Origin of the sequence: Bradyrhizobium sp. NC92 (assembly GCF_025200865.1) — a bacterium.
GTDB lineage: Bacteria > Pseudomonadota > Alphaproteobacteria > Rhizobiales > Xanthobacteraceae > Bradyrhizobium.
Genome location: NZ_CP104171.1, coordinates 2,154,707 through 2,209,958 on the forward strand (window position 1 = coordinate 2,154,707; position 55,252 = coordinate 2,209,958).

General features: G+C 64.7%; 55 protein-coding genes (1 of these 55 only partly in view). 31 read left to right on the forward strand and 24 right to left on the reverse strand.

The window, feature by feature from the left end; translation table 11 throughout:
- Positions 1-738, forward strand: the 3' portion of a protein-coding gene (locus N2602_RS10030; protein ID WP_260382535.1) for an AraC family transcriptional regulator. The gene continues 288 nt to the left of window position 1, outside the view; only the last 738 of its 1,026 coding nucleotides appear in the window; its start codon lies beyond the left edge, outside the window; the stop codon is at positions 736-738.
- Between the two features lie 8 nt (positions 739-746).
- On the opposite strand, the gene N2602_RS10035 is transcribed toward N2602_RS10030, so the two are convergent.
- Entirely contained in the window at positions 747-2,606 is a 1,860-nt protein-coding gene (locus tag N2602_RS10035; RefSeq protein ID WP_260382536.1) for an ATP-binding protein, read from the reverse strand.
- A 121-nt stretch (positions 2,607-2,727) separates the two neighbouring features.
- Complete coding sequence (locus N2602_RS10040; RefSeq protein ID WP_172786844.1) at positions 2,728-3,360, reverse strand: cupin domain-containing protein; 633 nt, start codon at positions 3,358-3,360, stop codon at positions 2,728-2,730.
- A gap of 220 nt (positions 3,361-3,580) precedes the next feature.
- On the opposite strand from N2602_RS10040, the gene N2602_RS10045 reads away from it, so the two are divergent.
- From N2602_RS10045 to N2602_RS10095, 11 genes are all read left to right on the forward strand, one after another.
- Positions 3,581-5,272: a peptide ABC transporter substrate-binding protein gene (locus N2602_RS10045; RefSeq protein WP_260382537.1), complete on the forward strand. Its 1,692-nt coding sequence runs from the start codon at positions 3,581-3,583 to the stop codon at positions 5,270-5,272.
- Between the two features lie 27 nt (positions 5,273-5,299).
- Positions 5,300-6,250 (forward strand): ABC transporter permease, encoded by a 951-nt coding sequence (locus N2602_RS10050; protein ID WP_212254533.1) that lies wholly within the window; start codon positions 5,300-5,302, stop codon positions 6,248-6,250.
- Positions 6,251-6,254: 4 nt separating this feature from the next.
- Positions 6,255-7,130, forward strand: a complete 876-nt coding sequence (locus tag N2602_RS10055; protein WP_212254534.1) for an ABC transporter permease — start codon at positions 6,255-6,257, stop codon at positions 7,128-7,130.
- Between the two features lie 53 nt (positions 7,131-7,183).
- Positions 7,184-8,512, forward strand: a complete 1,329-nt coding sequence (locus N2602_RS10060; protein ID WP_260382538.1) for an FAD-binding oxidoreductase — start codon at positions 7,184-7,186, stop codon at positions 8,510-8,512.
- A 7-nt stretch (positions 8,513-8,519) separates the two neighbouring features.
- Positions 8,520-9,446 carry a glyoxylate/hydroxypyruvate reductase A gene (locus N2602_RS10065; protein ID WP_260382539.1) on the forward strand — a complete coding sequence of 309 codons (927 nt, stop codon included), beginning with the start codon at positions 8,520-8,522 and terminating at the stop codon, positions 9,444-9,446.
- Between the two features lie 195 nt (positions 9,447-9,641).
- Complete coding sequence (locus N2602_RS10070) at positions 9,642-11,495, forward strand: ABC transporter ATP-binding protein (RefSeq protein ID WP_260382540.1); 1,854 nt, start codon at positions 9,642-9,644, stop codon at positions 11,493-11,495.
- Positions 11,496-11,939: 444 nt separating this feature from the next.
- Entirely contained in the window at positions 11,940-12,455 is a 516-nt protein-coding gene (locus N2602_RS10075; RefSeq protein ID WP_260382541.1) for a hypothetical protein, read from the forward strand.
- Positions 12,456-12,757: 302 nt separating this feature from the next.
- On the forward strand, positions 12,758-16,087 hold the full coding sequence (locus N2602_RS10080; RefSeq protein WP_260382542.1) for an adenylate/guanylate cyclase domain-containing protein: 3,330 nt from the start codon (positions 12,758-12,760) through the stop codon (positions 16,085-16,087).
- Between the two features lie 241 nt (positions 16,088-16,328).
- On the forward strand, positions 16,329-17,609 hold the full coding sequence (locus N2602_RS10085) for an HlyD family efflux transporter periplasmic adaptor subunit (RefSeq protein ID WP_260382543.1): 1,281 nt from the start codon (positions 16,329-16,331) through the stop codon (positions 17,607-17,609).
- A gap of 12 nt (positions 17,610-17,621) precedes the next feature.
- A complete protein-coding gene (locus N2602_RS10090; RefSeq protein WP_260382544.1) occupies positions 17,622-19,814 on the forward strand; it encodes a glycosyltransferase in 2,193 nt (730 codons plus the stop codon).
- Positions 19,815-19,985: 171 nt separating this feature from the next.
- Positions 19,986-21,890, forward strand: coding sequence for a diguanylate cyclase domain-containing protein (locus N2602_RS10095; RefSeq protein ID WP_260382545.1), 1,905 nt, complete (start codon positions 19,986-19,988; stop codon positions 21,888-21,890).
- A 31-nt stretch (positions 21,891-21,921) separates the two neighbouring features.
- Here N2602_RS10095 and N2602_RS10100 read toward each other — a convergent pair whose 3' ends face one another.
- Positions 21,922-23,145 carry a polyhydroxyalkanoate depolymerase gene (locus tag N2602_RS10100; RefSeq protein ID WP_172786833.1) on the reverse strand — a complete coding sequence of 408 codons (1,224 nt, stop codon included), beginning with the start codon at positions 23,143-23,145 and terminating at the stop codon, positions 21,922-21,924.
- Between the two features lie 155 nt (positions 23,146-23,300).
- Between N2602_RS10100 and N2602_RS10105 the strand changes: the two genes are divergently transcribed.
- Positions 23,301-23,957, forward strand: coding sequence for a glutathione S-transferase family protein (locus N2602_RS10105; RefSeq protein WP_212254542.1), 657 nt, complete (start codon positions 23,301-23,303; stop codon positions 23,955-23,957).
- A 281-nt stretch (positions 23,958-24,238) separates the two neighbouring features.
- Here N2602_RS10105 and N2602_RS10110 read toward each other — a convergent pair whose 3' ends face one another.
- The gene (locus N2602_RS10110; protein ID WP_172786831.1) at positions 24,239-24,463 is read right to left on the reverse strand and encodes a hypothetical protein; all 225 of its coding nucleotides are present in this window, start codon (positions 24,461-24,463) and stop codon (positions 24,239-24,241) included.
- 183 nt (positions 24,464-24,646) lie between these two features.
- On the opposite strand from N2602_RS10110, the gene N2602_RS10115 reads away from it, so the two are divergent.
- Positions 24,647-25,003, forward strand: a complete 357-nt coding sequence (locus tag N2602_RS10115) for a hypothetical protein (protein ID WP_172786830.1) — start codon at positions 24,647-24,649, stop codon at positions 25,001-25,003.
- A gap of 7 nt (positions 25,004-25,010) precedes the next feature.
- On the opposite strand, the gene N2602_RS10120 is transcribed toward N2602_RS10115, so the two are convergent.
- Positions 25,011-26,114, reverse strand: a complete 1,104-nt coding sequence (locus tag N2602_RS10120) for a mandelate racemase/muconate lactonizing enzyme family protein (protein ID WP_260382546.1) — start codon at positions 26,112-26,114, stop codon at positions 25,011-25,013.
- Between the two features lie 172 nt (positions 26,115-26,286).
- Between N2602_RS10120 and N2602_RS10125 the strand changes: the two genes are divergently transcribed.
- The 4 genes from N2602_RS10125 to N2602_RS10140 all read left to right on the forward strand — a co-directional run bounded on the left by N2602_RS10125 (position 26,287) and on the right by N2602_RS10140 (position 30,578).
- Complete coding sequence (locus tag N2602_RS10125) at positions 26,287-27,120, forward strand: AraC family transcriptional regulator (RefSeq protein WP_172786828.1); 834 nt, start codon at positions 26,287-26,289, stop codon at positions 27,118-27,120.
- A 136-nt stretch (positions 27,121-27,256) separates the two neighbouring features.
- Positions 27,257-28,183 (forward strand): SMP-30/gluconolactonase/LRE family protein, encoded by a 927-nt coding sequence (locus N2602_RS10130; protein ID WP_260382547.1) that lies wholly within the window; start codon positions 27,257-27,259, stop codon positions 28,181-28,183.
- 138 nt (positions 28,184-28,321) lie between these two features.
- Positions 28,322-28,915, forward strand: coding sequence for a GNAT family N-acetyltransferase (locus N2602_RS10135; RefSeq protein WP_172786826.1), 594 nt, complete (start codon positions 28,322-28,324; stop codon positions 28,913-28,915).
- Between the two features lie 16 nt (positions 28,916-28,931).
- Entirely contained in the window at positions 28,932-30,578 is a 1,647-nt protein-coding gene (locus tag N2602_RS10140) for a GMC family oxidoreductase (protein WP_212254546.1), read from the forward strand.
- Positions 30,579-31,605: 1,027 nt separating this feature from the next.
- Here N2602_RS10140 and N2602_RS10145 read toward each other — a convergent pair.
- On the reverse strand, positions 31,606-32,448 hold the full coding sequence (locus N2602_RS10145) for a MoxR family ATPase (RefSeq protein ID WP_172786789.1): 843 nt from the start codon (positions 32,446-32,448) through the stop codon (positions 31,606-31,608).
- Positions 32,449-32,553: 105 nt separating this feature from the next.
- Positions 32,554-32,799 carry a GlsB/YeaQ/YmgE family stress response membrane protein gene (locus N2602_RS10150; protein WP_172786788.1) on the reverse strand — a complete coding sequence of 82 codons (246 nt, stop codon included), beginning with the start codon at positions 32,797-32,799 and terminating at the stop codon, positions 32,554-32,556.
- Positions 32,800-33,087: 288 nt separating this feature from the next.
- Between N2602_RS10150 and N2602_RS10155 the strand changes: the two genes are divergently transcribed.
- From N2602_RS10155 to sseA, 3 genes are all read left to right on the forward strand, one after another.
- Positions 33,088-34,263, forward strand: a complete 1,176-nt coding sequence (locus tag N2602_RS10155; protein ID WP_260383638.1) for a VWA domain-containing protein — start codon at positions 33,088-33,090, stop codon at positions 34,261-34,263.
- A gap of 126 nt (positions 34,264-34,389) precedes the next feature.
- Complete coding sequence (locus tag N2602_RS10160) at positions 34,390-34,803, forward strand: rhodanese-like domain-containing protein (protein WP_028179894.1); 414 nt, start codon at positions 34,390-34,392, stop codon at positions 34,801-34,803.
- 181 nt (positions 34,804-34,984) lie between these two features.
- Positions 34,985-35,836, forward strand: a complete 852-nt coding sequence (sseA, locus tag N2602_RS10165) for a 3-mercaptopyruvate sulfurtransferase (protein ID WP_260382548.1) — start codon at positions 34,985-34,987, stop codon at positions 35,834-35,836.
- Between the two features lie 18 nt (positions 35,837-35,854).
- Here sseA and N2602_RS10170 read toward each other — a convergent pair whose 3' ends face one another.
- Positions 35,855-36,610, reverse strand: a complete 756-nt coding sequence (locus tag N2602_RS10170; protein WP_260382549.1) for a hypothetical protein — start codon at positions 36,608-36,610, stop codon at positions 35,855-35,857.
- Between the two features lie 367 nt (positions 36,611-36,977).
- On the opposite strand from N2602_RS10170, the gene N2602_RS10175 reads away from it, so the two are divergent.
- Positions 36,978-38,174: a L,D-transpeptidase gene (locus tag N2602_RS10175; RefSeq protein ID WP_172786785.1), complete on the forward strand. Its 1,197-nt coding sequence runs from the start codon at positions 36,978-36,980 to the stop codon at positions 38,172-38,174.
- Between the two features lie 54 nt (positions 38,175-38,228).
- Here the strand turns inward: N2602_RS10175 and N2602_RS10180 are convergent, their stop codons facing one another.
- Together N2602_RS10180 and N2602_RS10185 are read right to left on the reverse strand one after the other, a co-directional pair.
- A complete protein-coding gene (locus N2602_RS10180; RefSeq protein ID WP_260382550.1) occupies positions 38,229-39,191 on the reverse strand; it encodes a D-2-hydroxyacid dehydrogenase family protein in 963 nt (320 codons plus the stop codon).
- Positions 39,192-39,321: 130 nt separating this feature from the next.
- On the reverse strand, positions 39,322-39,537 hold the full coding sequence (locus N2602_RS10185; protein ID WP_260382551.1) for a hypothetical protein: 216 nt from the start codon (positions 39,535-39,537) through the stop codon (positions 39,322-39,324).
- A gap of 235 nt (positions 39,538-39,772) precedes the next feature.
- Here N2602_RS10185 and ettA point away from each other — a divergent pair, with 235 nt between their 5' ends.
- Together ettA and N2602_RS10195 are read left to right on the forward strand one after the other, a co-directional pair.
- Positions 39,773-41,422 (forward strand): energy-dependent translational throttle protein EttA, encoded by a 1,650-nt coding sequence (gene ettA, locus N2602_RS10190; RefSeq protein ID WP_172786782.1) that lies wholly within the window; start codon positions 39,773-39,775, stop codon positions 41,420-41,422.
- Between the two features lie 7 nt (positions 41,423-41,429).
- Positions 41,430-42,656, forward strand: coding sequence for a lytic murein transglycosylase (locus N2602_RS10195; RefSeq protein WP_260382552.1), 1,227 nt, complete (start codon positions 41,430-41,432; stop codon positions 42,654-42,656).
- A 182-nt stretch (positions 42,657-42,838) separates the two neighbouring features.
- On the opposite strand, the gene N2602_RS10200 is transcribed toward N2602_RS10195, so the two are convergent.
- Together N2602_RS10200 and N2602_RS10205 are read right to left on the reverse strand one after the other, a co-directional pair.
- On the reverse strand, positions 42,839-43,120 hold the full coding sequence (locus N2602_RS10200; protein WP_260382553.1) for a hypothetical protein: 282 nt from the start codon (positions 43,118-43,120) through the stop codon (positions 42,839-42,841).
- A gap of 211 nt (positions 43,121-43,331) precedes the next feature.
- On the reverse strand, positions 43,332-43,652 hold the full coding sequence (locus tag N2602_RS10205; protein ID WP_260382554.1) for a hypothetical protein: 321 nt from the start codon (positions 43,650-43,652) through the stop codon (positions 43,332-43,334).
- A 125-nt stretch (positions 43,653-43,777) separates the two neighbouring features.
- On the opposite strand from N2602_RS10205, the gene N2602_RS10210 reads away from it, so the two are divergent.
- From N2602_RS10210 to bfr, 3 genes are all read left to right on the forward strand, one after another.
- Positions 43,778-44,092: a hypothetical protein gene (locus tag N2602_RS10210; RefSeq protein ID WP_260382555.1), complete on the forward strand. Its 315-nt coding sequence runs from the start codon at positions 43,778-43,780 to the stop codon at positions 44,090-44,092.
- Positions 44,093-44,252: 160 nt separating this feature from the next.
- Positions 44,253-44,525 carry a bacterioferritin-associated ferredoxin gene (locus N2602_RS10215; RefSeq protein ID WP_260382556.1) on the forward strand — a complete coding sequence of 91 codons (273 nt, stop codon included), beginning with the start codon at positions 44,253-44,255 and terminating at the stop codon, positions 44,523-44,525.
- Positions 44,526-44,657: 132 nt separating this feature from the next.
- Positions 44,658-45,146, forward strand: a complete 489-nt coding sequence (gene bfr, locus N2602_RS10220) for a bacterioferritin (protein WP_172786776.1) — start codon at positions 44,658-44,660, stop codon at positions 45,144-45,146.
- A gap of 123 nt (positions 45,147-45,269) precedes the next feature.
- Here bfr and N2602_RS10225 read toward each other — a convergent pair whose 3' ends face one another.
- The 4 genes from N2602_RS10225 to N2602_RS10240 form a co-directional block, all read right to left on the reverse strand.
- Positions 45,270-45,872 (reverse strand): MSMEG_1061 family FMN-dependent PPOX-type flavoprotein, encoded by a 603-nt coding sequence (locus N2602_RS10225; protein ID WP_172786775.1) that lies wholly within the window; start codon positions 45,870-45,872, stop codon positions 45,270-45,272.
- 78 nt (positions 45,873-45,950) lie between these two features.
- A complete protein-coding gene (locus N2602_RS10230) occupies positions 45,951-46,304 on the reverse strand; it encodes a hypothetical protein (RefSeq protein ID WP_172786774.1) in 354 nt (117 codons plus the stop codon).
- A gap of 126 nt (positions 46,305-46,430) precedes the next feature.
- Entirely contained in the window at positions 46,431-46,772 is a 342-nt protein-coding gene (locus N2602_RS10235; RefSeq protein WP_260382557.1) for an MmcQ/YjbR family DNA-binding protein, read from the reverse strand.
- 18 nt (positions 46,773-46,790) lie between these two features.
- Entirely contained in the window at positions 46,791-47,852 is a 1,062-nt protein-coding gene (locus N2602_RS10240) for an alpha/beta fold hydrolase (RefSeq protein WP_260382558.1), read from the reverse strand.
- A gap of 125 nt (positions 47,853-47,977) precedes the next feature.
- Between N2602_RS10240 and N2602_RS10245 the strand changes: the two genes are divergently transcribed.
- The gene (locus N2602_RS10245; protein ID WP_172786771.1) at positions 47,978-48,247 is read left to right on the forward strand and encodes a DUF2277 domain-containing protein; all 270 of its coding nucleotides are present in this window, start codon (positions 47,978-47,980) and stop codon (positions 48,245-48,247) included.
- Between the two features lie 93 nt (positions 48,248-48,340).
- The gene (locus N2602_RS10250; protein ID WP_172786770.1) at positions 48,341-48,556 is read left to right on the forward strand and encodes a hypothetical protein; all 216 of its coding nucleotides are present in this window, start codon (positions 48,341-48,343) and stop codon (positions 48,554-48,556) included.
- A 7-nt stretch (positions 48,557-48,563) separates the two neighbouring features.
- Here N2602_RS10250 and N2602_RS10255 read toward each other — a convergent pair whose 3' ends face one another.
- From N2602_RS10255 to N2602_RS10265, 3 genes are all read right to left on the reverse strand, one after another.
- Complete coding sequence (locus N2602_RS10255) at positions 48,564-49,061, reverse strand: collagen-like protein (RefSeq protein WP_212254557.1); 498 nt, start codon at positions 49,059-49,061, stop codon at positions 48,564-48,566.
- A gap of 173 nt (positions 49,062-49,234) precedes the next feature.
- Complete coding sequence (locus tag N2602_RS10260; RefSeq protein WP_172786768.1) at positions 49,235-49,483, reverse strand: helix-turn-helix domain-containing protein; 249 nt, start codon at positions 49,481-49,483, stop codon at positions 49,235-49,237.
- A 176-nt stretch (positions 49,484-49,659) separates the two neighbouring features.
- On the reverse strand, positions 49,660-50,427 hold the full coding sequence (locus N2602_RS10265; RefSeq protein WP_260382559.1) for an SDR family NAD(P)-dependent oxidoreductase: 768 nt from the start codon (positions 50,425-50,427) through the stop codon (positions 49,660-49,662).
- A gap of 111 nt (positions 50,428-50,538) precedes the next feature.
- Here N2602_RS10265 and N2602_RS10270 point away from each other — a divergent pair, with 111 nt between their 5' ends.
- Positions 50,539-51,024 carry a J domain-containing protein gene (locus tag N2602_RS10270; protein ID WP_260382560.1) on the forward strand — a complete coding sequence of 162 codons (486 nt, stop codon included), beginning with the start codon at positions 50,539-50,541 and terminating at the stop codon, positions 51,022-51,024.
- Between the two features lie 90 nt (positions 51,025-51,114).
- Here the strand turns inward: N2602_RS10270 and N2602_RS10275 are convergent, their stop codons facing one another.
- The 3 genes from N2602_RS10275 to N2602_RS10285 all read right to left on the reverse strand — a co-directional run bounded on the left by N2602_RS10275 (position 51,115) and on the right by N2602_RS10285 (position 52,409).
- The gene (locus N2602_RS10275; protein WP_260382561.1) at positions 51,115-51,366 is read right to left on the reverse strand and encodes a hypothetical protein; all 252 of its coding nucleotides are present in this window, start codon (positions 51,364-51,366) and stop codon (positions 51,115-51,117) included.
- Positions 51,367-51,607: 241 nt separating this feature from the next.
- On the reverse strand, positions 51,608-51,868 hold the full coding sequence (locus N2602_RS10280) for a hypothetical protein (protein WP_260382562.1): 261 nt from the start codon (positions 51,866-51,868) through the stop codon (positions 51,608-51,610).
- A gap of 157 nt (positions 51,869-52,025) precedes the next feature.
- Positions 52,026-52,409 carry a RidA family protein gene (locus N2602_RS10285; RefSeq protein ID WP_260382563.1) on the reverse strand — a complete coding sequence of 128 codons (384 nt, stop codon included), beginning with the start codon at positions 52,407-52,409 and terminating at the stop codon, positions 52,026-52,028.
- Between the two features lie 486 nt (positions 52,410-52,895).
- Between N2602_RS10285 and N2602_RS10290 the strand changes: the two genes are divergently transcribed.
- Positions 52,896-53,330, forward strand: coding sequence for a hypothetical protein (locus N2602_RS10290; RefSeq protein WP_212254559.1), 435 nt, complete (start codon positions 52,896-52,898; stop codon positions 53,328-53,330).
- Between the two features lie 143 nt (positions 53,331-53,473).
- Here N2602_RS10290 and N2602_RS10295 read toward each other — a convergent pair whose 3' ends face one another.
- Entirely contained in the window at positions 53,474-54,169 is a 696-nt protein-coding gene (locus N2602_RS10295; RefSeq protein WP_260382564.1) for a glutathione S-transferase family protein, read from the reverse strand.
- A gap of 232 nt (positions 54,170-54,401) precedes the next feature.
- Positions 54,402-55,049 (reverse strand): glutathione S-transferase family protein, encoded by a 648-nt coding sequence (locus N2602_RS10300; protein ID WP_260382565.1) that lies wholly within the window; start codon positions 55,047-55,049, stop codon positions 54,402-54,404.
- Positions 55,050-55,252 lie beyond the last annotated feature (203 nt).

Genomic DNA, 55,252 nt, shown 5'->3' on the forward strand with positions numbered 1-55,252 from the left:
GGCGGCGCCCGCATTCGTGCCGGTCATCGCGAGCTCGATGCGGCGCCGGGCCGGACGGCATCGCTGCTGTCGCCGACCATTCCGACCCGGATGATGTGGAGCGATTGCGCACAGGCGATCCTGCTGCTCGACCGCCGCATGGTCGAGCAGCGCGCCGCGGCCTTGTCGGGCAGGGCGACTGGGGTGGTCGAGTTCGATCCGGTGATCGAGCTGGATGCGCCGTCGGGGCGGGCCCTGCAGGCCCGGCTCGCCGAACTGATGACGCTCGCCGAGCGTCTCGGTCCATCGGGCCGGCTGTCGCCGGTCGCAATGGCCGATCGGCGCGAAGCGCTGCTCGATCATCTCCTCAACGGGCAGCGGCATAGCCACTCGGATGCGATTGAAACCTTCTCGGGCCAGGCCGAGCGCCTGCCGCGCGCGCTCCGCGCCGCACGCGACCATCTGGCCGACAATGCCGGCGAGCCGCTCGATCTCGCGCAGCTCGCCTGCGCCTCCGGCATCGGCATCCGCGCGCTGCAGCTCGGCTTCCGCCGTCACTTCGGCCTGTCGATCTCGCAGATGTTGCTCGACATGCGCCTCGCCGGCCTTAACGCGCGCCTCGCGCAGGCCGCCCCCGATGCCTCCATCACCGAGATCGCGTTCGATCTCGGCTTCACCCATCTCGGCCGCATGGCCGGCGCCTACCGCGAAAAGTTCGGCGAGACGCCATCGGCGACGCTGCGCCGAAGGATGAGCTAGCGCGGACGCTACTTCCGCGACCGCGTCGTGCCACTACCTTCCGCGGCCTGCCTGCGCAGAAACGCCTCGACGTCGGCCTGCACCGAGTAGGGCGTCGGGATCGCGTCGCCGGCGGAATCGACTGCGGTGTCGAGGCTGCGCCGCAGCAGGCGTGCCAGCTCGGCCTTGCGGTAGGGCTTTCGCAGCAGCGGCGCACCCATCGTGGCGCGTCCCTGTGCATGCAGGGAATCGTAGGCGTAGCCGGAGGTAAAGAGGACCCGCAAGGACGGTCGTGCGGCCACCATCTGCTCGGCGAGCTCGCGTCCGTTCATGCTGCCGGCCATCACGATGTCGGTGAAGAGCAGGTCGAACGGGGTGCCTTCGGCCGCGATGGCGAGGGCCTCGGTCGCATCGGCGGCGGGGATGACTTTGTAGCCGAGCCCTTCGAGCTGGACCGTGACGTAGTGTCGGACCTCGCGGTCGTCCTCGACACAGAGGATGGTTTCGGTCCCGCCGACGATCTTGCGATCGTCGTAGCCGGTCGGGCGCAGCGTGCTCGCCTCCGCCTTCGGCAGGTAGATCGTGAAGATGGTGCCGCGTCCTTCTTCCGAGGCGACCTTGATGCCGCCGCCGGACTGCTTGACGAAGCCGAACACCATGCTGAGCCCGAGCCCCGTGCCTTTGCCGACCTCCTTGGTCGAGAAGAACGGATCGAAGATGCGTTCGAGAATGGCCTGCGGAATGCCGGTGCCGGTGTCGGCAATCTCGATCTCGACATAGTCGCCGGCATAGCCGGCACCGACCGCCAGGGCCTCGCGCACGCCGAACACGACGTTGCGCGTCGTCAGCGTCAGCCTGCCGCCGTCCAGCATGGCATCGCGGGCATTGATGGCGAGGTTGAGCAGCGCCGAGCTCAATTGCCCGCGGTCGGCGTAGGCCAGCCAGACGTTGCCGCCCAGCTTCGTCACGATCTCGATCTTCTTGTCGAAGGTTGCGAGCAGCAGCTTGGCGAGCTCCTCGATGAGCTCGTTGACGTCGATCTCGGCCGGCTGCAGCGCCTGCTTGCGGGCAAAGGAGAGCAAGCTCGACGTCAGCGCGGCGCCGCGATCGGCGGCCTCGCTGATCAGCTTGGTGATGGTCGCGAGCGGCGGGTTGTCCTTGACGGCGTCGGCGAGGATCTCGATCGTGCCTGTTATCACCGTGAGCATGTTGTTGAATTCATGCGCGATGCCGCCGGTGAGCTGCCCGACCGCGTCCATCTTCTGGGATTGGATCAGCTGCTCCTCGGCAGCGCGCGTCTGGGTGATGTCCCTGACGAAGGTGTTGATGATGGAGCGCTCTTCGATCCGCAACACCGTGCTGGACGCCTCGACCAGGATATTCTCGCCGTTCCTGTGCACCAGGGTGACTTCGAAGCGCATGCCGGCCGGCGCGGCGGACAATTCCGGAACGAGGCGCGCCATGCGTTGCCTGAAGCCGGCGCGCAGCGGCTCGGCGACGAGAAGATCGACGACGTCGGCGCCCCGCGCCTCCTGCCGCGTCCATCCGGTCAGCGCCTCCGCCTGAAAGCTCCACTCCAGCACGGTGCCGCTCTCGTCGATCTGAATGTAGGCATCGAGCGCGGTCTTGATGACGGCTTGCATCATGTGCGTGTTGGTCTGCGCCTGCCCGGCCAGCAGCTCAGCGGTGCGTATTTCCCGCGACGTCTCGATCGCACGCGCGCAGAGAAGGACGAGCAGCACCGCCACGGCGGCGCTGACCAAGAGCGCGAGGAGCTGGGCCGTGCCGAATTCGGCACTGCCGGTCGCCAGAGAGGAGGCGAGGAAGGCTGCAGCAGTCACGATGGCCTGTGCGGCCAACGCGAGGGTCAGAAGCCTCCTGAGTTTCATGGTCTCACACCAAAGACGCCGGCCGCCCCCGCCGCTTCGCGAGCTGCGGGCATCATGTGAGCTACAGACTAGGCGTGGCGGCGTCGAGGGGCAATTTCCGGTGGTGCGGGACGGGGCCGCTTCAACCCGCCGGCGAATCGGTCTGCCGCAGCGTCGTCACCCAGATCACGCGCGCCACCTGCTGGGTCGGGTTGTCGAACATGTGCGGCACGATGCTCGGAAAACGAAAGCTGTCGCCGGCTTCCAGCACATGGGCCTGACTGTCGAGCCACAGCCGCAGGCTGCCCGAGAGGATGTAGCCCGCCTTCTCGCCGGTGTGCTGCAGGAAGTCGGTGCCGGAGGAGGCGCCGGGGTTGAGCGTGAGCTCGTAGAGCTCGAGCTGGCCTTTGCCTTCCGGGGTCAGCGCTTCCTTGACGACGCCGCTGGCGGTGAGACGCAGCAGCCTCCGGTTGCTCTTGCGCACGATGTAGCGCTGCCCGTCGGCGGGATCGCTGCTCTCGAAGAAATAGGAGATGGGGACATCGAGCGCGATGCCGAGCAGGCGCAGGGTGCGGATCGAGGGCATCGCGCGTGCGCGTTCGAGCTGGCTGATCATGCCGGTGGACAGGCCGGTCTTGTTGGCGACGTCCTGGATCGAAAGGCCGGCGCGCTGCCGCAGCAGCCGCACGGTTTCACCCAGGCGCTGGTCGACCGCATCGTCAGCTTCGATCGTGGAAGCGTCCTTGGTGCCGTTGGTATCGCCGCGACCATCCATGTCGCTCTCCCATGCATCATCTCAGCCTCGGGCATCGCGCCTCGTGGCTTCAGTCGGATTGAAAAGCGAACGCATTCTAGCAATGCGATTGACAGCTGTATTTAGTCGTGATGAACTTTTGGAAGAAAAATTTAGAAGCACTAAAGCCCACTCCTGTTCCCTTTGCCGGGGTCTCGGGGGCGCGGGAGACGGTGCCGCGTGCGGAAACGGAGAGTGGGTCATGGCAGACGACACCGGCACGTTCGGCGTTGGGGCAGGGCATCTCGGCATTCCGAATCGCCGTCAATTCTTCCAGCTCGGCGCAGGCGCGGCGGCGGGATGGACGCTTTCGAGCAGTGCGTTGGCCCAGACTGAACGCCCGACCGCTCCACCGGACAAGCCGCGCGGACAGGTGATCGCGGCGCTGTCGCAGGAGCCGACCGTCTTTCATCCCTTGATGCCGGGCATCGAGGTCGATCTGGGCATCTGGTGGCAGGTATTCTCGCCGCTCTGGTACATCGATCCCGACGGCAAGTTCGTCCCCGACCTCGCCCGCGAAGTCCCGACCCTCGAGAATGGCGGCCTGTCGGCCGATGGGTTGACCTGGAAGATCAAGCTCCGCAGCGACGTGAAGTGGCACGACGGCACGCCGTTCACGGCGGAGGATGTCAAATTCTCCATCGAGCTGATCAACAATCCCGGTTTCCGCGCGCGCAGCCGGGTCGGCCACAGCCTCGTCAAGGACATCACCGTCGTGGCGCCCGACGAGATCCATTGGCGGATGGAAGCGCCCTATTCGCCCTATATGTCGATTCTGGCGTCGTTCACCTTCATCGTGCCCAAGCACATCCTGGAGAAGGTGTCCGATCCGAACGCCTCACCGTTCCACAATGCGCCTGTCGGGACCGGCCCGTTTCGCTGGGGCGAGCGCGTGCCCGGCGACCATATCCAGTTGAACGCCCACACCGGCTATCATGGCAAGGGGCCGTACCTCGAACGCGTGGTCTTCAAATACATCCCTGATCTCACCGTGCTCTACACCCAGTTCCGCACCGGTCAGGTCGACTACACGGGCCTGCAAGGCATCCTGCCGAACTTCGTGCAGGAGGCAAAGACGCTGAAGGGCCGGAAGATCTTCGTTTCGTCGACGTCCTCGGTAGAGCATATCGCGCCGAACCTGGATTTTGGCCCTTTCACCGATCGTGCCGTGCGCGAGGCGCTCTATCTCGGCATCAACAAGCAGGCGATCATCGACGCGCTCTATTACGGCCTGCCGACGCAGACCGAGAGCTTCGTGCCGCAGCAGGCCTGGTCGTTCCAGCAGGGGCTGCCGCAGCACAAATACGATCCTGCCAAGGCCAACGCGCTGCTCGACGCCGCGGGCTGGGTTCGCGGCGCCAGCGGCATTCGCGAGAAGGGCGGCGTCAAGCTCGAGTTCGCCAACTCGACGACGGCGGGCAGTGCCGTGCGCGAACAGTGCCAGCAGCTCCTGATCCAGGACTGGCGGGCGATTGGCGCGGCGATGCGCGTCAACAACATGCCGGCGGCCGTGATCTGGGGCGACTTCTGGCAGCAATCGAAGTTCAATTCGGTGATCGTCGGCGTGAACTTCATGCTGGGCAGCGACCCCGACGTGACGCCGCGCTTCGGCTCCGGCGCCATCCCCGCCAAGGGCGGCCGCGGCTACAACACGTATCAATATCAGAGCGCGGAGGCCGACCGGCTGCTGTCTCAAGGCGCCAAGCAATTCGACCTGGCGCAGCGCAAGGCGACCTATGGCGAGCTGCAAAAGCTGATCCGCAACGACCTCGCCATCCTGCCGCTGTTCCAGGGCTTCATCGCCGAGGGCATCAAGGAGGGGCTGCAAGGCTTCCGTCCCAACATCAACATGTCGATCAACAGCTGGAACATGCGCGAATGGTATTGGGCGTGATGCGTCCAATGCGCTGGATCGCCTGAGATGGCCCGTTACGTCGTCAACCGCCTGGCACAGGCGATCATGCTGCTCGTGATCGTCTCGGGAATCGGCTTTGCCATCCTGCATCTGGCGCCCGGCGGCCCGCTGTCGCAGTTTGCCGTCTCCGGGCAGATGACGCAGGAGGATCTCGACCGCGTCACCAGGCAGCTCGGTCTCGATCGGCCGTTGCCGATCCAATATCTCGACTGGTTCGGCCGCATGGTGCGGGGCGATTGGGGCAAGTCGTATCGCGACGGCGAGCCGGTGCTGTCGGTGATCTCCTCGCATCTCGGCGCCACGCTGGAGCTGATGGCGACGGCGACCATCATCGCGGTGCTGCTCGGCTGCTGGATCGGCATCCTTGGCGCGCTGCGCCGCTACTCGTTGTTCGATACGCTCGCCACCGTCGGCGCCATGATCGCACTGTCGATCCCGACGTTCTGGTTCGGTCTCGTCACCATCTACGTCTTTTCGGTCAAGCTCGGCTGGCTGCCGGCGGGCAATCGGCACACCATTGGCGACGGCTCCTTCCTCGACCTGCTGCATCATCTGATCGCGCCGGCCGTGGTGCTGGCGCTGGTCGAGACCGCGATGTGGGGCCGCTTCATGCGCTCCTCGATGCTCGAGGTGATCAACCAGGACTACATCCGCACCGCGCGCGCCAAGGGCATGCCGGAATGGCGCATCCTCACGGTGCACGCGCTGCGCAATGCGCTGTTGCCGATGATCACGGTCGCCGGCCTGCAGTTTCCGACCCTGCTCGGCGGCGCGCTGGTGGCGGAGACCGTGTTCACCTGGCCGGGCATGGGCCGGCTGTTCCTCGATTCCATCGGCTACCGCGATTATCCCGTGGTCATGGGTATCCTGATGTTCTCGGCGACGATGGTGCTGATCGGCTCGCTGCTCGCCGACATCCTCTATGCCGTCGTCGATCCGCGCATCCGGGTGGGTTGAAGCGATGGCGACCGCAACCCTCTCCACCGTTCAGCTCGCGCCCGGCCAGGCCGCGTGGCGGCGCTTCCGCCGGCATCGGCTGGCGCTCGCGGGCGCATTGATCATTCTGGTGCTCGTGCTCGGCTCGGCCTTCGGTCCCTATCTGCTGCCGTTCGACGACACCTATATCGACATCATGAAGCGGTTCGCGCCGCCGCTCTCCGGCGCGCATATCCTCGGCACCGACGAGCTCGGCCGCGACGTGCTGGCGCGGCTGTTGATGGGCGGGAGGGTGTCGCTGTCGATCGGCATCGTCGCGATGGTGATCGCGATGGCGGTCGGCATCGTCGTCGGCGCCTTTGCCGGCTTCTATGGCGGCGCCGTCGGCGCGGTGCTGATGCGGCTCGTCGACGCCGTGCTGTGCTTTCCGACCATCTTCCTGCTGCTGGCGCTCGCAGCGCTCACCGAGCCCGGCCTCGTCACCACCACCGTGCTGATCGCGGCGACGGCCTGGATGGCGGTCGCGCGCGTCGTCGAGGCCCAGGTGCGCTCGTTGCGCGAGCGGGAATTCGCGGTGGCCGCGCTCGCCTTCGGCTCCTCGAACCTGCGCATCATGTTCCGCGAGCTCGTGCCCAACGCGATCGCGCCGATCGTCGTTGCCGCGACGCTCAACGTCGCCAAGGCGATCCTGCTCGAATCCTATGTCAGCTATCTCGGCTACGGCATCCAGCCGCCGGCGGCGAGCTGGGGCAACATGCTCAACAATGCGCAGATCTATCTGACCAGCGCGCCCTGGCTCGCGATCGCGCCTGGCGTCGCCATCACGCTCGCGGTGACCAGCTTCAACTTTCTCGGTGACGGCCTGCGCGACGCGCTCGATCCGCGAATGAACATCCCCTGACGCGCAAGACTGTCTGACGCGCAAGACCTCGAACTGAACTCCAGGAGTGCCCCATGTCCCCGCCGCTCAACCGCATCAACAGCGACGAACGCCTGCCGGCGCAGGTGGATGTCGTCGTCATCGGCGGCGGCGTGATCGGCGTATCCGCGGCCTATCATCTGGCGAAGAAGGGCCACTCCGTCGCGCTGGTCGAGAAGGGCCATGTCGGCGGCGAGCAGTCGAGCCGCAATTGGGGCTGGTGCCGCCAGCAGGGCCGCGCCCGCGAGGAGATCCCGCTCGCGCGCGAGGCGCTGCGGCTGTGGGAGGACATGCAGAACGATGCCGGCGTCGATGCCGGCTTCCGCCGCACCGGCGTCTTGTTCCTCACCAAGAGCAAGGACGAGCTCGCCGGCTGGGAGCGCTGGGCCGCGGTCGCGCGCGAGCAGCAGGTCCACTCCACCGTCTTGACGCCGGCGGAGGTCGCCGAGCGCATGCCTGGTAATGCCGACACATGGGTCGGTGGCCTGCACACGCCGAGCGATGGCCGCGCCGAACCGTCGATGGCCGTCCCTGCGCTCGCCACAGCCGCGCGCAAGCACGGCGTGACCATCCATCAGGGCTGCGCCGCGCGCGGGCTGGAGACGACAGGCGGGCGCGTCAGCGCCGTCGTCACCGAGAAGGGTACCATCCGCACGCAGTCGGTGCTGCTGGCGGGCGGCGCGTGGTCGTCGCTGTTCTGCCGCCGCCACGGCATCGAGCTGCCGATCGGCCTCGTCAACGCCACCGCCTGCCGGACCACGCCGGGACCGGAGATCACCTCCGGCGCGCTCGGCACCGATTTCTACTGCATCCGTCGCCGCCTCGACGGCGGCTTCACGCTGGCGCTGCGCAACCGCGGCACGGTCGAGCTGTCGCCGGACCTGTTCCGTTACGCGCGCACGTTCTGGCCGACCTATCAGCACCGCAAGAACGGATTGAAGCTGTCGTTCGGCAAGTCGTTCTTCGATCAACTCATGCGCGGTACCAGCTGGAGCTTCGACAAGCCGTCGCCGTTCGAGGCCGAGCGCGTGCGCGATCCCGCGCCCGACATGTCGCTGGTCAATGCGGCGCTGGCGGCGCTGATCAAGTCGAACCCCGGGCTGAAGGGCATCGAGATCGCCGAAGCCTGGGGCGGCACGATCGACTGCACGCCCGACACCATTCCGGTGATCTCGCCGGTCGACGCGCTGCCGGGCTTCTTCCTCGCCACCGGCTTCTCGGGCCATGGCTTCGGCATCGGTCCCGCGGCCGGCAAGCTCGCCGCCGACATCGTGACCGGCTCGACGCCGCTGGTCGATCCCGCCGCTTACAGCCACAAGCGCATGATCGACGGCCGTCGGCTCGCGCCGGTCAGCCCGTTCTGAGGCGGGCATGACGGTTCTCTACAAGGCCAACATGGTGCGCGGCGCCGAGTGGGCGCGCTTCTTCGCGGAGCGCGCGCCCGACATCCCGTTCCGACTCTGGCCCGACATCGGCGATCCCGCCAATGTGCGCTATCTCGTGGCCTGGGTGCCGCCGGACGCCATCGCGACGACGTTCCCGAATCTGGAGTTGGTCTTCTCGGTCGGCGCCGGCGTCGATCAGTTCGACATCACCAAGTTGCCGCCGCATGTTCCGCTGGTCCGCATGATGGAGCCCGGCATCACCGATCGCATGGTCGAATATGCCTGCATGTCGGTGCTGGCGCTGCATCGCGATCTCGTGCAGTTCATCGCCCAGCAGCGCGATCAAGTCTGGCGCGAACTGCCGGCGACGTACACGAGCGAGCGGCGTGTCGGCGTCATGGGGCTCGGCCTGCTCGGCCAGGCGGTGCTGGAACGGCTCAAGACGTTCGGCTTTCCGCTCTCGGGGTGGAATCGTTCGCCGCGCGAGATCGAAGGCGTCACCTGTTATGCGGGCGCCGACTCGTTACCGGATTTCCTGGGGCAGAGCGACATTCTGGTCTGCCTGCTGCCGTTGACCTCGGAGACGCGCGGCATCCTCAACGCCAAGCTGTTCGCGCGCCTGCCGCGCGGTGCCCGGCTGCTCAATGTCGGGCGGGGCGGGCATCTGGTCGAGGCCGACCTCATCGCTGCGCTGGACGGCGGTGCGCTGTCGGCTGCCGTGCTCGACGTCGCCGAGCCCGAGCCGCTGCCTGCGGGCCATCCGCTCTGGAGCCATCCGCGCATTCTCCTGACGCCGCACATCGCCAGCACGACAAAGCCCGAAACGGCGGTCGGCTATGTGCTTGATACCATCGCGCGACACCGCCGCGGCGAGGCCTTGCCGGGGCTGGTCGATCGGAAGCGGGGGTACTGAGGTCATGATGGGAACACCGGTGCAGCCACGAGCGAAGTTCACCTCTCCCGCTTGCGGGAGAGGTCGGCGCGCAGCGCCGGGAGAGGGCTCTCTCCTCTTAGGGATTCTCGCCTGCGGAGACACCCTCTCCCCAACCCTCCCCCGCAAGCGGGGGAGGGAGCGCACCTTCTTCGCGGCAGGCCTTGAGGTCTACCTATGACCGCCGTGACCAAACCCATTTTCGCCGAGGCCCCCGTGCTGTCGGTCGCCGGCCTCACCACCTCCTTCATGCTCGAGCGGCATTGGATTCCCGTCGTCCGCAATGTCTCGTTCGATATCGCGCCCCGGGAAACCGTGGCGATCGTCGGCGAGTCTGGTTCGGGCAAGAGCGTGACCGCGCTGTCGATCATGCGGCTCATTCCGAAGGAGATCGGCCGCGTCGAGGGCCGGGTCGTGCTGTCGGGGCGCGATCTGCTCGCGCTGCCCGAGGCGGGCATGAAGGACATCCGCGGCAATGACGTCGCCATGATCTTCCAGGAGCCGATGACGAGCCTCAATCCCGTGCTCACCATCGGCTTCCAGATCGCCGAAGCGCTGATCCAGCATCGCGGCCTGTCGCGCGCGGCGGCGGAGGCGGAGACCATCCGCCTGCTCGATCGCGTCCGCATCCCGGCGGCGGCATCGCGCTTCCACGAGCATCCGCATCGCTTCTCCGGCGGCATGCGCCAGCGCGTGATGATCGCGATGGCGCTGGCCTGCAAGCCGAAGCTCCTGATCGCGGACGAGCCGACCACCGCGCTCGACGTCACCATCCAGGCGCAGATCCTGGAGCTGCTCAAGGAGCTTCAGCAGGAAGAGGGGATGTCGATCCTCTTCATCACCCACGACATGGGGGTGGTCGCCGAGATCGCGGACCGCACCGTGGTGATGTATGGCGGGCAGGCGGTGGAGACGGATGCCACCGCGCGCATTTTCGCCGCGCCTGCGCATCCCTACACGCGCGCGCTGCTCGCGGCCGTGCCGCGCCTCGGCTCGATGGATGGGCGGCCGCGGCCGATGCGGTTTCCGATCGTCGACAAGGTGACGGGCACATCGGACGAGCCGTCCGAGACGCCTGACACTGTCTCACCCGCCGCGCGGCCTTTGCTCGAAGTCTCAAATCTCACCACGCGCTTTCCGATCCGCTCGGGCCTGTTAGGCAAGGTCTCGGGCCGCGTCCATGCGGTCGAGAACGTCTCCTTCACCTTGCGTGCCGGCGAGACATTGGCCCTGGTCGGTGAATCCGGCTGCGGCAAGTCGACCACCGGCCGCTCCATCCTGAAGCTGACGGAGCCGGACAGCGGGACGGTCCTGATCGACGGCCAGGATGTGCTGGCCATGAACGGCCGAGCCTTGCGCGATGTGCGCAAGCACATGCAGATCGTGTTTCAGGACCCGTTCGCGAGCCTCAATCCGCGCATGTCGGTGGGAACGGCGATCGCTGCGCCCTTGCTTGCCAACGGACTCGCGACGGCGTCGCAGGCGCGCGACAAGGTTGCCGACCTGCTCGTCCGCGTCGGCCTCTCAGCCGACATGGCCGCGCGCTTCCCGCACGAATTCTCCGGCGGCCAACGCCAGCGCATCTGCATCGCGCGCGCGCTCGCGCTCGGGCCGAAGCTGATCGTCGCCGACGAAGCGGTCTCGGCGCTCGATGTCTCGGTGAAGGCGCAGGTCGTCAACCTGATGCTCGACCTGCAGGCCAGCATGGGCCTCGCCTATCTCTTCATTTCCCACGACATCGCCGTGGTCGAGCGCATGAGCCACCGCGTCGCCGTGATGTATCTCGGCGAGATCGTCGAGATCGGCCCGCGCGCATCGGTGTTCGGCAACCCCCAGCATCCCTACACCAGGAAGCTGATGGCCGCCGTGCCGGTGCCCGACCCGTCACGCCGCGGCACGCGACGCCAGGCCTCCAACGACGAGATCAGAAGCCCGGTCCGCGCGCCGGATTATCAGCCGCCGGTTCGGCAATATCGCGAAGTGACGCCCGGCCACGTGGTGCAGGTGTGGGGCGAGGAGTGGTCGGCCTGAGGCTGCGAGCTTCACGAAACCAAGCGCGGATCTTTGATTTCGGCCAGACGTGATCAGCTTGCTGACCAACCGCGCGTTGCAGATCCAGCGTGTTCGCCTTCCGTTATCGCGACAATGCAGACGCGTCCTCCGGAAATTGTGACCGAATAGAGCGACAGGGAGGAGCCGTGTGTGAACCGCTTCATACGCGATCGCTCTTTTTCGGAATTACCACTGATCCAACGAAATTGCCGCACCCGGATCATTTCAAACACGGGTGAGACGCAATGCCTGCGCAGCCACATGCTCGCAGCTTTGGATTGGCTCCGTCTCGTTCACGAGCAAAGCCGGTCCCATCACTCAGCAAAGATCCTTCAGTAATTTGGAATGAAAGGGCATCGCGCAACTCATGCAGCTTCTGTTCGGGGTCGGCCGGTAGGCTGCTACTTACTCAGAGGAGCTCCTATGAAGATAAGCAGCGCAATTTCCAGCGCCTTCTCTGCAACAAGGCGCGTCGGCAATCTTCGGATCGCCCGTTCCAGTCTGATTAAATCGGCCCATCTTCTTGAAAGAATCGGGCTGGCCGCCGTTGGGGCCTCTGGCGGCCTCTATGTTGGAGCGACCCTGTTACGTCAGAAAGCCGGACTGTTTGAAAGCGGCTGGATCGTCCTGATAACGATGCTCTACGGAGCGCTTGGCTATTACGTGGGGATTGATTTGTCCGGCAATGGTGCACAGAGGCCGACATCGAGTATCTCGGAAGAATGGAACGGTTCCGAGCCGGTCGAGATCATGAGTGCGGCGGGAACGTTTGGCGCGGCAATCGCTGCAACTCTCTCCGTCAGCATCCTTGTCCTTGATCAAAATCTGCCTAACGGCCTTATCGGCTTTGTTGCCGGCTGCTGGGTGGTTGGTTCTTCGCTTCAGGTTGCGGCGGGCACGATGGCTCGCAGTTATGAAGCGCCTATCAGCGAGCAGTGAAGGAAGCTGCGGTCGCGGAGAACGTCCGCTTGGCACAAGCCGCAGTGCTGGTTCGGCTCTGGTTCGAAACGACCGCGACGATTCTTCGCAACCTCTGCCGTCCAATGCTGCGTGCCGACGATGTTTGGTAGCAAGCCTGTTGGCATCGAGCAGCGTCACCGCTTGAACGCAATATCGGTATTGAGAAACCTAGGTTATCGCGCAACAAACAAAACGTGCCATCATGGTGGTGTTGGTATATTGTCCCCGCGCGCCGTGGTCCAAAATTCTGCTAACCGCCAACCACACGATCGGTGGAGCCAATGCAGATTGCGGAGTGGCTCGATAAGCTGGGGCTTGCGCAATACGCGCAGCGCTTTGCCCAAAATGGGATCGACATAGGCGTCCTTCCCGAACTGATGGACGAGGACTTCGAGAAGCTCGGAGTCCTGCTCGGCCATCGCCGCAAAATGCTCCGTGCTATCGCTGACCTCGATCCGGCCGCGTTGATCGCATCTCCCGCTCCTCCCCAGGACGCCGAGCGGCGTCACCTCACCGTCATGTTCTGCGATCTGGTCGGCTCGACTGCGCTCTCGGCGCGTCTCGATCCCGAGGACATGTGGGAGGTGATCCGCGCCTATCGCGCTGCCTGCGCGGGCGTGGTTGGTGCCTATGATGGCAGGATAGCCAGATTCGTCGGTGACGGAATACTCGTCTATTTCGGCTATCCGCGCGCCCACGAAGACGATGCCGAGCGCGCGGTGCGCGCCGGCCTCGACATGATCGCCGCGATACGCCAGCTCAAGACGGGGACTGACGAACGAGCCGAACTGCGGATCGCAATTGCGACCGGACTTGTGGTGGTCGGCGACCTCATCAGCGGAGATGCGTCGGAGGAGCACGCAACCATCGGCGACACGCCAAACCTCGCCGCCCGGCTCCAGAGCCTGGCGGAGCCGGGGGTCGTCGTCGTTGCTTCATCGACGCGCCGGCTGCTTGGCGATCTCTTCTCCCTGCGCAATCTCGGCCGTCGGGAGGTCAAGGGAATGGCAGACCCCATCGCAGTCTGGGCGGTGGAAGGAGCAACCGCATCCGAGAGTCGCTTCGAGGCAGTCCGTGCCGCGCGCTCGATCGGCTTTGTCGGTCGCAAGAACGAGATCGAGTTCATCCTCTCGCGCCAGCGGGAGGCATGGCAGGGCCGGGGCCAGATCGTGTTGATTTCCGGCGAAGCGGGCATTGGCAAGTCGCGCATTGTGGCAACGCTGTCGGAAAGCCCCTCGTTGGGAACGCACCGTCGCGTGCGATATCAGTGTTCGCCTTACCACACCAACAGTGCGCTTCATCCCTTTGTTGCGCAGCTCGAGCGCGCCGCCGGAATTCGCTCGCACGACACGCCGGATCAAAAGCTCGACAAGCTCGAGGCAATGCTGGCGATAGGAACCCAGCAGGTCGCCCGGGCAACACCGCTGATTGCGGCGCTGCTTTCGATTCCGACCGGCGATCATTGCCCGCCCCTCGGCTTGAGCCCGGCGCAGCAGCGGCGCCAGACATTTGCCGCCCTTCTGGATCAGCTTGAGGGACTGGCGCGAGACCAGCCGCTGCTGATCATCTGCGAGGATATGCATTGGGCCGATGCGACGACACTTGAGCTGTTCGATCTCGCGGTCGATCGGATCAGAGGACTGCCGATCCTCGTGCTCCTGACGTCCCGGCCGGAGTTCGAGCCCTCCTGGTCGGGCCTTGCCAACGTCAGTCTGTTGCGGCTCGACCGGCTCGATCGGCAGGACACGCGCGCGCTCGTCGAGCAGATTGTCGTCGGTCGCCAGCTGCCACGCGAGATGATGGAGCAGATCATCGACAAGACCGATGGCATTCCGTTATTCGTCGAGGAATTGACCAAGATGGTGCTGGAGTCCGGGCTGCTCGTCGAGGATGCCGGGCGCTACCGCCTGAACAGTCCGCTGCCGCCGCTTGCTATCCCTGCGACGCTGCAGGATTCGCTGATGGCGCGGCTCGACCGGCTCGCTCCGGTCAAGGAGGTGGCCCAGATAGGCGCCGCCATTGGCCGCGACTTCTCGTACGCGCTGTTGAAAACCGTGGCGGGACGCGACGATCTGACGCTGGGCGCGGCGCTGGGACAACTCGAAGAGGCCGAACTGCTGCTGCGTCGTGGGACGCCGCCCGACGCAAATTACAGTTTCAAGCACGCTCTTGTTCAGGAAGCGGCCTACGAGAGTCTGCTTAGGAGCAAACGGCAGGTGCTTCACACACGGATTGGCGATGTCCTGCGCGAGAAGTTTCCAGTCGTCGCCGAGACCGAGCCGGAAGTCCTGGCGCACCACTTCACCGAGGCGGGGCTGAGCGAGATCGCACTCGAGTGGTGGCGCAAGGCGGGTCAGCAGGCGTTGAAACGCTCGGCCTATTCCGAGGCGATCGCGCATCTCGGCAAGGCCATCGCAATCGCCGATCAATTGCCTGACGAACCCCGCCGGATGATGAGCAGGCTGCATCTTCAAATCGCATATGGCCGTGCCTTGCGGGGCAGCCTCGGGCACAGCGCTCCGGAAACGGTCGCGGCATGGACGCGCGCGCGACAATTCGCGGCCGGTATCGATGATCCCGTTGAACTTGCGCCGGTCCATTCCGGCCTCTTCAATGCCTGCCTGACGCATGGCGAACTTGCTCCGATGCGGGAGCTGGCGGATGCCATCAGAAACGCCGCTGAGCGACGGCCGGACTCGCCGGTGGCCGCCGTCGTGGCCCATTGGACCGGTGGCGTGACCTGCTGGTTCGCCGGCGACTATACGAACGCGCGTACGCATCTTGAGCGGGCGCTGGCGATCTATCGGGCCGAACCGGATCCCGCGACCTTCAGAGCTTCGGCGCTGGATCTTCCGTTCGTCATCATGCGATTTCTCGCCCTGGTGCTCTGGCCGCTCGGCGACATCGCTCGTGCGCGCAGGCTCGCCGCGGAAGCGGTGGGTACTCCGGGAGAAAAACGGGCGCTGTCCCAGGCCAATGCGCTGGTTCATCGCGCCGTGTTCGACGGAGTATGCGGGGGCATGTTGCAGCAGACAGAGACGATCCTGGCGCTCGGTCTCGCGCGCGACCACACGATGCCGCTGTACGTGGCCGCGGGCACCTACCTGAATGGCCTCGCCAAGTGGCGTGCCGGCGATCGAATGGCCGGACTGGCGGACATGCGTCACGGCTGGACCTTCCTGCACGAGAACGATTGCTACCTCTGCGAACCGTTCTGGGGGATGCATGTCGCCCTGGCGATTGCAGATGTCGGCGAAGTCGAGACCGGCCTGGAAATCCTGGACGAATTGATCGCCGGGACGGGACAATCCGGCCAGCATTGGCTTGATGCCGAACTGCACCGTGTCCGCGGTAAACTCTTGTCACGCGAAAACCCTTCGGACGAATCCAGTGCCGAAGACGCTCTCAGGCGAGCGCTGGACATCGCACGACATCAGCAGACCAGGACTTTCGAGCTGCGCAGCGCCCTTGAACTTGCACGCCTGTACAAGACAAATGGCCGAGCGGGTGCGCTATCCGAAGTGCTCGCGCCCGTGCTCGCTCAATTCGAGGCGGAGCATGGTCTTCCCGAATTCGCGGAAGCGAAAGCGCTGCTTAGGAATGGGCGTTAGCCGCGCCGTCATTCGATCGGTACAAGCGCCGCGCCGACTTGAAGCCAGAATAGGTCGGCTTCTTGTTATTGATCCCGAGCCGTAGTTCTCCGGTTTTGACACGTCTTAACCTGTTGTGGTGAAAGCTAGATATGCTTCTCGTGGTTGCGAGGAGGAGTCTGCTGCTGCGGCGGCCATGCGGCGATTGGCTTGCCTTCGCAGGGGCAGGCGGAGCGACCAAAGCCCATTTGGAGATCCAGTCGTGGTTCGCTTGCATGTCGAACGTTTCATTCGCAGCCGGATCGCTCGGCGGTCCCTGGCACTCGGGATCATCGCTCTCAGCGGATGGGCCCTGTTGCCGTATGTGACTTACCGAATCGCCCCCTCCGCCTATGTCAATGCCGAGCTCATGCGGGTGACTGCGCCGATGGCGGGTCAGCTCTCGTCAGATCTTCCACGCAAGGGTGAATATTTCGAGCACACCCGGATGGTGCCGCTGGTCGAGGCGCGTTCGCCGGATCGCCGCCACCTCATGGACCTTGATCAGCAGCTGGCCATGTCCACCAAACGCGCCGAGCTCGCACGCCGGCAACTCGAGGAGATCGCCGAGCTCGATCGCAAGCTCCGCGAGCGAAGCGAGGACTATCGTTCGGGGATGTTAGCGCGCCTGAGCCACGAGATAAGTGAAACGGAAGTTGAAAAAGGCGGCTGTCTCGCTGAGGCGCGGCAGCGCAACGATGTCGCGGGCCGGATGGAGAGGCTCGTGAAGCTCGGCATCAGTTCGCAGATCCGCTCCGGTGAGGCCCAGGCGTCGCAGGAGGCAACCGCAACGCGGTGCCAGATGGCCGGTGAACGCCTGCAGCGTCTCAAGACGGAATTGGGGGCGGCCGAGAAGGGCATTTATCTTCGTGGCGATGCCAACGACGTGCCCTATTCTCAGCAGCAGCGCGAGCGGCTTGTCCTCCGCCGCCAGGAGCTAGAGACCGACCTGTTGCAAAACAGCTCACGTGCCGCGCAGTTGGCCGCGGAAATTGCAGAGGAACGCACTCGACTTGATCGTCTCGATCACTACGATCTGTCCTTGCCCGCAGCCCATGTGGTCTGGTCGGTCGCGGCCAGCCCGGGCTCGATGGTCACGGAAGGGCAGTCGGTCTTCGATTTCGCAGATTGCAAACGCCGGTTTATCGTCGTTGAACTACCTGAGCGCGATTTCGAGAAGATCAAGGCCGGAGATGCGGCTACCGTCCGCCTGATTGGGAGTCGCGAATGGAAGAGCGGCCAGATCCGGCAGGTCCGCGGATCGGCCGCGTACGGCGATGATCGGCTGCTTGCGGCTCGGGTGCCGCGGCCTGATCCGGGCAACATTACCATTGAGATATCGCTTCCGCCCGATGAGACGTCGGCCGACCGCAACGGCTCCTGCGATATCGGACGGTTGGCTGAGGTGCGCTTCGAGCGCAGAACCGACGGCCTGCTACGATTGGTCGGCTCGAAGTTGAAATGGCTGACCGCTCGCCTGGAGCTCGACCAATCGCCCCTGTGAGCGAGATGTTCCATGCAAGCCATGACTCTGCCTCTCTCTCAGCTGTTCGCGCCGATGCTGGGCATCTTTGCTGCGATGTATCTGTTGGCGCCGACCTTCCCAGTCGCGCGCTCTTGGGCGCGTCTTGCGGTCTTTGTCGTGGTTTGGCTTGTGGTGGCCCGCTATCTCGAATGGCGTATTTTCACCACCGTGCTGCCGGCAAGCGGGACCTGGTATCAGGTCGGCTGGATCTGGTTCTGTCTGTTCGTCGAGCTTCTGACTTTCACAGATCAGTTCATTCTTTATCTGACGTTCCTTCGCAGGACCGATCGCCGAAGCGAAGCAGATCAGCACGAGCGTCGGCTTCGCAGCCTGCCGGATGATGAGCTGCCCTCGGTCGACGTCTTCATTCCGACCTATGACGAGCCATTCGAGGTGCTGGAAAAGACGATCACCGGCGCGCTGTGCCTGGACTATCCGAACCTCCAGGTCTGGGTCTTGGATGATGGTCGCAGGCCTTGGCTCAGGGCGCTCTGCACGCAAAAGGGCGCCGGCTATCTCACGCGCGCCGACAATTTGAATGCCAAGGCCGGCAATATCAATCATGCCCTGACCAAGACGAGTGGCGAGTTCTTCGCGATCTTTGATGCGGACTTCGTGCCGCAGCGCAATTTCCTGATGCGCACGATGGGCTTCTTCGCTGATCCAAAGGTCGGAATCGTTCAGATCCCGCACGCCTTCTACAATGAGGACCCGATGCAGGCGAATCTCGGCCTGCACAGGGGACTGCCGGATGAACAACGGTTCTTCTTCGATTCCATCATGCCCGCGCGCGACGGCTGGGATGGTGCCTTTTGTTGCGGTTCCAACTCCGTCACGCGTCGCGCAGCACTCCGCGCGGTAGGCGATGCCTTGCCGACCCAGTCCATTACGGAAGACATCCTGCTGACGCTCGTCCTGCTGCGCAAGGGATACGTCACCCGCTATCTCTGCGAACCGCTGGCGATTGGGCTGGCGCCGGAAAGCCTTGATGCCTTTTTCGTGCAGCGGCAACGCTGGGCGCGTGGCGCGATCCAGACGCTGTACCTCGCCGCCGGCCCGCTCGGCCCCGGACTGGGCTTGATGCATCGGCTCCTCTTCTTTCCGACGCATTGGCTCTCATTGGGCTTGCGGGCGCTCATGGTCGTGGTGGTTCCGATCGTGTTCATGTGGACCGGCTTGGCGCCTGTCGTCGATGTCACCCCCGAATCGGTGTTCTACTACTTGTTCCCCGCGATCCTGGCGCTCAACGGCGGCATCTCCTGGTTCGCGCCGCACGTGCATTTTCCGCTCGCCGCTCAGGTGTCGGCGACGATCCAGAGCTTCAAGATACTGCCCACGGTGCTGGGGACTCTCGTCAAGCCGGCGGGACATGCGTTCAAGGTGACGCCGAAGGGCGCTGCCGCGCGGCGCGCAACTTACGCTGCGGAGATATTCTGGCCGTCGGCGGTCCTGATGGCGTTGACGGTTGTCGGTGTGGTTCTGAACACGATTCCGGAATGGCGCATCATCGATCATCCGGCGGCTCTACCGATGGTCGCCTTCTGGTCGGTCGTGAACATCGTCGTGCTTTTCTTCGTCTGCATGACCTCGCTGCAGGCGCGGATGGGACGTACCGAGGAGCGTTTCGACATCGACGAAACAATCTTGATCCAGACCGGGACCGGCGAGCGGCTTTCTGGACGCGTGAGCAACATCTCCCTCTCTGGCGCCGGCGTTCTGCTTGGCTCCGGCATTGACTGTCCTCGCGCCGGAGAACCGCTGCGCGTGCACATCATGCAGGTGGGATGGGTCGATGCGGTGATTGCGCAACAAAGGGGCCGGCTCATCGGGGTGCAGTTCAAATTGCCGCAGTCGCTTGAACGAGACCTGCTGATCCGCAAGCTCTTTACCGTCGCCCGTCTGAAGCGGAACGGTGTCATCGCGTGCTCGGTGAATAGGGCGATGCTTAAGAACATCTGGTCGATGGCCGCGCCGTTGCCCCACATTGTTGCAGGCGGCGCGAAGCCCGCGTCGGTCTCGCCGACCGAGCGTCTGCCGGCAGAGAGCATGGTCATTCGGCCTCAACCCCGGACAGACGATTTTGCACATCTTGCCGGAGCTCGAAGCCTGCATCCGACGAGTTTCACTGAACCTGGCTTTGGCCGGGTGGCCGGCACAGTGCTCGAGGCCGTCGCGCCGAGTTGATTGCTGTGTTGTCCTTCTCGTCGGACCAGTCCATGGGCTATCGATCGACGGTCAAGCCGCTCATCGATGCCGTCAGTCTCCTTCCGGTGCTCCGCCAAAAATTACAATCGGAACGAGCAACCATCCTTCAGCCCAAGGCGTTTACGGGGTTGAGGGTGCAGGGAGCGTCTCTTGATCGATCACCGCAGCGATCCTCGGAAAGGGCGTCTGACGCTCTGGGCCTCCGCATTCGTGGCGGTCGCTTGCTTGGCGATTGTCGCGCTCAGCGGCTGGCGGGAGTGGTCCTCGCGACAGACGCTGCTGAAGGGCTCCGAAACAGACATGGCCAATCTGGCCCGGTCGGTGACGCAACACGCGGACGATACGTTCGAGCTCGCGGACACCGTTCTCAACGTGTTGGTCGGCCAACTCGAACTCGAGGGAACCAGCCCGGCGGCGATCGCCAAGATTCAAACCTTTCTTTCCCGGCGCAAAGCCGCGAACCGGATTCGCGCTGTGTTCGTCTATGACGAGACCGGCCGCTGGCTCGCAACCAGCGAGCCCGTGGATTTCGCCGGCCTCAACAACAGCGACCGCGAGTATTTCCAGCATCATCGCGCCGTGGCTGAGCGAGGAACCTTCATTGGGGGTCCAGTGAGGAGCAGGTCGGGGGGGCAATGGATCATCACAGCGTCAAGGCGCTTCGATCATCCTGACGGCAGTTTTGCCGGAGTGGCTCTTACCACGATCGATGTCGACTATTTTTTACAGTTCTATCGCGGATTCGACGTTGGCCAGAACGGCTCAATTGCACTGGCGACCGCGAAAGGCGTTGTCCTCGCGCGTAGCCCGGACAACGGATATACGGGCCGCGATCTGTCGAATGCACCGCTTTTTAGGAATTTCCGCGAGCGGCCAACTGCGGACGTCTACTACTTCACGTCGCCTCTCGACGGCGTTCGGCGTCTGAGCTTTTATCAACTAAGCAATCGCTACCCCGTTGTCGTGGTTGCGACGGAATCGGAAGACGACGTCTTGGCCCCCTGGCGCAGAGCGGCGCTGACGCGCGTGGCTGCGGTGCTGGGACTGATAGGAGGGCTCGCTGCTGCGGGGGTTTTGCTGGTGCGCCAGTTGCACATGCGGCAGAAGATGGCCGCTGCTCTGATCGCCAAGGAGGCGGATTTTCGTCTCCTCGCGGAGCAGTCGGGAGACATGGTCATGCGCATAGCGGTCGATGGACGGATTCTCTATACGTCGCTGTCCAGCGCGCGAGTTCTCGGCTGGGCTCCGAACGAATTGGTGGATACGTCGGCCCTCGCCGGCATAAATCCGGCGGATCTGGCGCGGGTTGAGGAGACGATCTCCGCGTTGATGAACGGCGAAGCCGAGGAGGCAAGAATCACTTATCGCACTCGGCATCGCGAGAAAGGCGAGGTCTGGATCGAAACCGCGCTGCGCGTCGCCAGGAGTGCGCAGAGTGGAGACATCAACGGCGTGGTGGCGATCTCGCGCGACATGACCGAACGTAAGGACCTGGAAGATAAGCTGGCGGCTCTCGCCAGTTCGGATGGCCTGACGGCCTTGGCAAACCGCAGACACTTCGACGAGCGGCTAGAGGCGGAATGGGACCGGGCCAGGCGCGAAGGAAGGCCTCTGTCACTTTTGCTGATGGACGTCGATCATTTCAAGAGTTTCAATGATCAGTACGGGCATCAGGCGGGCGATGCATGTCTCCGCTCGGTCGCCGGGGTCCTGGCGGAGCAGGCCAGGCGGCCGGCAGACTTGGCCGCTCGGTATGGTGGTGAGGAATTCGCCTTGCTGCTACCAAATACCGACACGGGAGGGTGCGAGCAGGTCGGCGAGCGAATCCGGCAAGCGATTCAGGACCTCGGCATCCTGCACGCGCTCAACCCGCCATCCAAGCAGGTCACCCTCAGTATTGGTGGCGCCACACATATGTCGTTCGGCGATAAGGCTGATTGCACGTCGTTGATAGCGGCTGCGGATAAGGCGCTCTACGCCGCCAAGGAGAGCGGGCGCAACCGCCTTGTGATGTCAGGGCAAGTCATCGCGTGGCCCAGCGCGATACGAGCTTGAAGAGCAGCTCTAGTGCGCCGCGGCGTGACCCTCACGAATTGACGTGCACGAAATCGCGCAGCAGCGGATAGATCTCGTTGTTCCAGCGCTTGCCGGAGAACACGCCGTAATGGCCGACGCCGGCCTGCATGTGGTGGACGCGGCGATAGGCGCGCACGCCGGTGCAGAGGTCCTGGGCGGCCAGCGTCTGCCCGATCGAGCAGATGTCGTCCTTCTCGCCTTCGACCGTCATCAGGCCCATGCGGCTGACGGCTTTGGTGTTCACGGGACGGCCGCGATGCATCAGCTTGCCTTGCGGCAGGAGATGCTCCTGGAACACGTCGCGCACGGTCTCGATGTAGAACTCGGCCGGCAGGTCCATCACGGCGAAATATTCGTCGTAGAACGTCTTGATCGTCGCGGCCTTCTCCTTCTCGCCCTTGGCGATGTGGTTGGCGAGATCCATGTGCTGCTTGATATGGCGCTCGAGATTCATCGAGACGAAGGCCGTGAGCTGCACGAAGCCGGGATAGACCTTGCGCAAGGCGCCGCGGCATTGCACCGGCACGTAGTTGATCAGATTGCGCTCGAACCATTCGATCGGCTTGCTCTTGGCGAACTCGTTGACCCTGGTCGGCTGGATCCTTGTGTCGATCGGGCCGGCCATCAGCGTCAGCGTCGCCGGGCGCGAGGGATGGTTGTCCTCGCACATGATCGCGGCGGCCGCGAGCGCGGAGACGGACGGCTGGCAGATCGCCACCATGTGCGGGCGCGGCCCGAGCTGTCCGAGGAAGTCGATCAGGTGCTCGGTATAGTCGTCGAGCCCGAAGCGGCCCTCGCTGCGCGGGATGTCGCGCGGATTGTGCCAGTCGGTGATGTAGACGTCGTGGTCCTGCAGCAGCGTCTTCACTGTGCCGCGCAGCAGCGTCGCGAAGTGTCCGGACATCGGCGCCACCAGCAGCATGCGCGGCTGCTCGCCGACGCCTTCTTTCCTGAAGTGCAGCAGCGAGCCGAACGGGGTCGCGTAGGCGATCTCCTCTCTGACCGCGACCTCGCGGTTGCCCACCATGACGCTGTCGATGCCGTAGGCGGGACGGTCATAGGTGAGGGTGGAGCGCGAGATCAGCTCCAGCGCGGCCGACACCCGGCCGACCACCTGGTCCGATAGGCCCTGAGGCACCAGATGGAGGAATTTGAGCGCGGACGAAGCCCCCGCGCGCCAAGGCGCGGTCAGGTCCATGTGGTTCTGAAAAGCCTGATAGTACATCGACATCATACTGAATCGCCCACCCCGTCCCGTGCTGCTATGCAATAAGGACGCCAGACGGCGATCGGGCCTCGCGTAAAACTGGCACGTCGCTTGCTGTTCATGCCGTGGAAGCAGAGGCCACGGGCAGGCCGGGCCGATGTCGGGACCAGGGAAAGGGTCATATGGCGAAGGCGACACTGACCATCAGCAGCAAGAATTACTCGTCCTGGTCGCTGCGTGGCTGGCTGCTGACGAAATTCTCCGGGCTCGATTTCGAGGAGATCGTCACCGCACCGGACGATCCGTCGGCGCGTGCCGAGATCCTGCTGCTGTCGTCCTCGATCCTGGTGCCGTGCCTGCGGCACGAGGGCGCCGTGGTCTGGGACACGCTGGCCATTGCCGAATATCTCAACGAGGTGATGCCGGACGCCGGTCTGTTGCCGGCCGACCGCATCCAGCGCGCCCATTGCCGCTCGATCTCAGGCGAAATCCATTCCGGTTTCACCACGCTGCGCGCCTCGCTGCCGGTTAACCTGAAGGGACACTTTCCCGGCTTCAAGATCTGGTCGCGGGCGCAGGCCGACATCGACCGGGTCTGGTTCATCTGGCGCGACTGCCTGGAGAAATCGGGCGGCCCCTTCCTGTTCGGCGACAAGCGCACCATGGCGGACGCGATGTACGCCCCTGTCGTGACGCGCTTCGTGACCTATGACGTCAAGCTCGCGCCGCCGCTAAAGGCCTATGCCGACACCATCATGGCAATGCCCGAGATGCAGGAATGGATCGCGGCGGCCAAGGAGGAGCCGGCCGAGATCGAGGAGCTCGAGGTCGAATATTAGGCAGGTGTCGCACGGCCCTGCCTGTTTCGGCGGCGAGGCTCCGTCCGCTGCGACCGCAGCGCTATGTCTTTGCAACAATTAACCTTTGGTGCCGGTGAGAGGCGTCTGCGATCCTGCCGGCTGCGCAGATATTGTGCGCGCCTGTCGGACCCGCCGCGAGATCTAGCCGTGAACAGATGCGTACAGGGCGCTTCGGCTGATTCGGACGTGATTCGTTCGGGCCGCGTTCCGAAGGTTAAAGCGGAGCGCGGCTCCGTCGCATTTTGAAACAGAGAACGCCTTCAGGCGGCCCCGCGCTGCTTCACGCGCGGCAGGCGCCAGCCGATCACGGTTGCTTCCACCGCAATCCCGGCCTCCTGGTTTTGCCAGCGTCCCTCGACATAGCGGCAGGCGAACGGCAGTTGATACGTCCCGCTGTGATCCTCGCACAGCACTTCGAGTGGCAGGCCCGGCGGTGGTTCTCCGGCGCCGTCGAATTCCGCCAAACGTCTATCGCGCGTTGCCATTCTAATATTCTCCCCTAAACAAAGCCGCGGACAGAACGCCCACTTCTTCCGCGCGCGGATCATCGTTCCCGTCCCAGGGAACGGACACAAGCTCAACGCGAGAATGCGGTGCCAGTGTGGTAGCCTCACGCGGCTGCGCACAAACAGCGCACATTGATGTGATCGACTGACCGAGGAACTTTCATGCTGCTTCGAAACGCCGGCATTTGTTTCGCGATATTGCTGCTCGCAGCGCTGGCGCCTCTGCCGGTGCTCGCGCAGGACGTGCCCGGCATCGAGATCTGCACGGTCGAGAAGACCATGGAGCGCCGCACCAGCTGCCTGCAGAGCAATGTCGACTTCCTGCAGAAGACGATCACCAAGCTCACCCTCGACCATCAGCAGAAGCTGGATGCCGCGGGTCGTCAGATCGATGCGTTGAAGACAGCCGTCGCCGGCCTGCAGAAGACGCTTCTCGATCTCCAGGCCGCGCAGGCAAAGACCGCCGAGGATCTGAAGAAGAAGCCGGACGCGCCGCCGGCCAAGGACGCCGCGAAATAAGCGCGGTTCACAGCACGCGATAGCTCTCGATCACGCCGCGATCCGGCTCATAGCCGAGCCCGGGTCCCGCCGGCACCGCGACATGGCCGGTCGCATCGACATCGGCGCGGCCGCCCCAGAGGCAGGCTTCGCGTTTCAGATAGAACATCTCGACCAGCCCGTCGTCGCGCGTCGCGAGCAGATGCAGCGTCGCCAGCAGGCCCGGGCCGAAGTAAGGCGAGTGCGGCACGATCTTGATGCCGGACCGATCGGCCAGCGCCGCGACCTTCAGGAATTCCGTGATGCCGCCGACCTTGGTCACCGAGGGCTGGGCGTGGCTGACCGCGCCTGCCTCCATCATCTGGCGGAATTGATATTCGGTGCAGGCATTCTCGCCGGCGGCAATTCCGAGCCCGCTCTTGCTGCGCACCTCGGCTAGCGTGGCAAAGTCTTCCGGCGGCCAGACCGGCTCTTCCAGAAACATCGGCTGTGCGTCGCGGCATGTCGTCGCGAAGGCGATCGCCTGCTCGCCGGTCAGCGGGCAGTTCATGTCGACCATCAGCGGAATGTTGGGGCCGATCGCCGCGCGCGCAGCGAGCACCGCAGGCGTCGTGGTCTCGTGCAGCTTGATCGCGCCATAGCCGAGCGCGAGCGCCTTTCTGCATTCGGCGGCGATGTTGTCCGGCGAGCCGATCCGCAGCAGGCTCGCGTAAGCCGGAATCGCCGTGCGCCTGATCTCGCCCAGCAGGCGATGCAGCGGCACGCCGGCGACCTTCGCGGCCAGGTCCCACAGCGCGATATCGAGGCCGGAGATCGCGAACATGGTGATGCCGTAGCGGCCGAACAGATGCAGGTTGCGCTGGATCTGTTCCATCACTGCGGCAATGCCGGCCGCATCGGGCACCTTCAGCCCGCGGGCCTGCGGCGCGATCATCTCCTCGACCGCGCTCCGCGTGGTGCGGGGACAGACATAGGCGAAGGCATCGCCCCAGCCGGTCAGCCCGGCATCGGTCGTGACCTCGACGAGGACCATGTCGAGGGCTGTGATGGCGGAAGCGCCCTGGCGGAAGCTCGCGACCCCGGAATCATAGGGGATGCGGATATGGTGCGCCCGCACATCGGTAATTTCCATGACGCGGTTCCCCTTTCTTGTGAGCGGTTTCGACGAGTGTAGCCACGAACACCGGGGCGTTGCCAGCTTCCATTGGCCGGCTATCCTGATGCGAAGGACAGCAATGCCGATCAAGCAGGGCGATGGTAACAGGCGCATCATCGCCGCGCTTCGAACGAGGGCCTGAACCGCCATGAATCCAGCCCAGCGCGCGCTCTGGTATATCGAGAGCCATCTGGCCGAGCCGCTGACGCTCGACGAGATCGCTGCGATCTCGGGCGTGTCGCGGTTCCACATCGTGCGTGCGTTTGCCGCAGCCGTCGGTCTGCCGGTGATGCGCTACGTGCGCGCGCGGCGGCTGACGGAGGCGGCGCGCTGCCTGGCAAAGGGCGCACCCGACATCCTGTCACTGGCGCTGGAGGCGGATTACGGCTCGCACGAAGCTTTCACCCGCGCGTTCCGCGACCAGTTCGGCACCACGCCCGAAGCGGTGAGGGCGGCAGCGTGCGTCAACCAGCTCAGGCTACAGGAGCCGATTCTCATGGACTCCACCATGCTCGACCATCTTTCCCCGCCGCGTTTCGAGATCGCAAAGGCCTTCCTCGTCGCCGGTCCCGCCGAGCGCATCTCCTGCGACAACGGCGCCATGATCCCCGGTTTATGGCAGCGCTTCAATCGGGAGGTCGGCGACATTCCCGCGCCCATCGGTCAAGTCGCCTATGGCGTCTGCTGCAACGGCGATGATGCCGGCAATTTCGATTACATCGCCGGCGTCGAGGTCGCCGATTTCTCCGACCTGCCGCGCCGCTTCGGTCGCATCCGCATTCCGGAGCAGCGCTATGCGGTGTTCACGCACAAAGACCACGTCGCCTCGATCCGGCGCACCGTCAACACGATCTGGAATCAATGGCTGCCAACGTCTGGCCTGACAGCCGCGGACGCGCCGAACTTCGAGCGCTATGACGAGAAATTCGATCCCGCCACCGGCAACGGCGGCTTCGAAATCTGGATACCGGTCAAAGAATAACACGCAACGCTGGCATACCGTCCCGCTTGCTTGGCAAGCCCCAGTGACTTTGCCATAACCGCAGGCAAATCTTGCCTGCGGGGGCCCGTGCCGGACATCCCGTGCAAGCCATAACAAGCAGCCGGGAGGGTCTCCAATGTCCAACGTCCGCGTTCTCGCCACCGACCTCGAATTTCCCGAAGGGCCGGTCGTGATGCCGGACGGTTCGGTGGTGCTTGTGGAGATCCGCGGCCAGCGCCTGACGCGCATTTATCCCGACGGTCGCAAGGACATCGTGGCGAAAATTCCCGGCGGTCCGAATGGCGCCGCGCTCGGGCCCGACGGCAAGATCTACATCTGCAACAATGGCGGCTTCTCCTGGATTCCGGCCGGCAAGATGATCATGCCGGGCCCGCAGCCGGACGATTATCTCGGCGGCGCGATCCAGCGCGTCGACCTGCAGTCCGGCAAGGTCGAGACCGTCGTGAGCAAATGCGGCGCGCACGATCTGCGCGGGCCGAACGACCTCGTCTTCGACAAGCACGGCGGCCTCTGGTTCTCCGATCTCGGCAAGCGCCGCGCGCGCGACATGGACGTCGGCGGCATGTATTACCTCAAGCCCGGCATGAGCGAGATCGTCGAAATCGTGCACGGCATATTGCCGGCCAACGGCATCGGCCTGTCGCCGGACGAGAGCACGGTCTACATCGCGGAGACGCCGACCGGGCGGCTCTGGGCCTATGAGCTCTCGGCGCCGGGCACGCTCAAGCCGCGCGATCCGATCTATCGCGGCGAGCGCGGCCAGCCGATCTGCGGCCTCGGCGGCTACCAGATGTTCGACTCGCTCGCGGTGGAAGCGAACGGTAATGTCTGCGTCGCCACGCTCGTCTCCGGCTGCATCTCGGTGGTCGCGCCCGACGGCACCCTGGTGGAACAGGTCCCGACCGGCGACCGCGTCACCACCAACATCGCCTTCGGCGGCCCCGAGCTCAAAACCGCCTACATCACGCTGTCGGGCAGGGGCGAGCTGATCGCGATCGACTGGCCGCGCGGCGGATTGCCGTTGAATTTTTTGAATAAGTGAGCCAAGCCGTCATTGCGAGGAGCCCGCGACAAAATTGCGAAGCCATTTTGCGCTGGCGACGAAGCAATCCAGACTGCCTCCGCGCTAAGACTCTGGATTGCTTCGCTTCGATCGCAATGACAACGGAGAGAGACTTAAATGCCCTGGCCCGACCCCATCACCCTGCGCGGACAGCACGCCCGTCTCGAGCCGCTGTCGCATGATCATCGCGAGGGGCTGGTCGAGGCCGTCAAGGACGGCGAGCTGTCGAAGCTGTGGTACACCGCGATCCCGCTGCCGGAGAACATGGGCAAGGAGATCGACCGTCGCCTCGGCCTGCAGGCTGCCGGCTCGATGCTGCCCTTCACCGTGTTCGACGCCGGCGGCACCATCGTCGGCATGACCACCTACATGAACATCGATGCCACGAACCGCCGCGTCGAGATCGGCTCGACCTGGTATGGCAAGAGCGCGCAGCGCGGCCCGCTCAACACGCAGTGCAAGCTGCTGCTGCTGCGCCACGCCTTCGAGACGCTGAACTGCATCGCGGTCGAGTTCCGCACGCACTTCTTCAACCACCAGAGCCGCCGCGCCATCGAGCGCCTGGGCGCCAAGCAGGACGGTATCCTGCGCAGCCACCAGATCGCGCCGAACGGCACGTTGCGCGATACGGTCGTCTACAGCATTACCGCCGCCGAATGGCCGACGGTGCAGGCGCACCTGGAATTCCAACTCAACGACAAGCCGCGCTAGGGGCGGCCGAGGGACCATGGATAGATTTGATTATGTGATCGTCGGCGCGGGCTCCGCCGGTTGCGTGCTCACCAGCCGGCTCAGCGAAGATCCTGACGTCAGCGTCTGCGTGCTCGAGGCGGGCCCTTCCGACTGGCATCCCTACATCCATCTGCCGGCGGGCTTCATCAAGACCTTCCACATGAAGAGCATCAACTGGGCCTACCAGCAGGAGCCCGGTCCGTGGACCGGCGGGCGCAGCATCTACGCACCGCGCGGCAAGACGCTCGGCGGTTCGTCCTCGATCAACGGCCACATCTACAATCGCGGCCAGCGCATGGATTTCGACACTTGGGCGCAGATGGGCAATCGCGGCTGGGGCTATGCCGACGTGCTGCCCTACTTCCGGCGCTTGGAGAAGCGGGTCGGCGAGGGCGAGGACACCTATCGCGGCCGCGACGGCAACCTCATCGTCACCACCATGAACTGGCGCGATCCGCTCTGCGAGGCCTTCATGGAAGGCGCGGTCTCGCTCGGCATTCCCCGCAACCCCGATTACAACGGCAAGACCCAGGAAGGCGTCTCCTACTGCCAGCGCACCATCAACAACGGCCTGCGCGTCTCCGGCGCGACCGCGTTCCTCAAGCCGGCGATGAAGCGGCCCAACGTGCATGTGCATACGCATGCACACGCGACCGAGATCATTTTTGAAGGCAAGCGCGCGGTCGGCGTGCGCTACATGAAGGGCGGGCGCGGCGGGCAGCCGGTCGAAGTGCGCGCCAACAAGGAAGTGATCCTGTCCGGCGGCACCTATAATTCGCCGCAACTGCTTCAGCTCTCCGGCATCGGCTCGCCGGATCTCTTGCAGCAGCACGGCATCGCCGTGCGTCACGCGCTGCCCGTCGGCGAGGGCCTGCAGGATCATTACGCCCCGCGCACGGTGGCGCGCGTCAAGGACATCAAGACCATCAACGAGCTCCGCCGCGGCTGGCGTCTTTGGGTCGAGGCGATGAAATGGGCGACCGCGCGCCGCGGCCTGCTGTCGCTGTCGCCGACCATGGTCTATTGCTTCTGGCATTCCGGCGAGAGCGCCGAGAGCTCCGACCTGCAGCTCACCTTCACGCCGGCAAGCTACAAGGAAGGCGTGCAGGGTCAGCTCGAGGACGAGCCCGGCATGACCGTGGCGTCCTGGCAGCAGCGGCCCGAGAGCCGCGGCTATGTCCGCATCCGCTCCAGCGATCCGTTCGCGCCGCCGATCATCCAGACCAATTATCTCGACGCCGAGCTCGACCGCCGCGTCATCGTCGGCGGCATGAAGCTGGCGCGCCGCCTGCTGAAGAGTGCGCCGCTCTCGCCCTATTACGCCTACGAGGATTTCCCCGGCCCCAACGTCAACACCGACGACGAGTTTTTGCACGCCGCCACCGAGCGCGGCACCACCACCTTCCACCCCGGCTGCACTTGCCGCATGGGCCCCGCGGATTCCACCTGGGCGGTCGTCGATGACCAGCTCCGCGTCCATGGGTTGGAGGGCCTCCGCGTCATCGACGCCTCAGTCATGCCCCGCATGATATCGGCGAACCTCAACGCCTCCACCATGATGATCGCCGACCGCGCCTCCGACCTGATCCGCGGCAAGCAGCCGATGGAGGCGGCAAGGATTCCGGAGACGGCGGTGGCGTGAGCAGTGCAATTGCGTAGGGTGGGCAAAGCGAAGCGTGCCCACGCTTCTGTTGCAATATTGTAGAGGTGGTGGGCACGGCGCAAGTGCGCCTTTGCCCACCCTACAAGCTTGCTGTGTCGCTGCCGCGTCAACCCCTCCGCGCAAAAATATTCCACTTTACCGAAATTCGGAATTGCGGCATAGATCGAAACAGCCCGGCCCGACGAAGAGGGGCGGTTCGCGAGTCGTTCGAAGCGCGGGCCGGGTTGCGATGGACGCGGCAGCGTCGACACGAAGGTGCGGGCAGGGCGGGTAGTCCCTGTGAGTCCGCGGCCACGTGCAGACGAACGGCGCCGAAGTCCGGCGAAGCCTCTTGGCGACGCTGGATGAGCTGCGTACGGCAAAACCGTGTGGTCCTGGCCGTCGTTGCTACGGTCAAGCCTGTCGCGGAGATGTGCGCGAGCCCAACCGGGCAGACGGCATCGTCAATTCGCGGGGCGAGGGAGGCCAGAAGGAATTCGGCTCCCGGGAGAGCGCGGCATAAGCCGTCCGACCATCGCGCAGGGAAGGCCGAGTGATCGGCGACACCTGTATGCTGCTGTGCGGTTTCTCTGCGTGTGCCTTTCGCGCAGCGGACCGCGGGTGCCCGTCGGCACCCGGTCTTCCCTGCGCCCTCTTTCTTCGGAAGAGGCGATGCAATGAAGCAAAGCTCGGGCGAGATGAGCCGCGAGGCTGCGAAGGTGTGTCTGCGGCTACGCACGCGCTGTCATCGCCCGCGAAGGCGGGCGATCCAGTACTCCGAGAAGGTGCGCTAGAACCGAGAAGCCGCGGCGTACTGGATTCCCCGCCTTCGCGGGGAATGACAGTGGCATTTGGAGATGACGCCGTTGCCCCTTGCCCGCACTCGTGCCCCGGACGCAGCGCAGATATCGTAGGGTGGGCAAAGCGAAGCGTGCCCACGATCGGCACCCATCACGGAGGAAGGGTGGGCACGGCGCTCTGCGCCTTTGCCCACCCTACGGCACCATGCGACGCGTTACGGCATGCCTTACACCTCCCGTCGGCTCAAGAACGCCAGCCGCTCGAACAGATGCACGTCCTGCTCGTTCTTCAGCAGCGCGCCGTGCAGCGGCGGGATCAGTTTGCGCGGGTCGCGCTCGCGCAGCTGCTCGGCGCTCATGTCCTCGTTGAGCAGCAGCTTGAGCCAGTCGAGCAGCTCCGAGGTCGACGGCTTCTTCTTCAGGCCAGGCACCTCGCGCACCTCGAAGAAGATGCGCAACGCTTCCTCGACCAGGCGCTTCTTGATGCCGGGGAAGTGGACGTCGACGATGCGGCCCATCGTGTCGGCGTCGGGGAACTTGATGTAGTGGAAGAAGCAGCGGCGCAGGAACGCATCCGGCAGCTCCTTCTCGTTGTTGGACGTGATCATCATGATCGGGCGCTGCTTGGCCTTGATCGTCTCGCCGGTCTCGTAGACATGGAATTCCATGCGGTCGAGCTCGAGCAGCAGATCGTTGGGGAATTCGATGTCGGCCTTGTCGATCTCGTCGATCAGGAGCACCGGGCGCTGCTCGCTGGTGAAGGCGTCCCACAGCTTGCCGCGCTTGATGTAGTTGCGGATGTCGGACACGCGCTCATCGCCGAGCTGGCTGTCGCGCAGGCGCGACACCGCGTCGTATTCGTAGAGGCCCTGCTGCGCCTTGGTGGTGGACTTGATGTGCCAGGTGAGCAGCGGCGCGTTCAGCGCCTTCGCCACTTCCTCCGCCAGCACGGTCTTGCCGGTGCCGGGCTCGCCCTTCACCAGGAGCGGGCGCTCCAGCACGATCGAAGCGTTGACGGCGACCTTGAGGTCATCGGTCGCAACATAGTCCTTGGTGCCGGTAAATTTCATCGCGCGTCCTTGTTGGTCGTCGTCCCGGGAATTGCCAATTGCATCGCCCCGGTCGCGACATGGGAACGGCCGCGCAGGGCGGCCGTTCCTGGTTCGGTCAGGCTTTCAGACCCGTCTTATCAGCGAAAGGATGACCAGCACAATCACTGCGCCGATCGTGGCGTCGACGATGGCGCCGATCGTGCCCGTTGCCAGCTGGATGTGCAGCTGTGGCAGCACCCAGCTCGCCACCAGCGCGCCGATGATGCCGACGACGATGTTGCCGACGAGGCCAAATCCCGCCCCGTGGACAATCTTGCCGGCCAGCCAGCCGGCGATGGCGCCGATGATGAGCGCCGCGACAATTCCCATTGCAAACGTCCCCCAAACAACCCCTTGAGGCCGGCAATTCTAGAGCAAAAAGCCTGCCGGTCCACGTTGAATCACCGCGGTCGTGATCTTGCTTCACCTCTCCCCAGCGGGGAGAGGTCGATTTGCTCCCGGCGATGCGGAGCATCGTCCGGTGCAAATCGGGTGAGGGGGCGCCGGTCCCACGAGGAAGCGAAACCCCTCACCCGGCACTGCGTGCCGACCTCTCCCGATGGGAGAGGTGAAGTGCCGCCCCTTGACGTCGGCCACCCGACGGGCAATCTGTCACCCATGTTCCTGCAATTCTTCACCTCTCTGCGCGATGCGCAGGTCCCCGTGACGCTGCGCGAATACCTCACGCTGATGGAGGCGCTCGACGCCGACCTTGCCGACTACACGGTCGAGAACTTCTATTACCTGTCGCGCGCCTCGCTGGTGAAGGACGAGCGCAACCTCGACAAGTTCGACCGCGTCTTCGGCACTGTCTTCAAGGGGCTGGAAAGCCTGCTCGACGCCATGGACAAGGCGGAGATCCCCGAGGAGTGGCTGAAGAAGCTGGCCGAGAAGTATCTGACGGAAGAAGAGAAGAAGCAGATCGAGGCCATGGGCTGGGACAAGCTCATGGAGACCCTGAAGAAGCGCCTCGAGGAGCAGAAGGGCCGCCACCAGGGCGGCTCGAAATGGATCGGCACCGCCGGCACCTCGCCGTTCGGCGCCCACGGCTACAATCCCGAAGGCGTGCGTATCGGCCAGGAGAAGAACCGCAACAACCGCGCCGTGAAGGTGTGGGACAAGCGCGAGTTCAAGGATCTCGATGGCAACGTCGAGCTTGGCATCCGCAACATCAAGGTGGCGCTACGCCGCCTGCGCAAGTTCGCCCGCACCGGCGCGCCCGACGAGCTCGATCTCGACACCACCATCCGCGAGACCGCCAATCACGGCTATCTCGACGTGCACATGCGGCCCGAGCGGCGCAATGCGGTGAAGCTGCTGGTGTTCTTTGACATCGGCGGCTCCATGGACGCGCATATCGAGCAGGTCGAGGAGTTGTTCTCGGCGGCGAAGAGCGAGTTCAAGCACATGGAGTATTTCTACTTCCACAACTGCCTCTATGAGGGCGTGTGGAAGCAGAACAAGCGCCGCTTCACCGATCGCACGCCGACCTGGGACGTGCTGCACAAATACCCGCACGACTACAAGGTCGTGTTCGTCGGTGACGCCTCGATGTCGCCTTACGAGATCATGGTGCCCGGCGGCTCGGTCGAGCACGTCAACGAGGAGCCCGGCTCGGTCTGGCTCGACCGCATCATCCGCACCTATCCGCACACGGTGTGGCTGAACCCGGTGCAGCAGAAGCACTGGGACTATTCGGAATCCACCACCATCATCAAACGCATCTTCGCCAATCGGATGTATCCGATCACGATCGAGGGGCTGGAGAGTGCGATGAAGGAATTGACGCACTAGCTGTTGTCATTCCGGGGCGCGACGAAGTCGCGAGCCCGGAATCCATCGGGCCGCAGCACGCGTAGATCAATGGATTCCGGGCTCGCGCTACGCGCGCCCCGGAATGACAACAAGAGGGAGAACCATATGCCCCAGACCATCACCCGCGGCATCAAGGCGCTGATCGACGAGGCCAATGCCGAGATCGAGACGCTCACCGCCAAGGACGCGATCGAGATCTCCAAGAACGGCGACGTCGTCATCGTCGACATCCGCGATCCCCGCGAGATCGAGCGCGACGGCCGGATCCCGGGCGCGTTCGCCTGCACCCGCGGCATGCTCGAATTCTGGATCGACCCGCAGAGCCCCTACGCCAAGCCGATCTTCCAGGAGGACAAGAAGTTCGTCTTCCACTGCGCCGGGGGCCTGCGCTCCGCGCTCGCGGCCAAGACCGCGCAGGACATGGGCCTCAAGCCCGTCGCCCACATCGCCGGTGGCTACGCCGCCTGGCGCGATGCCGGCGGGCCGACCGAGAAGTGGGAGCCGAAGAAGAAGGGGTGAGAAGTGCTGCGCCGTCGCGCCATTCTGTCATTCCCCGCGAAAGCGGGGAATCCAGTACGCCGCAGCCTCTCGACTCAATCATAACCGCCTCTGGAATACTGGATCGCCCGGTCAAGCCGGGCGATGACAGCGGAGTTTGATGCGCATTGCTTCAACTTCGGAACGACAAGAAAGACATCGCATGACCACCGACCCCCTCGTCTCCACCGAATGGCTCGCCGCTCACATCGGCGATGCCAACGTCAAGATCCTCGACGCCAGCTTCAAGCTGCCGGGCGTGCTGCCGCTGCCGAAGGACGATTATCTCGCCGCGCATCTGCCGGGCGCGGTGTTCTTCGACGTCGATGCGGTGTCGGATCATTCCAACCCGCTGCCGCACATGTTTCCGAGCGTCGAGCAGTTCGGCCGCGACGTCGGCAATCTCGGCATCGGAAACAGCGACACCGTCGTGCTCTACGATGCCGGCGGCTGGGTCGCAGCGCCGCGTGCCTGGTGGATGTTCCTGTCCTACGGCCACAGCAACGTGCGCATCCTCAATGGCGGCCTGAAGAAGTGGCGCACTGAGGGACGCGCGACCGAGAGCGGCGAGGTCAAGCCGAAGCCTGCGACCTTCAGGGCGAGCTATGATGCAAACCGCGTGCGCAGCATGCAGCAGCTGATCGCCAACGTCGAAAGCCGCGCCGAGCAGGTGATCGACGCGCGCGCGGCCGATCGGTTCGAAGGCCGTGCGCCCGAGCCGCGGCCGGGCATCCGCTCCGGTCACATCCCCGGCGCCCGCAACGTGCCCTACAACCTGTTATTCGATGCCGCGACCGGCGAGATGAAGCCGCTCGACGAGCTCCGCGCCGCCTTCACCAATGCCGGCGTCAAGCTGGATGCGCCGATCGTGACGAGCTGCGGCTCCGGCGTCTCCGCCGGCGTGCTGACCCTCGCGCTCTACCGCCTCGGCATCACCGACACCGCGCTCTATGACGGCTCGTGGTCGGAATGGGGCCAGACCGGCGGCCCGGCCATCGCGACCGGCCCGGCGTGAGTTTGTCGGAGTGACGAGTCAGCGCGTGCGTGCGGTCGTTGTTGTCGCGAAAGCCGGCTGCTGCTGACCGAACGGATCGAGCTGCTGCTGCAGCTGCTGAGGCGGCGGGCGCCGCACCACGCGCTGGCGCTTCTTGACCTTGGCCTTGCGCTTGGTGACCTTGCTGTCCGGCTTGCTGCTCTCGGCCTTGGCCTTCGTCGGCGCATCGCTGGCGGCCGGGGCAGCGTTCAGCGCAGCGAGCCTTGCCGAGGCGACATCGATCGTCGCGGCCGCGAGGGCAGGGTCAGCCGGTGCCGGCTCGCTGGCGGTTGCGGCAGGCTGGGCCTCGGGGATCGCGGCCGTGGTGTCGGCGGGGGTCAGCGTATCCGTGGAAGCCGGGGCTGCCGCCGCCACGGTCGGCTCGGGCCTGGCTGGCTCGATGGCCGGCGCTTCGGCCTGGGGCGCGGCGGCCTCAGGCTGAGCCTCGGTCTCGGTCGTCAGTGCGGCAACCTGTTCGGGCTCGCTCAGGGGCAGAGCGATGGTCGGTACCTGGTCGCGGAGCGATGGCGTGGTCTCGGCGGGCAACTCCGGCTCGGCCCGCAGCACCGCGAGCACCGGCTGGGCCGGCTCGGGCGCTTGCGCAAACACCTGCTCCTGCGGGCCGTTCCGCCAGCCGGGGTTGCTGGCATATTGCTGATGGGTCGCCCGCAGCAGCGCGGCGGCCCCTAGGCCGAACACCAGGATGGAGGTTGACAGCAGGATCGCGGCAAACAGGAAGCGAAAGCCGGGAAGCATCGAGCGGTTGCGAATTTCCGCCCCGGCGGCGGAGTGGCCGGGGCCCAAGAGCCATCTGAACGCGGTGACGGTACTGCTTGCCGCGTTCGCCACGCGGGATCGAAGCTCAAAAAAGTGGCGAATCAGGCTGATTCGACCATATCGCAACGCCTCCGCATCGTTCCGTTAAAATCGCGGCCCAACATCGCGGCAATTGATGGCGCGATACGATTTCAGCCCCGTGATGCAACGGGGCAACGGTAGTCTTGCGGATCACAAAACGGCAAGTCCGGCGCAAATAAGCCTGATATGTCTTGAATGTGCCGCTATCTTCCGTCATCTGGCCGTTAACGGTCCGATCGGGCTTGGGGACTATACAAGAGCGATGATGATCAAACATTTTCTGACGATATGCGCTGCCGCAACAGTCGCTGCGGCGGGAACCTCGCTCGCTCAGGCTCAGAGCTATCCGGTCCAGCAGGTCCCGAGCTATGGCGCCCCGGCCGAGTATCGGCCCGGTGACCGCGTACCGAATTTCGACGCGCTCGACGAAGACGACGACGCGATGCCGCATGCCTCGCTGCCGCCGCCCGGTCCGGCCGACGATCCGCGCTACGGCCGTCCGATGGGCGCGCCTCCGGTCTATTCGGCCGCCCCGCCGCAAGGCCCGGTGATGTCGCCGGATGATCCGCGCTACGGTCGCCCGGCTGGCGCCCCGCCGGTCTATTCGGCAGCGCCGCAGGGCCCTGTGATGTCGCCCGACGATCCCCGCTACGGCCGGCCCGCCGGTCCGCCGGCGGTGATCTACGCCGACCGTCCCCCTCAGCAGGCGCCTGCCAATGATGGTCTGCGTCCGCCCGAGGCTGTCGGCGGTCCCGCCGCGACCGGCACGGTCCAGGCCGGGCAGCCGCCCGTGGGCACGGATGGCCGCCCGGTGACCTTGGCCGCGCTGCCACCCGAGGAGCAGCCCGATGCCGCGCCGGTGCAGCTGCCGCCGAACCTGCGCCGTCAGGAGGTCGCGTTCCAGACCAAGGAGCCGGCCGGCACGCTCGTGGTCGATACGCCCAACACCTACCTCTATTACGTGCTCGGAGGCGGCCGTGCGATCCGCTACGGCGTCCGTGTCGGCCGCGACGGCTTCACCTGGACCGGCGTGCAGAAGATCACCCGCAAGGCCGAGTGGCCGGATTGGCATCCGCCGACCGAGATGATCGAGCGTCAGCCCTATCTGCCGCGCTTCATGGCCGGCGGCCCCGGCAATCCGCTCGGCGCCCGCGCGATGTATCTCGGCTCGACCGTGTACCGCATCCACGGTACTAACCAGCCCTCGACCATCGGCAAGTTCGTCTCGTCGGGCTGCATCGGCATGTTGAACGAGGACGTCTCCGACCTGTTCGATCGCGTCAAGGTCGGCACCCGCGTTGTCGTGATGCCGGGCGGCCCGCCGCCGGGAACGGCGACGGCCTCCGCCGCGCCGACGCCGAGCGCGGCCGGGCCGGCTCCGATGTCCGCCCAGGCGGGCCCGGTCCCGGGGACGCAGCCCACCGTCGTGCCGCCGCTGCCCGCGCCGGTCACCGTGCGCTGAGCGCCTCAACATCAATGTTTGCGAAGGGCGTGCCGTCGGCACGCCCTTTTGATTTCAGGCCAGCCTGCGCGGCAGCTCGCCGCCCTTGGTGAAGGCGTCGATCGCCTCGACCATCTGGCCATAATGAATGCGCAGACCATCCGTGGTGGCGTAGCCCAGATGCGGCGTCAGCACGACATTGTCGAGCTTGCGGAAGGGATGGTCGACCGGCAGCGGCTCGACCGAGAACACGTCCAGGCCTGCACCCGCGATCTTGCGCTCCTGCAAGGCTTCCAGCAGCGCCTGCTCATCCACGATCGGCCCGCGCGCGGTGTTGACCAGGAAGGCCGTCGGCTTCATCCGCGCAAGATCCGCGCGGCTCACAAGCCCGCGCGAGCGCTCGCTCAGCACCACGTGGATGGTGACGATGTCGGCCTTGGCGAACAGCTCCTCCTTGGTGGCGTAGCCGACACCAACAGCCGCGCACTTCTCCGGCGTGAGGTTCGGGCTCCAGGCGATCGCGTTCATGCCGAACGCTTTCGCAATGCCCGCCATCTTGCTGCCGAGCTTGCCGAGCCCGACGATGCCGAGCGTCAGGCCCTCGATCTCGACGCCGGCAAAGCTCTGCCAGGATTCGCCCGCATGCATCCGCGCGTTCTCACGGCCGATGCCGCGGGTCAATTCCAGGATCAGGCCCATGGCGAGCGGCGCGGTCGGATCACGGGAATATTGCGTGCCCCCGATGGCGATGCCGCGCGCTTTCGCGGCCTCGATGTCGATCGCAGCGTTGCGCATGCCCGACGTCAACAGCAGCTTCAGCTTCGGCAGGCGATCGAACAGGCTCTTGGGAAACGCCGTGCGCTCGCGCATCGCGCAGATGATCTCGAAGTCGGTGAGCGCACTGGCTGCGGCCTGCTCGGAGGCGAAGGGATGGCTGAACACGGTGACGTCGACGCGGTCTGACAGTTTCGGCCAGTCGGCGACGTCGAGGGCGAGGTTGAAATAGTCGTCGAGGATTGCGCAGCGCAGCCGGCTCATCAGCGATCATCCATGGCGAGAGGTGATGGCGCCGGAAGGGCGCCGTCGTCGGAACCTGGCCATGGTTGCGCGCAATCGCGCCAGCGCGCAAGCAGCCTGCGGCTTCAAAAGTCCGATAGGAGGTCGTCTCTCAGACGTCGCGGGGCTTCAAGCGGAACGGCGCATCCAGGCCGTGCTTGGCGCGCCAGGCGGGGCCGGGGCCGCGCATGTAATGCAGTTCGGGCCGGTAGGGATTGAAGGCGGTGGCGAAGAAGCGCTTCCAGAAGGCCTTGATCTCCGAGGCGAACCCGAAAGTGCGCCCGGCTCCTGCCGGAACGGGAAGAGAATTGGTCTCGATCAGAGCCATGATGCGGCCTCGCTGTGCTCCCCATTCGTTCTGAGCGGGTGGCGCTGTTTCCGCGCGAAACCGAGCTTTGGCCTGCTTTATTAAAAAATGGTTTCAATTGTCCGGATCTGCGTCCGGATGGTGTCCGTCCCGTATTCATCCGTGGTGAACGGAGGGAAAACGTTGCCCTTTGAGGGCGGGATCGTTACATCGCTGGCGAAGCAAATTTCCTCAAATCGAAGGTTTTACGGGACCAATGGCGCGCCAGTTCATCTATTTCATGCAGGGCCTGACCAAGAGCTACCCGACCCGGAAGGTGCTCGATAACATCCATCTGAGCTTCTACCCGGACGCCAAGATCGGCGTGCTCGGCGTCAACGGCTCGGGTAAGTCGACGCTGCTCAAGATCATGGCCGGTCTCGACAAGGAATATACCGGCGAGGCCTGGGTCGCCGAGGGTGCCCGCGTCGGCTATCTGGAGCAGGAGCCGCAGCTCGATCCCAAGCTGACCGTGCGCGAGAACGTGATGCAAGGCGTCGCCAAGCAGAAGGCGATCCTCGACCGCTACAACGAGCTCGCGGTCAACTATTCGGACGAGACCGCCGATGAGATGACCAAGCTGCAGGACGAGATCGAGGCTCAGGGCCTGTGGGATCTCGACAGCAAGGTCGACCAGGCCATGGACGCGCTGCGCTGTCCGCCCGACGACGCCGACGTGACCAAGCTCTCAGGCGGTGAGCGTCGCCGCGTCGCGCTGTGCCGCCTGCTGCTCGACCAGCCCGAGCTCTTGCTGCTGGACGAGCCGACCAACCATCTCGACGCGGAATCCGTGTCGTGGCTGGAAGGGCACCTGCGCAACTATCCCGGCGCGATCCTGATCGTCACCCACGACCGCTACTTCCTCGACAACGTCACCGGCTGGATCCTCGAGCTCGATCGCGGCCGCGGCATCCCGTACGAAGGCAATTACTCGTCCTGGCTGGTGCAGAAGCAGAAGCGTCTGGAGCAGGAGGGACGCGAGGACGCCGCGCACCAGAAGACGCTCGCGCGCGAGCAGGAATGGGTGGCGTCTTCGCCCAAGGCACGCCAGGCCAAATCCAAGGCGCGCTACCAGCGTTATGAGGAACTGCTCAAGCAGGCCAGCGAGAAACAGACTCAGACCGCGCAGATCATCATCCCTGTCGCTGAGCGGCTCGGCGCCAACGTGGTCGACTTCGAAGGTCTCAGCAAAGGCTATGGCGATCGCCTGTTGATCGACGATCTCACCTTCAAGCTGCCGCCCGGCGGCATCGTCGGCGTGATCGGTGCCAACGGCGCCGGCAAGACCACGCTGTTCAAGATGATCACCAAGCAGGAACAGCCGGACAAGGGCTCGATCACGGTCGGCGAGACCGTGCATCTCGGTTACGTCGACCAGTCGCGCGACGCGCTCGACGGCAAGAAGACCGTGTGGGAGGAGATCTCCGGCGGCAACGAATTGATCCTGCTCGGCAAAAAGGAAGTCAATTCGCGCGGCTATTGCTCGTCGTTCAACTTCAAGGGCGCGGACCAGCAGAAGAAGGTCGGCGCGCTCTCGGGCGGTGAACGCAACCGCGTGCATCTGGCAAAAATGCTGAAGTCCGGCGCCAACGTCCTGCTGCTCGACGAGCCGACCAACGACCTCGACGTCGACACGCTACGCGCGCTCGAAGAGGCGCTGGAGGACTTTGCCGGTTGCGCCGTCATCATCAGCCACGATCGCTGGTTCCTCGACCGCATCGCGACGCACATCCTCGCCTTCGAGGGCGAGAGCCATGTCGAATGGTTCGAAGGTAATTTCCAGGATTACGAGAAGGACAAGATGCGCCGGCTCGGCCAGGACAGCATCATCCCGCACCGCGTGAAGTACAAGAAGCTGACGCGGTGATGGCGGCATGATGCGGCGGGCGCTCATCGCTGCGGTGATCGTCATCACCTGCGCTTGGTCGCCCGCCCGCGCCGCTGACGCCGCCTTCACGCAGTTCATCGCCTCGCTGTGGCCGGAAGCCCAACAGGCCGGCGTCTCGCGCGCAACGTTCGACGCGCAGACGCGCGGGCTGGAGCCCGATTACAAGCTGCCCGATCTGCTCTTGCCGGGACGGCCGGCAACCGGCGCGCCGTCGCAGGCCGAGTTCGTGCAGGTGCCGGCGGACTACGTCAAGGAAGCTTCGATTGCGCGGCTGGCCGGCGAGGGCCAACGGCTGCTGCAGAAATATCGCGCGGCGCTGACCGAGATCGAGAAGAGCTCCGGCGTGCCCGCGACCGTCATGCTGGCGATCTGGGGCCGAGAGACCGATTACGGCCGCTACACGCTGCCCTATGATCTGGTTCGCGTGCTGGCGACGCAGGCCTATGTCGGCCGGCGCAAGGATCAGTATCGCAACGAGTTCATCCTGGCGCTGAAGATCCTCGGCGAAGGCGTGGTGACGCGCAAGGACATGCGCTCGTCCTGGGCGGGTGCCACCGGGCTCACGCAATTCCTGCCGTCCGAATATTACAAGCATGGCGTCGATTTCGACGGCGATGGCCGCATCGACATCTGGCACTCCGTGCCGGATGCGCTGGCCTCGGCCGCGCAGCAGCTCGTCAACAAGGGCTGGCAGAGCGGCCTGCGTTGGGCCTACGAGGTGCAGGCCCCGGCCAAGGTCGATTGCACGACGGGCGTGCCGGAGGTAACCAAGCCGATCGCCCAATGGCTGCGCGAGGGTTTTGTCTCGGTGCGCGGCCAAAAGCTCAGCGCGGCCGAGCAGGCGCAGCCGGCCTCGCTGCTCCAGCCCGAAGGCATCTACGGGCCGTCGTTCCTGACCACGAAGAACTACTTCGTCATCAAGGAATACAATTTCTCCGATCTCTACGTGCTGTTCGTCGGCCATCTCAGCGACCGCATGACGAGCCCGCTGCCCTTCGCAACGCCCTGGTCGGCTTCGAAGCAGTTGCGCACCAAGGACGTCGAGACCATGCAGCGCGGGCTGACGCGCATCGGGCTCTACAAGGACAAGATCGACGGCAAGGCCGGTATGCAGACGCGCGCCGCGCTCGGCGCCTATCAGAAGTCGGCGGGACTCAAAGTCGATTGCTGGCCGAGTGAAGAGGTGCTGCGTTCGATCCAGGCGGCGCGGTAGAGCATGATCCGGAAAAAGTGTGAAGCGGTTTTTCCGAAAAGATCATGCTCAAACAAAGACCTAAAGCGCGATGACGATTCGTCCAAATCTCATCGCGCTTTAGTGTCTCACCAAAGAAAAAGCCCGGCCGAGGTGCTCGGCCGGGCTTCGATCGCCGCGCTCATGAGCGCGTTGCGATCAGATCAGTAGCAGACGCGAACCGGGCGGCTGACCCAGCCGTAGCCGTCCCAATAGCGCTCGCGGCGCCAGTAGCAGGGCGCGGGCGGCGGGGGCTCGGCGATGTAAACCGGGCCGCCATAGGCGGGACGGCTCGACGCGATGGCGCCGCCGACGATCGCGCCGCCGATCAGGCCGGCCGCGATGCCGGCGCCGACGTTGTCACCGGCTTTGGCGGACGGAGCGGCGGTCACCAGCGAACCGGCGACCGTCGCGACCGTGAGGACGGCAACTAAAGTCTTGTTCATGCTCTTGGCTCTCCTGGGAGATGGGTTCCTCCTGTTAGAGGCGCCCGGGTTTCAAAGGTTCACGCACACTCTGATGGAATTGGCCTTGCAGCTAGGAAGCGCGCAAATGGTCAATCCACGGTAAACGCACACGGACCTGTGACGAGAAAAAGCGGTCTTTTTCAGGCCCCGAGATGAACGGCAACTCCGTAGTCAACCGGCTTGGCGTGCCTCAGCCGCAGACTCGGACGCGACGGACGCGCCAGGCATAGCCATCCCAGAAGCGCTGCTTCTGCCAGACGCAGCCGCCGTAATAGTCGTCGGCCACATAGCCTGGACCAGGGGCGTAGTAGCGCGGCGGGTAGTAGCCCGGCTGATAGTAGCCATAGCCGGGTCCGTAATAATACGGAGAAGCCAATGCACCGCCGACAATGGCGCCGCCGATGATCCCGGCTGCCACGCCTGCGGCGACGCCGCGCTGGCCATGGGCCGGCGATCCGGCCGTCAGGGCCAGGGTGGCGACGGCAGCGACCGCCAGGAGCGACTTCTTCATTGCTTGACCTTTCAGACCAACACACGGGAACCTTTGGGCCGCAAGGTTCCATATTTCGCTGAAATGATCAATGAACGGCACCTTTGCCGGAGACGACCAACTAATATGGGCCCCACTGGGAGACGATGATGGGCAACGCGATGGTCAATGCCTTGATTGCGGCCGGGATCGTTTTCGCGATCGGCTACGGCTGGATCGCACATCTCCAGAACCGCGCACGGCGCTCCCGCGCCACCGCAGGCAGCGACCGCGGGAGTGGCGGCGGGGACAGCAGCTATTCCGGGACGAGTGACGGCTTCTCGCTGGGAAGCTGGTTCTCCGGCGGCAGTTCGGGGAGCTCGAGCGACGGCGGCAGCTGTTCGAGCAGCGATAGCGGCAGCAGCAGCGGCGGCGACTGCGGAGGCGGTGGCGACGGTGGAGGAGGCGGTGGCGGCGACTAGTCCGGCCCAATCTTGATCCAGCGCAACAGCTTATTTTAGAGCCGTTCTAGGCTTTGATCAGGCCAGTTTGGAATAGCTTCAAATACCGGTTTTTCCTTTTGCATCCGGCCGGCCTGTTAAATATCGATGATGGCGCATCACCGAAGGGCCTGCCGCTTCCATGATCGTTTGTTCCTGTAACGTGCTGAGCGATGACGATATCCGCGCCGCCGTCGCCGAGTCCGACGATGCCGTGCGCCATGCCAAACAGGTCTATGGGTGTCTCGGCTGTAGCGCCGAATGCGGCCGCTGCGCACGGACGATCAAGACCATCATCGACGAAGCGCTCGGCCCTTGCGCGCAGTCCTGCTGCGCCGGCTGTCCGCATAGCCACACCGTGACCGCCAACGACGAGACCGCCGAGCCCGCCGAGTTTGCGCTCGCGGCCTGCTGAAAACTTCCGCAACCCCGGCTGAGCTTTTCCCCGGCTGCGTTCCCGCAGCCGGTTGCCCTCGTTCGCAAAGTGATTTAGAAGCGTTCTAAACTCGGTTAGGGCCGATTTGGATTGCAAGAGCTGGAGTGAACCATGCAGGGCGACGCAAAGGTCATCGAATATCTCAACAAGGCGCTGCGTCATGAGCTGACTGCGATCAATCAGTACTGGCTGCATTACCGCTTCCTCGACAATTGGGGCCTGCTGGACATGGCCAAGGTCTGGCGCAAGGAGTCCATCGAGGAGATGGAGCACGCCGACAAGCTCACCGAGCGTATCCTGTTCTTCGACGGCTTTCCGAACATGCAGGTGCTCGACCCCCTGCGCATCGGCCAGAACGTCAAGGAGATCATCGAGTGCGATCTCGCCGCCGAGATGAGCGCGCGGGCGCTCTATCAGGAAGCGGCGACCTACTGCCACAGCGTCAAGGACTATGTCACACGCGACCTGTTCGAGAAGCTGATGAGCGACGAGGAGCATCACATCGACTTCCTCGAAACCCAGCTCGATTTGATCGGCCGCATCGGCCTCGAACTCTACACCCAGAAGCATGTCGGCGGGCTGGAAGGCGACGGGCATTAAGCGCTAACGCCGCGACAGACGCCGTCGCGACACACTCCCATGTCGTCCCCGCGAAAGCGGGGACCCATAACCCCAGGGAGGAGTGTGGCGCGAGGCTGGGACGACGCTGTGATGCCGTGCGGCCTACAGCTGCGTCTTGTAGAGCTCTTCCACGGCCTCCTGGCTCGCGGGCTCGCCGAGGCCGGTCTGCTCGTGAACGACCGTGACGATGCTCGGCATCACCGAGCGCGGCACCTTCTCCGACGACCACAGCTTCGAGCGCATCAGCGCCTTGCCGCAGTGAAAATAGACTTCGCTCACGGCGACGTTCAGCACCGCGCGCGGCGGCTTGCCGAATTCCTCCATCGAGGCGAGCAGATCCTGGTCGGCCGACAGCGTGCCGCGTCCGCCGACGCGTAGCGTCTCGTCGATGCCCGGAACGAAGAACAGCAAATGCACGAAGCCTGAGCCTTCGACCACGTTGCGAAAACTGTCGATGCGGTTGTTGCCGGAGCGGTCGGGCATCAGCAGCTGGTTGGGGCCGGCGACGCGGACGAAGCCGATGCCGCCGCCGCGCGGAGAAGCGTCGACGCTGCCGTCCACGCCCGATGTCGCGAGGACGCAGAACGGCGACATCTCGATGAACTTCTTCGCATGCGCGTCGATCGCGGGCCGTGCCTTCGCGATCACGCGCGGGCTCGGCTTGGCATAGATGGTGGCGAGGTCTTCGGCGCTAAGATCGGTCAACGGCGTGCCTCCGCTTCAAGCTTGGCTCTAGGCTACCCGATCGGGCCATCTCCAGCCAATGGAATTCATCAAGGCGCGCTACACCGCATCCGCCGGCACGAAGCAGCTGATGATGATGGCCCCGCGGTGGTGGACGTACCACACCACGGCCTGGCCGACCGGATTGCCCTGGTCGCGGATGATGGCGCGTTCGGGAACTTCCATCCATTGCCCTTCGATCGGCACCCAATAGCTGCCCGCGCGCACGTCGTAGTCGGTGCGATGGCCGTCGGAGATGTCGCAGCAGGGCACGCCGTTCGGCGCGATCACGCTCTTGAACCAGGCGCGGATGTCGGGCGGGACGTGATCATATTGCCCGTTGTCGAACGCGAACGCAGCGCTCGTCAGCGCCGTCATCGCGATCAGCCAAACGCACAGTGCGAGCCTTCGCATGCGATCCTCCGCCGCATTCCGATTCGTATCGTTGATACGATTAAGCCCGAGCTGACAGCGCATTGCATGCTCAAATAATATGCGCGCGAGAGGCGCGGCGCATGATGCGTTGCGGCATGATCTTCGCTATGGCGTCTCGATCGAGGCGAGCAGCGATTTTGGCGCCACATTGCGCCAGGCCATATTGAGCGCGCTTTGCAGCGTCACCTGATCGACCTTCGCCAGCTTCACATTCGTGTTGCCGTTCTTGCCCCAGGCGCCGGGCACCGGGCGAAACATCGCCGGCTCCGCATCGATGAGCATGGCCTGCTGGTCCGGCGTCAGCTTCACCATACCCCATGTGTCATCGGGATAGCCTATCGTCGCGAACACGCGCTTGCCGACGCGGAAGTCGGCATGGCCGTGATGCGCGCCCTCGATAACACCGGGAAGTGCGAGTGCAGCCTTACGAAAGCGGGCTTTCGACATATCGTCTGGCTGCCGCTCCTACATCGTCCGCTGCGGCGCGGTCTGTAGCAATTGCCTGACCTGCTCGCTGTAGAACTTTGCATTGCCGGTGGTGCCGTGGCCGCGCGTCTCGGCGCTCGCCGGGATCAAATGGAGGCGGCCGTTCTTGACCCGCTTCATGGCAGCGTCCGTGAGGCCGGTCTCGGGCGGGTTGCGCTCGTCGTCGGCCGAATTGATCAGCAGCAGCGGGGCCTCGATCGCCTCCAGCTTCTCGCTCGCATTGTAGTCGTGCGAGGATTCCCATTGATAGACGAAGTCGTTGGCGTCCGCCGTGATCGGCGTCGCGAGCCGGTCATCGACGATCTTGTCGGCCTTCGCCGCGGTCGGCGCCTGCGATTGATAGGCGAGCGTCCCGCCGATGCTGGCAATGCCGTAGGCGGTGATGGCATATTTCATCATGCGCGGCTGGCCGGTGTAATTGCCGCCATTGTAGTCGGGATCGTTGCGGATGGTGTCGAGCATGATCCGCCGCATCATCCAGTTGCGCGATGCCATCTCGGTCGGCTGCGAGGCCATCGGGATCAGCGCGTCCATCGCCTTCGGATATTTCTCGCCCCACAGCCAGGTGTGCATGCCGCCCATCGAATTGCCGATCACGAGCCGCAGATGCTTGACGCCGAGGCCTTCCGTCACCAGGCGATATTGCGCCTCGACCATGTCCTCGTAATTGTATTTCGGAAAGCTCGTCTTCATGCCGTCGGAGGGCTTCGACGATTTGCCGTGGCCGACATTGTCGGGAATGATGATGTAATATTTGGCGGCGTCGAGCGGCTGCCCCGGGCCGAACAGCTCGCCGGCAAAGGAAGGCGTCAACATGCTCGCGCCCGACCCGCCTGTGCCGTGCAGCACCAGCACGGGCTGGCCCGAGGGTTCGCCGACCGTGGTGTAGTGCAGCTTCAGTTCCGGCATGGTCTCGCCGGTGTGGAACTTGAAATCCCGGGCGATCCAGTCGCCCTGCTTCGGTGGCGGATAGTCGGCTGCCCATCCTGACGTCGAGATCGATAGCAGGATGGCCGACAGCGCGACGCAAGAAGCTCTCATGTTCCTCTCCCCCGTGCGGCTCGTGTCCGGCGGCCGCTTTTGCGGCGGAACCTAGCACAAATGCGGGAACGATGTAGGATTTCCCCTCCGCCAACCGTCCTCGAGGAAATATCCGGAGAAAGTGCATGTGCCGCAATATCAAGACGCTGTTCAACTTCGAGCCCCCGGCGACCGAGGATGAGATCCACGCCAGCGCGCTGCAATTCGTGCGAAAGCTGTCGGGTTTCAACAGGCCGTCTCAGGCCAACGAGGCGGCGTTCGAGCGTGCGGTGGCCGAGGTCTCCGAGGCCGCGCGAAAACTCCTGACTTCACTGCATACCCATGCGCCGGCGCGCGACCGCGAGGTTGAGGCGGAAAAGGCCAAAGAGCGCTCGCGGCTGCGCTTCGGTACGTGAGCTCAGGCAGCGTGCTCCGTGATCTGCCTCACGGTATCTGCTGCCTCGGCTTGCGAAGGTGGCGGCCGGGGTTTTGATCGCCCGGAGCACGACATGAGCCGCCCCCTTCTTCCCTTGAAAGCAGGTGCCATCGTCTTCACGCTGCTGTGGACCGCGTGGATGATGTGGTGGAGCGGCTCGTTCTCCAGCGCGAATGTGGTCATCCTCGCCCTGTGCGGCGCGGCGGTCGGCTATCTCTGGTATCGCGCCATGCGCTGGCAGTTCGAGCGCATGGGCATGCTGCCGCGGCGCGAGGATCAGCCCAAATAGACTGGGGCTAACTCTTCTGGCCCTGCTTCTTCTTCTTCTTTTTCTTCTTGTGATCGTCGCCGTCGTCGCCCTCGTCGTCGACGATTGCCTCGTCGGTCTCCTGGACGGCGGCTTCGAGCGCTTCGCGCTCAGCGGCTTCGCGCTCGCGTTGGCGGCGGCGCTCGTCCCAGGCGTCGAAGAGCTGGTCGAGCCACGGCAGCACCTGCTCGATCGAGGGCAATTGGCCGGGCGGACCCGGCTCGCCGCGCGGGCCTTGCGGCCCCGCCGGCCCCTGCGGTCCGACAGGTCCCAGCGCGCCGGCCGGCCCACGCGGACCGGCTTCGCCCTGCTTTCCTTGCGGTCCGGCCTTTCCGACCGGGCCCGGCTTGCCCTGCGGCCCGGGCTTGCCGCGCGCGCCGTCGGGGCCGCGCCGGCCCGGATGACCTTGTGGCCCCGGTCGTCCCGGCTCGCCTTGCCGCCCACGAGGACCCTGAGGCCCCGGCCGTCGTCCCTGGTCGTCTGCCACGCCATTGCTCCCTTCACCCGAAGCAAGCTACTTAGCGGCGTTTGACGACAGCAGCAATTCTGCCCGCGCATCGTGCCCGGCTTGATCAACATCAATCCAACGGAGCAACCAGCCGTGTCATCGATCGCGCGCGGCTGCGCAGCGCGTCGTCGCGGGTGGACTAAAGTCGCGCGCTAGTCCTGATGGGCAGGCACGTCGATGCCAGAGGCGGCATATAGCTTGATCTTGTTGCGCAGCGTGCGCACCGAAAGGCCGAGCACGCGCGAGGCCCGCGTGCGGTTGCCGTCACAGCGCGCCAGCGTCTGCAGCACGAGCTCACGCTCGACCTCGTCGACGGTGGCGCCGATAAGAAGCGGAACGATCTGGTTCGGAGCAAAGAATTGTGCGTCCGGCTCGGACGCGGCGACATGAACAGTGGTCATCAACACACCTCCCGATCAACGCCCGCTTCCATCGTCGGAAGCGGATCGAGAACCAACGACCCCAAGCCGTGAATCTACGGTGGTCTGGTTTGGTTAATGAAGGGTTAATTGGGAGGTCTGTACCGAATTGATCTTGGGAATGCCGCGAAGCCGCCGCGATTGGCGGGTCTCGCGCCTCACACCGTTCGGTAGCCGCCGTCTACCATCACGATGCTACCGGTGACAAAGGCCGACAGATCGGAGGCGAGGAACACCGCAGGCCCCACGATGTCCTCGGGCTTGCCGGTGCGCGCCAGCGGGGTGTGATCGACGAAGGCCTGCACCAGCGCCGGATTTGTCGCACGCACATGGACGTTGATGTTGGTCTCGATGAAGCCGGGCCCGATCGCGTTGACGCGCACGCCGTCCTTGCCGAGCTCGACCGCGAGCGCCTTGGTGAAGCCGAGCACGCCGTGCTTCGAGGTGGTGTAGGCCGCCGAGCTCGGCGTGCGCAGATGCACGAAGGACTGGATCGAGCCGATATTGACGATGCGGCCTTTGCTCGCGCGCAACGGCGCGAGGAACGCCTGCGTCATGTTGAAGACGCCGTTGAGGTTGAGCGAGATGATGTCGTTCCAGTCCTTCGCCACCGTCTCGGTCTCCGCGGTGAAGGCGTTGCGGCGGGTGATGCCGGCATTGTTGACGAGGATCGAGACCTGCCCGACCCTGTCCGCGACTTGCTTCGCCAGCGCAAAGCAATCCTCGCGCCTGGTCACGTCGAGCGCAAAGCTCTCGGCCTTGCCGCCCGATGCTCGGATCTCCTGCGCCGCCTCCGCCACCGTCTCGGCGTTGACGTCGAGCAGCACGATCTGCGCGCCCTCCCGCGCATAGCCGGCGGCGATCGCCCGGCCGATTCCGGAACCGGCGCCGGTGACGACGGCAATGTGGTTCGCGAGCAACGCCATGGCATATTCCTCCCGTTTTCGTTTCGAAGTTTCACGAAAAGCTAACTCGAAATTAAGGGGTCGGAAACGGCGGCCTTGGCATACTGATCTTGATTGCTAAACGTTGCGCGCATGATGGAACGGCTCGACTCCTGGAAACTCGCTCTGGAACGCCTGCGGTCGGCGCAATCGCCGGATTGGGCCGAGGCCGGCCGGCTGGTGGCCGAGATCGCGCGGATGAGCGGCGACGTCACGCTGCGCCAGGCCGCCGAGCAGGCGCTGCCGGTGCTGCGCCAGGCCGTCGACAATGACGATCACAGCGTGACGCTGGCGGCCCAGCGTCGTCTCGGTGTGGTGCTCGATGTCGTGCACGATCTGACCGCACCGCGCTTCGGCCGCCGCAACGCTGCGCCGAAGAAGCTCTCCAGCGAGGATCGCGCCCGCAAGGTGCTCGGCCTGCCGCTCGCGGTGCAGCTCACCTGCGAGGACATCAACCAGGCCTATCGCCGCGCCGCCAAGGGCCTGCATCCCGACCAGGGCGGCAGCGCCGAAGCCTTCATCGACCTCGCCGCCGCGCGCGACATCCTGATCCATCCCGGCGCGCACAAGGACGCGTAAGGGCGCCACGGCTCGCGTTCACGCAACACAAAAACAACCGGGCAAGGACGTTGGCGTCCTTGCCCGGCTCTTCGTCCGCCGATCGAAACTTTACCAGGTGCAGCTACCGCTCTTGAGCGCGGCGTCCTTCGCCGCGAGGGCGTCGAGGAAGGTCGGCACGCTCGCGCTGGCGCGGTGATAGCCGGCCGGCCACGGCGTGGTCGGGATGCTCTCGTCCCAGATCTGGCAGAAGCCGGTGTCCTGCCAACGGATCAGATGATAGCTGGCTTCGGCCGGGCTCGCGGCGACGAACGCAGTGACGGCAAGACCGGCGGCAGTGCACAGCATGGAAATACGACGCATGATCAGCTCCTCAAATGAATGATGTGATGCGCCTCCCGACAATGACGGGGAGGGGTGGTGCGGGACGCGCTTGGCATGCGCCCCGGACAAGATGTGAGTAGTTCCACCGGCCGCGGAGGTTCAAACAATGTGCGCTGGACCTGCGCGATTTCGGCCGGGGAAACGCTTCAGGCCAGCGCAAAGAAAAAGGGCGGATCGCCCGCGCGACCCGCCCTTCGAATGCGATCTCTTGCCGTAGAGCTCAGAGCGTGCACTTCCGCTCGGTGCGCATCTTGATCTGCAGATCCGAGGCCAGCTGGAAGGTCGGGAGCGGCTTGCTGACGACCTTGTAGGTCGAGACCCCGAACTGGAACGGCTTGTACTGCAGGTCCTCGTTCCAGACCTGGCAGATGCCGGTGTTGTCCCAGCGGATCACGTAATAGCCGACCTTCGCTGAGGCCGGCACGGCGAACACGGAAGAGGCGATGCCGGCAACGGCACAAAGCGCGAGAAGGCGACGCATGAAGTATCTCCTTGTGGGACATGGGACCGAAAAAATTCGTGCGGTAAAAGCAGGCCCTTTGCAAGCCGGCGAGCCGCCATTCACGGACATGTCAGCCGTGCCTCGAGCATTTGGTTTGGCAGCGTGCCCGATGGGCCACACGCAGCTCAATCCGCTCCTACTTGGCCAATGAGGCGACCGCCTCGATCTCGATCAGCATCTTCGGATCGGGCAGCGCGTGCACCACGCAAGTGGTGCGCGCCGGGTACGGCGGCGGGCCGAAGGCGCCGGCATAGAGCGCGTTCATGGCGGCAACGTCCGAGGCGCGGGTCAGGAGCACATTGACCTTGACGAGATCGTGCATGCCGGCGCCGGCCTCGTTCAGCACGCGCTTGATGTTGACGACGACGTTGGCGAACTGTGCCTCGAAGCCATCGGGCAGCGCGCCTGATACATCGAAGCCGGGAATGCCGGAGACGAACAGGAGATCACTGATGCGCGTCGCAAAGGACAGCGGCGGCGCCTTGACGTGCGGCGGGGGCGCGAAATGCTGGATCGACATGGGATCACCTCAGGACGGGGGCGGACGCATGAGCGTAGCGGCAAGACGTGGGCTGCTCAAAACAAAAATGCGAAAACAACCCCATGCACAGTAGGGATGGTGCGGAGAACGTTGGGTTTTTACGAAATTCGGGATTGCGGAAGTATCCGCTTGCTCCGTCGGGCAAAACAGGGGCAGTATGGCACGATGGCGATGGTGCCTTCGATCGCTGGTGGTTCGCCTTTTCCTGCTGGCGGCAAGAGCCGGTATCCATCCATCTCGTCATTGCGAGGAGCTCTTGCGACGAAGCAATCCAGACTGCCTCCGCAGAGCGATTCTGGATTGCTTCGCTACGCTCGCAATGACGGGGCATGAGGACCTTCCGCGAGTCTCGCCGCCGCTGCACTTGCGGAAACTGCCGTCCCATCATGTTGCCGCCCCGATCGATCAGGTACATTCGCTCCGTCTGATTCGAATCCTCCCCTAAAAAAGCCCCCGGAGACCCCCATGAAGCTCGCATCCACCTTCCGCGCCGCATGCGTCGCCATCGCCGCGCTGGCTGGCCTCTCGACGACCGCGCGCGCCGACAGCGGCTTCGTGACGCTGACGATCTACAAGGCCGGCTGGATCATCGGCGGCTCCGGCGGCTCCGGCGTGCTGAACTTCCGCGGCCGCTCTTACGGGCTCTCCACCGGCGGCATCGACTATGGCCTCGTGTTCGGGGGATCCAAGACCGTGCTGCGCGGCCGCGTCAGCAACATCAACCGGCCCTCGGACGTCGCCGGCGTCTACGGCGCCGCCGGCGCGGGCCTTGCCGTCGGCGCCGGCGCCCGCGCCATCGTGCTGACCAACCAAAAAGGCGCGGTGCTGGAGCTGACCGGCACGCAGGTCGGCCTGATGGCGAATGCGGATCTCAGCGGCCTTGCGATCACGATGCGGTAAAGCGAGGTGCCGTAGGGTGGGTTAGCCCTGCGGATGCGCGAAGCGAATCCGCGGGGCGTAACCCACCTCTTCGGCGTCTCCGGAGACGACAGTGGTGGGTTACGCTTCGGACAGCGCTTCGCGCCGCCCGAAGCTAACCCACCCTACGATTTTTCGACCATCGCATGCATCCGCTCGCAATGCGCGACGAGGTTTGCGTGCGCATCGACAAAGGCCTTTAGCGGCGTCGGGATCGGAAAGAAATAGATATTGGCGATGAAGCCGTAGATGGCGGCATCAACGCTCGTCGGCGCCGCGCCGTGCACGAAGCCTTGCGCCGGCACGATCTCCGCCAGCACCTGCAGATCGGCGAGGCCCCGGGCATAGGCCTGCTCGGGCGTGTAGCGGCCGATGCCCTGGAAGTGATAGCGCTGCGCGTTGTAGGCCTTGGCCTTCTCGAAGCCATCGGCGTCGATCTGCGGATGCTGCGCGATGAAGGCGTCGCGGAACGCCGGATAGAAGCGCTCATCCTTCCAGCGCGAATAGGACATCACCCAGTAGAGATCGTCCAGCATGCGCGTCACGAAATGGTTGGTGCGGCGCTGCGCCGTCGACAAGCCGGCATCGATCGTCAGGCGATATTTCGCGATCGCATGCGCGATGATGGTCTCGCTGTCGCCGATGGTCTCGCCGTCATCGACGACGTAAGGCAGCTGCCCGCGCGGCGCGGCGGGCGCATCGAAGACGTGCTCATGCACGAACGGCACGCCCGCGAGTTTGAGGAAGGCGTAGACCTTGAGGCCGTAGCCGTTGTTGTCGGCGACGCCGAACAGTTGCGGATAGGAGTAGAGGGTCAGCATGGCGGGCTCCTCTGGGGTGGTGGAGGCTAGAATGCAGGAGGGTCGCGGCCGGCGCAACGGTTGGGCCTGGCACAGCTCTCGTAGGGTGGGTTAGCCGCTCACGAGCGCAGTCGTTCAACGCGCGAAGGTGCAAGGCGTAACCCACCACCTTCGTATCCGCCGAAACAGAAGCGGTGGGTTACGCCGCACGGCCCGCGCTTCGCGCAGCCGCGCGTCTAACCCACCCTACGAATTACGAACGCGATGCCGCGTTGAACACCGCCAATTGCGCCTCGAACGCCCGCCTGAACGCCGGCCGCGCCTCGCCGCGCGCGACATAGGCGGCAATGTCGGGGTATTCGTCGAGCAGGCCTGACGAGTTCAACCGCCGCAGCACCGTCACCATCATGAGATCACCGGCGCTGAAGGCGCCGTCGAGCCAGTCGGCCGCACTGATGTGGCGGGACAATTCGCCGAGCCTGATGCGCACGTGCTCCTGCAAGCCTGGCAGGCGCTCGGCGTACCAGCTCCTGTCGCGCTCGAACATCATGGCCATGCTGAGCTCGACGATCGGCGGCTCCACCGTGCTCAGCGCGGCGAACATCCATGCGATCGCGCGGGCGCGCGCGTTGGCATCCTTCGGCAGCAAGCCGTCATGGCGCTCGGCGATGTGGAGCACGATCGCGCCGGACTCGAACAGGGCGAGATCGCCGTCCTCATAGGTCGGGATCTGCCCGAACGGATGCAGCGCAAGATGCGCCGGCTGCTTCATTGCGGCGAACGAGACGAGGCGAACGTCGTAGGGCTGGCCGACCTCTTCCAGCGCCCAGCGCACCCGCATGTCGCGCGCCTGCCCGCGGCCGCGATCGGGGGAGTTTTCGAAGGCGGTGAGGGTGGGCATGGGGGGCTCCGGGTGTTGCGTGCTGTGTTCAGAGGACGAACCGGCGGTCGGGATTCCGACAATTAGGCCTGTGGTTATGGGTCCCGGCGCCCGTGCGCAATTGCGCACTAGGCCGGGACGACACCTGCGGGGCGGAAAAAGTGGGGGCTCCCCTGTCGGAATGCCGCCCGCTCGCTCGTCCTTGGGACAGCGGCGCCCCTCCG

Excerpts from the sequence above, each read along its gene's own strand:
- N2602_RS10035 (WP_260382536.1), bottom strand. The coding sequence starts at position 2,606 with ATGAAACTCAGGAGGCTTCTGACCCTCGCGTTGGCCGCACAGGCCATC.
- N2602_RS10040 (WP_172786844.1), bottom strand. The coding sequence starts at position 3,360 with ATGGATGGTCGCGGCGATACCAACGGCACCAAGGACGCTTCCACGATC.
- N2602_RS10045 (WP_260382537.1), top strand. The coding sequence starts at position 3,581 with ATGGCAGACGACACCGGCACGTTCGGCGTTGGGGCAGGGCATCTCGGC.
- N2602_RS10050 (WP_212254533.1), top strand. The coding sequence starts at position 5,300 with ATGGCCCGTTACGTCGTCAACCGCCTGGCACAGGCGATCATGCTGCTC.
- N2602_RS10055 (WP_212254534.1), top strand. The coding sequence starts at position 6,255 with ATGGCGACCGCAACCCTCTCCACCGTTCAGCTCGCGCCCGGCCAGGCC.
- N2602_RS10060 (WP_260382538.1), top strand. The coding sequence starts at position 7,184 with ATGTCCCCGCCGCTCAACCGCATCAACAGCGACGAACGCCTGCCGGCG.
- N2602_RS10065 (WP_260382539.1), top strand. The coding sequence starts at position 8,520 with ATGACGGTTCTCTACAAGGCCAACATGGTGCGCGGCGCCGAGTGGGCG.
- N2602_RS10070 (WP_260382540.1), top strand. The coding sequence starts at position 9,642 with ATGACCGCCGTGACCAAACCCATTTTCGCCGAGGCCCCCGTGCTGTCG.
- N2602_RS10075 (WP_260382541.1), top strand. The coding sequence starts at position 11,940 with ATGAAGATAAGCAGCGCAATTTCCAGCGCCTTCTCTGCAACAAGGCGC.
- N2602_RS10080 (WP_260382542.1), top strand. The coding sequence starts at position 12,758 with ATGCAGATTGCGGAGTGGCTCGATAAGCTGGGGCTTGCGCAATACGCG.
- N2602_RS10090 (WP_260382544.1), top strand. The coding sequence starts at position 17,622 with ATGCAAGCCATGACTCTGCCTCTCTCTCAGCTGTTCGCGCCGATGCTG.
- N2602_RS10100 (WP_172786833.1), bottom strand. The coding sequence starts at position 23,145 with ATGATGTCGATGTACTATCAGGCTTTTCAGAACCACATGGACCTGACC.
- N2602_RS10105 (WP_212254542.1), top strand. The coding sequence starts at position 23,301 with ATGGCGAAGGCGACACTGACCATCAGCAGCAAGAATTACTCGTCCTGG.
- N2602_RS10110 (WP_172786831.1), bottom strand. The coding sequence starts at position 24,463 with ATGGCAACGCGCGATAGACGTTTGGCGGAATTCGACGGCGCCGGAGAA.
- N2602_RS10115 (WP_172786830.1), top strand. The coding sequence starts at position 24,647 with ATGCTGCTTCGAAACGCCGGCATTTGTTTCGCGATATTGCTGCTCGCA.
- N2602_RS10120 (WP_260382546.1), bottom strand. The coding sequence starts at position 26,114 with ATGGAAATTACCGATGTGCGGGCGCACCATATCCGCATCCCCTATGAT.
- N2602_RS10125 (WP_172786828.1), top strand. The coding sequence starts at position 26,287 with ATGAATCCAGCCCAGCGCGCGCTCTGGTATATCGAGAGCCATCTGGCC.
- N2602_RS10130 (WP_260382547.1), top strand. The coding sequence starts at position 27,257 with ATGTCCAACGTCCGCGTTCTCGCCACCGACCTCGAATTTCCCGAAGGG.
- N2602_RS10135 (WP_172786826.1), top strand. The coding sequence starts at position 28,322 with ATGCCCTGGCCCGACCCCATCACCCTGCGCGGACAGCACGCCCGTCTC.
- N2602_RS10140 (WP_212254546.1), top strand. The coding sequence starts at position 28,932 with ATGGATAGATTTGATTATGTGATCGTCGGCGCGGGCTCCGCCGGTTGC.
- N2602_RS10145 (WP_172786789.1), bottom strand. The coding sequence starts at position 32,448 with ATGAAATTTACCGGCACCAAGGACTATGTTGCGACCGATGACCTCAAG.
- N2602_RS10150 (WP_172786788.1), bottom strand. The coding sequence starts at position 32,799 with ATGGGAATTGTCGCGGCGCTCATCATCGGCGCCATCGCCGGCTGGCTG.
- N2602_RS10155 (WP_260383638.1), top strand. The coding sequence starts at position 33,088 with ATGTTCCTGCAATTCTTCACCTCTCTGCGCGATGCGCAGGTCCCCGTG.
- N2602_RS10160 (WP_028179894.1), top strand. The coding sequence starts at position 34,390 with ATGCCCCAGACCATCACCCGCGGCATCAAGGCGCTGATCGACGAGGCC.
- sseA (WP_260382548.1), top strand. The coding sequence starts at position 34,985 with ATGACCACCGACCCCCTCGTCTCCACCGAATGGCTCGCCGCTCACATC.
- N2602_RS10170 (WP_260382549.1), bottom strand. The coding sequence starts at position 36,610 with ATGCTTCCCGGCTTTCGCTTCCTGTTTGCCGCGATCCTGCTGTCAACC.
- N2602_RS10175 (WP_172786785.1), top strand. The coding sequence starts at position 36,978 with ATGATCAAACATTTTCTGACGATATGCGCTGCCGCAACAGTCGCTGCG.
- N2602_RS10180 (WP_260382550.1), bottom strand. The coding sequence starts at position 39,191 with ATGAGCCGGCTGCGCTGCGCAATCCTCGACGACTATTTCAACCTCGCC.
- N2602_RS10185 (WP_260382551.1), bottom strand. The coding sequence starts at position 39,537 with ATGGCTCTGATCGAGACCAATTCTCTTCCCGTTCCGGCAGGAGCCGGG.
- ettA (WP_172786782.1), top strand. The coding sequence starts at position 39,773 with ATGGCGCGCCAGTTCATCTATTTCATGCAGGGCCTGACCAAGAGCTAC.
- N2602_RS10195 (WP_260382552.1), top strand. The coding sequence starts at position 41,430 with ATGATGCGGCGGGCGCTCATCGCTGCGGTGATCGTCATCACCTGCGCT.
- N2602_RS10200 (WP_260382553.1), bottom strand. The coding sequence starts at position 43,120 with ATGAACAAGACTTTAGTTGCCGTCCTCACGGTCGCGACGGTCGCCGGT.
- N2602_RS10205 (WP_260382554.1), bottom strand. The coding sequence starts at position 43,652 with ATGAAGAAGTCGCTCCTGGCGGTCGCTGCCGTCGCCACCCTGGCCCTG.
- N2602_RS10210 (WP_260382555.1), top strand. The coding sequence starts at position 43,778 with ATGATGGGCAACGCGATGGTCAATGCCTTGATTGCGGCCGGGATCGTT.
- N2602_RS10215 (WP_260382556.1), top strand. The coding sequence starts at position 44,253 with ATGATCGTTTGTTCCTGTAACGTGCTGAGCGATGACGATATCCGCGCC.
- bfr (WP_172786776.1), top strand. The coding sequence starts at position 44,658 with ATGCAGGGCGACGCAAAGGTCATCGAATATCTCAACAAGGCGCTGCGT.
- N2602_RS10230 (WP_172786774.1), bottom strand. The coding sequence starts at position 46,304 with ATGCGAAGGCTCGCACTGTGCGTTTGGCTGATCGCGATGACGGCGCTG.
- N2602_RS10235 (WP_260382557.1), bottom strand. The coding sequence starts at position 46,772 with ATGTCGAAAGCCCGCTTTCGTAAGGCTGCACTCGCACTTCCCGGTGTT.
- N2602_RS10240 (WP_260382558.1), bottom strand. The coding sequence starts at position 47,852 with ATGAGAGCTTCTTGCGTCGCGCTGTCGGCCATCCTGCTATCGATCTCG.
- N2602_RS10245 (WP_172786771.1), top strand. The coding sequence starts at position 47,978 with ATGTGCCGCAATATCAAGACGCTGTTCAACTTCGAGCCCCCGGCGACC.
- N2602_RS10250 (WP_172786770.1), top strand. The coding sequence starts at position 48,341 with ATGAGCCGCCCCCTTCTTCCCTTGAAAGCAGGTGCCATCGTCTTCACG.
- N2602_RS10260 (WP_172786768.1), bottom strand. The coding sequence starts at position 49,483 with ATGACCACTGTTCATGTCGCCGCGTCCGAGCCGGACGCACAATTCTTT.
- N2602_RS10265 (WP_260382559.1), bottom strand. The coding sequence starts at position 50,427 with ATGGCGTTGCTCGCGAACCACATTGCCGTCGTCACCGGCGCCGGTTCC.
- N2602_RS10270 (WP_260382560.1), top strand. The coding sequence starts at position 50,539 with ATGATGGAACGGCTCGACTCCTGGAAACTCGCTCTGGAACGCCTGCGG.
- N2602_RS10275 (WP_260382561.1), bottom strand. The coding sequence starts at position 51,366 with ATGCGTCGTATTTCCATGCTGTGCACTGCCGCCGGTCTTGCCGTCACT.
- N2602_RS10280 (WP_260382562.1), bottom strand. The coding sequence starts at position 51,868 with ATGCGTCGCCTTCTCGCGCTTTGTGCCGTTGCCGGCATCGCCTCTTCC.
- N2602_RS10285 (WP_260382563.1), bottom strand. The coding sequence starts at position 52,409 with ATGTCGATCCAGCATTTCGCGCCCCCGCCGCACGTCAAGGCGCCGCCG.
- N2602_RS10290 (WP_212254559.1), top strand. The coding sequence starts at position 52,896 with ATGAAGCTCGCATCCACCTTCCGCGCCGCATGCGTCGCCATCGCCGCG.
- N2602_RS10295 (WP_260382564.1), bottom strand. The coding sequence starts at position 54,169 with ATGCTGACCCTCTACTCCTATCCGCAACTGTTCGGCGTCGCCGACAAC.
- N2602_RS10300 (WP_260382565.1), bottom strand. The coding sequence starts at position 55,049 with ATGCCCACCCTCACCGCCTTCGAAAACTCCCCCGATCGCGGCCGCGGG.